Source organism: uncultured Massilia sp., assembly GCF_913773735.1.
Taxonomy (GTDB): domain Bacteria; phylum Pseudomonadota; class Gammaproteobacteria; order Burkholderiales; family Burkholderiaceae_D; genus Telluria.
This window is the reverse complement of sequence record NZ_CAJYEB010000014.1, coordinates 1-56,105: the sequence shown is the minus strand read 5'-3', so window position 1 is coordinate 56,105 and position 56,105 is coordinate 1. Positions and strand designations below refer to the sequence as shown.

The 56,105-nt window shown below is 67.5% G+C and carries 51 protein-coding genes (1 of these 51 running past the window's edge); 22 read left to right on the top strand and 29 right to left on the bottom strand.

The annotated features are described in order from the left end of the window. The 3 genes in view from QZ749_RS05495 to mpl are tightly spaced (each overlapping or abutting the next) and all read right to left on the bottom strand, a layout consistent with a single transcriptional unit that may run on beyond the window. Positions 1-587 carry the 5' portion of a chorismate lyase gene (locus QZ749_RS05495; protein WP_296944216.1) on the bottom strand. Its footprint begins 7 nt before the window's first position, so the window shows 587 of its 594 coding nt (coding positions 1-587); the start codon lies at positions 585-587; the stop codon falls past the left edge of the window. After that, on the bottom strand, positions 584-1,261 hold the full coding sequence (locus tag QZ749_RS05490) for a YqiA/YcfP family alpha/beta fold hydrolase (RefSeq protein WP_296944214.1): 678 nt from the start codon (positions 1,259-1,261) through the stop codon (positions 584-586). The genes QZ749_RS05495 and QZ749_RS05490 overlap by 4 nt, the downstream gene beginning before the upstream one ends. Then, positions 1,258-2,652 (bottom strand): UDP-N-acetylmuramate:L-alanyl-gamma-D-glutamyl-meso-diaminopimelate ligase, encoded by a 1,395-nt coding sequence (gene mpl, locus QZ749_RS05485; protein ID WP_296944211.1) that lies wholly within the window; start codon positions 2,650-2,652, stop codon positions 1,258-1,260. Before mpl ends, QZ749_RS05490 begins: the two co-directional genes overlap by 4 nt. An 85-nt stretch (positions 2,653-2,737) precedes the next feature. Here mpl and QZ749_RS05480 point away from each other — a divergent pair, with 85 nt between their 5' ends. The 8 genes from QZ749_RS05480 (at position 2,738) to QZ749_RS05445 (ending at position 10,344) form a co-directional block, all read left to right on the top strand. Continuing rightward, positions 2,738-3,361, top strand: coding sequence for a hypothetical protein (locus QZ749_RS05480; protein ID WP_296944208.1), 624 nt, complete (start codon positions 2,738-2,740; stop codon positions 3,359-3,361). 2 nt (positions 3,362-3,363) lie between these two features. Continuing rightward, positions 3,364-3,924: a TlpA disulfide reductase family protein gene (locus QZ749_RS05475; protein WP_296944206.1), complete on the top strand. Its 561-nt coding sequence runs from the start codon at positions 3,364-3,366 to the stop codon at positions 3,922-3,924. A 124-nt stretch (positions 3,925-4,048) separates the two neighbouring features. Continuing rightward, positions 4,049-4,486 (top strand): type II 3-dehydroquinate dehydratase, encoded by a 438-nt coding sequence (aroQ, locus tag QZ749_RS05470; protein WP_296944205.1) that lies wholly within the window; start codon positions 4,049-4,051, stop codon positions 4,484-4,486. A gap of 84 nt (positions 4,487-4,570) precedes the next feature. Continuing rightward, positions 4,571-5,038, top strand: a complete 468-nt coding sequence (accB, locus tag QZ749_RS05465; protein ID WP_296944203.1) for an acetyl-CoA carboxylase biotin carboxyl carrier protein — start codon at positions 4,571-4,573, stop codon at positions 5,036-5,038. Between the two features lie 135 nt (positions 5,039-5,173). After that, complete coding sequence (gene accC, locus QZ749_RS05460) at positions 5,174-6,589, top strand: acetyl-CoA carboxylase biotin carboxylase subunit (protein WP_296944201.1); 1,416 nt, start codon at positions 5,174-5,176, stop codon at positions 6,587-6,589. Beyond that, positions 6,586-7,533 carry a 50S ribosomal protein L11 methyltransferase gene (gene prmA, locus QZ749_RS05455; RefSeq protein WP_296944199.1) on the top strand — a complete coding sequence of 316 codons (948 nt, stop codon included), beginning with the start codon at positions 6,586-6,588 and terminating at the stop codon, positions 7,531-7,533. Before accC ends, prmA begins: the two co-directional genes overlap by 4 nt. A gap of 7 nt (positions 7,534-7,540) precedes the next feature. Next, entirely contained in the window at positions 7,541-9,397 is a 1,857-nt protein-coding gene (locus tag QZ749_RS05450) for a DUF3426 domain-containing protein (RefSeq protein ID WP_296944196.1), read from the top strand. An 8-nt stretch (positions 9,398-9,405) separates the two neighbouring features. Next, on the top strand, positions 9,406-10,344 hold the full coding sequence (locus QZ749_RS05445) for a carbohydrate kinase family protein (RefSeq protein WP_296944194.1): 939 nt from the start codon (positions 9,406-9,408) through the stop codon (positions 10,342-10,344). Between the two features lie 87 nt (positions 10,345-10,431). Here the strand turns inward: QZ749_RS05445 and QZ749_RS05440 are convergent, their stop codons facing one another. The 13 genes from QZ749_RS05440 to QZ749_RS05380 all read right to left on the bottom strand — a co-directional run bounded on the left by QZ749_RS05440 (position 10,432) and on the right by QZ749_RS05380 (position 26,897). Beyond that, a complete protein-coding gene (locus QZ749_RS05440) occupies positions 10,432-10,965 on the bottom strand; it encodes a YggT family protein (RefSeq protein ID WP_296944192.1) in 534 nt (177 codons plus the stop codon). A 108-nt stretch (positions 10,966-11,073) separates the two neighbouring features. After that, positions 11,074-12,282, bottom strand: a complete 1,209-nt coding sequence (locus QZ749_RS05435; RefSeq protein WP_296944190.1) for a transcriptional regulator — start codon at positions 12,280-12,282, stop codon at positions 11,074-11,076. A gap of 666 nt (positions 12,283-12,948) precedes the next feature. Next, positions 12,949-14,214, bottom strand: coding sequence for a glycosyltransferase family 4 protein (locus QZ749_RS05430; RefSeq protein ID WP_296944188.1), 1,266 nt, complete (start codon positions 14,212-14,214; stop codon positions 12,949-12,951). Positions 14,215-14,394: 180 nt separating this feature from the next. Next, on the bottom strand, positions 14,395-15,090 hold the full coding sequence (pgeF, locus tag QZ749_RS05425) for a peptidoglycan editing factor PgeF (protein WP_296944186.1): 696 nt from the start codon (positions 15,088-15,090) through the stop codon (positions 14,395-14,397). Between the two features lie 114 nt (positions 15,091-15,204). Beyond that, positions 15,205-16,308, bottom strand: a complete 1,104-nt coding sequence (locus QZ749_RS05420) for a ribonucleotide-diphosphate reductase subunit beta (protein ID WP_296944183.1) — start codon at positions 16,306-16,308, stop codon at positions 15,205-15,207. Between the two features lie 65 nt (positions 16,309-16,373). Next, positions 16,374-19,295 carry a ribonucleoside-diphosphate reductase subunit alpha gene (locus tag QZ749_RS05415; protein WP_296944180.1) on the bottom strand — a complete coding sequence of 974 codons (2,922 nt, stop codon included), beginning with the start codon at positions 19,293-19,295 and terminating at the stop codon, positions 16,374-16,376. 475 nt (positions 19,296-19,770) lie between these two features. Then, positions 19,771-21,216 carry a sigma-54 dependent transcriptional regulator gene (locus tag QZ749_RS05410; RefSeq protein ID WP_296944177.1) on the bottom strand — a complete coding sequence of 482 codons (1,446 nt, stop codon included), beginning with the start codon at positions 21,214-21,216 and terminating at the stop codon, positions 19,771-19,773. A gap of 40 nt (positions 21,217-21,256) precedes the next feature. Then, the gene (locus QZ749_RS05405) at positions 21,257-22,933 is read right to left on the bottom strand and encodes a PAS domain-containing sensor histidine kinase (RefSeq protein WP_296944175.1); all 1,677 of its coding nucleotides are present in this window, start codon (positions 22,931-22,933) and stop codon (positions 21,257-21,259) included. Positions 22,934-22,955: 22 nt separating this feature from the next. Next, complete coding sequence (locus QZ749_RS05400) at positions 22,956-23,240, bottom strand: PP0621 family protein (protein WP_296944173.1); 285 nt, start codon at positions 23,238-23,240, stop codon at positions 22,956-22,958. Then, positions 23,237-24,043 (bottom strand): inner membrane protein YpjD, encoded by an 807-nt coding sequence (locus tag QZ749_RS05395; protein WP_296944171.1) that lies wholly within the window; start codon positions 24,041-24,043, stop codon positions 23,237-23,239. The genes QZ749_RS05400 and QZ749_RS05395 overlap by 4 nt, the downstream gene beginning before the upstream one ends. A 230-nt stretch (positions 24,044-24,273) precedes the next feature. Beyond that, a complete protein-coding gene (locus QZ749_RS05390; protein WP_296944169.1) occupies positions 24,274-25,071 on the bottom strand; it encodes an ABC transporter ATP-binding protein in 798 nt (265 codons plus the stop codon). Between the two features lies 1 nt (position 25,072). Then, positions 25,073-25,906 (bottom strand): ABC transporter permease, encoded by an 834-nt coding sequence (locus tag QZ749_RS05385; RefSeq protein WP_296944167.1) that lies wholly within the window; start codon positions 25,904-25,906, stop codon positions 25,073-25,075. 13 nt (positions 25,907-25,919) lie between these two features. After that, positions 25,920-26,897 (bottom strand): ABC transporter substrate-binding protein, encoded by a 978-nt coding sequence (locus QZ749_RS05380; protein ID WP_296944163.1) that lies wholly within the window; start codon positions 26,895-26,897, stop codon positions 25,920-25,922. Positions 26,898-27,204: 307 nt separating this feature from the next. Between QZ749_RS05380 and ffh the strand changes: the two genes are divergently transcribed. Both ffh and QZ749_RS05370 read left to right on the top strand, forming a co-directional pair. Beyond that, complete coding sequence (gene ffh, locus QZ749_RS05375; protein WP_296944161.1) at positions 27,205-28,572, top strand: signal recognition particle protein; 1,368 nt, start codon at positions 27,205-27,207, stop codon at positions 28,570-28,572. Between the two features lie 243 nt (positions 28,573-28,815). Then, positions 28,816-29,217: an SWIB/MDM2 domain-containing protein gene (locus QZ749_RS05370; RefSeq protein WP_296944159.1), complete on the top strand. Its 402-nt coding sequence runs from the start codon at positions 28,816-28,818 to the stop codon at positions 29,215-29,217. A 162-nt stretch (positions 29,218-29,379) separates the two neighbouring features. Here the strand turns inward: QZ749_RS05370 and QZ749_RS05365 are convergent, their stop codons facing one another. Both QZ749_RS05365 and QZ749_RS05360 read right to left on the bottom strand, forming a co-directional pair. Beyond that, positions 29,380-30,042 carry a lytic transglycosylase domain-containing protein gene (locus QZ749_RS05365; protein WP_296944157.1) on the bottom strand — a complete coding sequence of 221 codons (663 nt, stop codon included), beginning with the start codon at positions 30,040-30,042 and terminating at the stop codon, positions 29,380-29,382. After that, positions 30,042-31,775, bottom strand: a complete 1,734-nt coding sequence (locus QZ749_RS05360) for a proline--tRNA ligase (RefSeq protein ID WP_296944154.1) — start codon at positions 31,773-31,775, stop codon at positions 30,042-30,044. The genes QZ749_RS05365 and QZ749_RS05360 overlap by 1 nt, the downstream gene beginning before the upstream one ends. Positions 31,776-32,099: 324 nt before the next feature. On the opposite strand from QZ749_RS05360, the gene QZ749_RS05355 reads away from it, so the two are divergent. The 3 genes from QZ749_RS05355 (at position 32,100) to QZ749_RS05345 (ending at position 34,985) form a co-directional block, all read left to right on the top strand. Further along, entirely contained in the window at positions 32,100-32,732 is a 633-nt protein-coding gene (locus QZ749_RS05355; RefSeq protein WP_296944151.1) for an RNA pyrophosphohydrolase, read from the top strand. Positions 32,733-32,914: 182 nt separating this feature from the next. Continuing rightward, positions 32,915-34,480, top strand: a complete 1,566-nt coding sequence (locus QZ749_RS05350) for a retroviral-like aspartic protease family protein (protein WP_296944149.1) — start codon at positions 32,915-32,917, stop codon at positions 34,478-34,480. A 79-nt stretch (positions 34,481-34,559) separates the two neighbouring features. Then, the gene (locus QZ749_RS05345; RefSeq protein WP_296944147.1) at positions 34,560-34,985 is read left to right on the top strand and encodes a DUF1841 family protein; all 426 of its coding nucleotides are present in this window, start codon (positions 34,560-34,562) and stop codon (positions 34,983-34,985) included. A gap of 86 nt (positions 34,986-35,071) precedes the next feature. Here QZ749_RS05345 and QZ749_RS05340 read toward each other — a convergent pair whose 3' ends face one another. Next, positions 35,072-35,419 (bottom strand): cytochrome c, encoded by a 348-nt coding sequence (locus tag QZ749_RS05340; protein ID WP_296944145.1) that lies wholly within the window; start codon positions 35,417-35,419, stop codon positions 35,072-35,074. Between the two features lie 20 nt (positions 35,420-35,439). After that, entirely contained in the window at positions 35,440-35,784 is a 345-nt protein-coding gene (locus QZ749_RS05335) for a cytochrome c (RefSeq protein WP_296944143.1), read from the bottom strand. Between the two features lie 185 nt (positions 35,785-35,969). Between QZ749_RS05335 and QZ749_RS05330 the strand changes: the two genes are divergently transcribed. From QZ749_RS05330 to QZ749_RS05320, 3 genes are read left to right on the top strand one after another with little or no spacing between them, the layout of a single operon-like run. After that, positions 35,970-36,833: a MoxR family ATPase gene (locus QZ749_RS05330; protein WP_296944140.1), complete on the top strand. Its 864-nt coding sequence runs from the start codon at positions 35,970-35,972 to the stop codon at positions 36,831-36,833. Then, positions 36,830-37,423 carry a GNAT family N-acetyltransferase gene (locus tag QZ749_RS05325; protein ID WP_296944136.1) on the top strand — a complete coding sequence of 198 codons (594 nt, stop codon included), beginning with the start codon at positions 36,830-36,832 and terminating at the stop codon, positions 37,421-37,423. The genes QZ749_RS05330 and QZ749_RS05325 overlap by 4 nt, the downstream gene beginning before the upstream one ends. A 12-nt stretch (positions 37,424-37,435) precedes the next feature. After that, positions 37,436-38,605 (top strand): VWA domain-containing protein, encoded by a 1,170-nt coding sequence (locus QZ749_RS05320; protein ID WP_296944134.1) that lies wholly within the window; start codon positions 37,436-37,438, stop codon positions 38,603-38,605. A 141-nt stretch (positions 38,606-38,746) separates the two neighbouring features. On the opposite strand, the gene QZ749_RS05315 is transcribed toward QZ749_RS05320, so the two are convergent. After that, positions 38,747-39,349, bottom strand: coding sequence for a CPBP family intramembrane glutamic endopeptidase (locus tag QZ749_RS05315; protein ID WP_296944131.1), 603 nt, complete (start codon positions 39,347-39,349; stop codon positions 38,747-38,749). 154 nt (positions 39,350-39,503) lie between these two features. Between QZ749_RS05315 and QZ749_RS05310 the strand changes: the two genes are divergently transcribed. Both QZ749_RS05310 and QZ749_RS05305 read left to right on the top strand, forming a co-directional pair. After that, positions 39,504-40,700 carry a cation:proton antiporter gene (locus tag QZ749_RS05310; protein ID WP_296944128.1) on the top strand — a complete coding sequence of 399 codons (1,197 nt, stop codon included), beginning with the start codon at positions 39,504-39,506 and terminating at the stop codon, positions 40,698-40,700. Then, on the top strand, positions 40,690-41,832 hold the full coding sequence (locus QZ749_RS05305) for a YbdK family carboxylate-amine ligase (protein ID WP_296944126.1): 1,143 nt from the start codon (positions 40,690-40,692) through the stop codon (positions 41,830-41,832). The genes QZ749_RS05310 and QZ749_RS05305 overlap by 11 nt, the downstream gene beginning before the upstream one ends. A 27-nt stretch (positions 41,833-41,859) precedes the next feature. Here QZ749_RS05305 and QZ749_RS05300 read toward each other — a convergent pair whose 3' ends face one another. After that, positions 41,860-43,056 carry a citrate synthase family protein gene (locus QZ749_RS05300; protein WP_296944123.1) on the bottom strand — a complete coding sequence of 399 codons (1,197 nt, stop codon included), beginning with the start codon at positions 43,054-43,056 and terminating at the stop codon, positions 41,860-41,862. 115 nt (positions 43,057-43,171) lie between these two features. On the opposite strand from QZ749_RS05300, the gene QZ749_RS05295 reads away from it, so the two are divergent. Next, positions 43,172-44,722: a hypothetical protein gene (locus QZ749_RS05295; protein ID WP_296944121.1), complete on the top strand. Its 1,551-nt coding sequence runs from the start codon at positions 43,172-43,174 to the stop codon at positions 44,720-44,722. 88 nt (positions 44,723-44,810) lie between these two features. On the opposite strand, the gene QZ749_RS05290 is transcribed toward QZ749_RS05295, so the two are convergent. From QZ749_RS05290 to QZ749_RS05280, 3 genes are all read right to left on the bottom strand, one after another. Further along, positions 44,811-45,179 (bottom strand): hypothetical protein, encoded by a 369-nt coding sequence (locus QZ749_RS05290; protein WP_296944118.1) that lies wholly within the window; start codon positions 45,177-45,179, stop codon positions 44,811-44,813. Positions 45,180-45,293: 114 nt separating this feature from the next. Continuing rightward, positions 45,294-45,752 (bottom strand): DUF305 domain-containing protein, encoded by a 459-nt coding sequence (locus QZ749_RS05285; protein WP_296944115.1) that lies wholly within the window; start codon positions 45,750-45,752, stop codon positions 45,294-45,296. A 100-nt stretch (positions 45,753-45,852) separates the two neighbouring features. After that, positions 45,853-46,830, bottom strand: coding sequence for a gamma-glutamyl-gamma-aminobutyrate hydrolase family protein (locus QZ749_RS05280; RefSeq protein ID WP_296944112.1), 978 nt, complete (start codon positions 46,828-46,830; stop codon positions 45,853-45,855). 283 nt (positions 46,831-47,113) lie between these two features. Here QZ749_RS05280 and QZ749_RS05275 point away from each other — a divergent pair, with 283 nt between their 5' ends. Both QZ749_RS05275 and parC read left to right on the top strand, forming a co-directional pair. Further along, on the top strand, positions 47,114-49,111 hold the full coding sequence (locus tag QZ749_RS05275) for a DNA topoisomerase IV subunit B (protein ID WP_296944110.1): 1,998 nt from the start codon (positions 47,114-47,116) through the stop codon (positions 49,109-49,111). Between the two features lie 168 nt (positions 49,112-49,279). Further along, positions 49,280-51,610, top strand: coding sequence for a DNA topoisomerase IV subunit A (gene parC, locus QZ749_RS05270; protein WP_296944108.1), 2,331 nt, complete (start codon positions 49,280-49,282; stop codon positions 51,608-51,610). A gap of 93 nt (positions 51,611-51,703) precedes the next feature. Here parC and QZ749_RS05265 read toward each other — a convergent pair whose 3' ends face one another. The 3 genes from QZ749_RS05265 to QZ749_RS05255 all read right to left on the bottom strand — a co-directional run bounded on the left by QZ749_RS05265 (position 51,704) and on the right by QZ749_RS05255 (position 54,468). Beyond that, positions 51,704-52,216, bottom strand: a complete 513-nt coding sequence (locus QZ749_RS05265) for a hypothetical protein (RefSeq protein ID WP_296944107.1) — start codon at positions 52,214-52,216, stop codon at positions 51,704-51,706. Positions 52,217-52,362: 146 nt separating this feature from the next. After that, a complete protein-coding gene (locus QZ749_RS05260) occupies positions 52,363-52,920 on the bottom strand; it encodes a hypothetical protein (protein ID WP_296944105.1) in 558 nt (185 codons plus the stop codon). Positions 52,921-53,037: 117 nt separating this feature from the next. Further along, positions 53,038-54,468 carry an IgA Peptidase M64 gene (locus QZ749_RS05255; RefSeq protein ID WP_296944102.1) on the bottom strand — a complete coding sequence of 477 codons (1,431 nt, stop codon included), beginning with the start codon at positions 54,466-54,468 and terminating at the stop codon, positions 53,038-53,040. Between the two features lie 133 nt (positions 54,469-54,601). On the opposite strand from QZ749_RS05255, the gene QZ749_RS05250 reads away from it, so the two are divergent. Next, positions 54,602-55,666 (top strand): alpha/beta fold hydrolase, encoded by a 1,065-nt coding sequence (locus QZ749_RS05250; RefSeq protein WP_296944100.1) that lies wholly within the window; start codon positions 54,602-54,604, stop codon positions 55,664-55,666. A gap of 330 nt (positions 55,667-55,996) precedes the next feature. Here the strand turns inward: QZ749_RS05250 and QZ749_RS05245 are convergent. Next, on the bottom strand, positions 55,997-56,105 hold a 109-nt coding region (locus tag QZ749_RS05245), incomplete at its 5' end, for an IS3 family transposase (RefSeq protein ID WP_296944544.1).

Here is a 56,105-nt window from a genome sequence, read left to right as displayed (position 1 = left end):
GTGTTCTTGATGGGTGTGGCCGGCAGCGTCAGCACCGCCGGCAAGAATACCTCGGTGACCAGCAGCAGGCCTTGACGGCGACGATAGACGCAGCGCCGCGCAAAACAGGTGGCATCCGCGGCGAACGGCACGCCGTTCGCCGCCAGCGCCGCGCGCACGCGCGCCAGCAGCGGATGCCCCGGACGGATCCGGGCGAATTCCAGTCGACCGCGCCGCACCAGCGGATCGTAAAACAGCGTCGTGCCGAGCGAGCGTTCGCCCAGCGCGGAAAACAGCGGCCAGTCGCTGGCCGTCGCCGCCAGCGGCACGACCGTGTGGCCATACACCACCGGCACGCCGTCGCAGCGCAGCAGCACCTCGCGCTCCAGCACGCGCCGCGCGCGCGGCAGGCCGACTGCCTGCGCCTCGTCGGCCAGGCAGGCATTGCCGGCCTGGCGCAGCTTCTGCACGCGGAACTGGCGGCTGTGCGCCACCAGGCGCGCGGTCAGCGAACCGGGCGTCGCCAGCCAGTCGCGCATGGCGGCCGGCGCGCGCACGCCGTCCGGATGCGCCAGCCAGCGGGCGCGGCGCAGCGATGCCGGCCTCAACGCGCCGGGTCCGATCCGGTCGCGCCCTTGTCCTTGCCTTTCTCCTCGCCCTTGTCCTTGCCGTCGCCCTGCCGGTCGACGATGCCGCAGAACGCCAGCACCTCGTCGACATGGTCCCCGAACTCCGGGATCGCATGGTCGCTGCCGTCGATCACGTGCTGGCGCCCGCCCGCGTAGTGCGCCACCATCTCGCGGTAGTCGAGCACCTCGTCGCCGGTGGCGGCCAGCAGGAAATAGCGTTCCGGCCGGGTGATCCGCTCCACCTTCAGCGCGGCCAGTTCGTCGATGTATTCGCGGCGAAACTCGAACGGCGCGTCCGAGTGCCAGGCCGTCGTCGTACCGACGTGCTGTTCCAGCCGGGACAAGGGGTCGACGGCCGGGTTGACGACGACGGCGCGGCAGCCCAGCCGTTCCGCCAGCCAGGTCGCGTAGAAGCCGCCCAGCGAGGAACCGATGATGGCCAGTTCGTCCGCGTAGCGCTCGACCAGGCCCAGCACCAGGTCCATCGCCGCCCGCGGCGAGGCCGGCAGCTGCGGGCAGAACAGGTCGCCGGCGCGCTGCAGGCGCGTCATGCGCTCCTGCACCACGCGCGCCTTGAACGAGCGCGGCGACGAGCGGAAGCCGTGCAGGTACAGGATGCGGCCGGCCGGCGCCGCGCACGACAGGTCGTTCATGCGCCGCGGGCCGCCAGCGCGTCCAGCAGCTTCTGGTGCACGCCGCCGAAACCGCCGTTGCTCATCACCAGCACGTGGTCGCCCGGCTGCGCGGCCTGCACGACGGCCTGCACCAGGTAGTCCAGCTGGTCGAAGCTGTGCGCGATCGCGCCCAGCGGCTTGAGCGCGTCGCCCAGCGACCAGCCCAGCGCCTGCTGGCTGCCGAAGCCGAACACCAGGTCGGCATCCTTCAGGCTGCCCGGCAGCGCATCCTTCATCGCGCCCAGCTTCATCGTGTTCGAACGCGGCTCCAGCACGGCCAGGATGCGGCCGGCTTTGCCGTTTTCGCCGGTGCCGATCTTCTGGCGCAGGCCGCCGACGGTGGTGGCGATCGCCGTCGGGTGGTGGGCGAAGTCGTCGTAGACGGTCACGCCGCCCACGGTGCCGCGCACTTCCATGCGCCGCTTGACGCTCTGGAAGCGCGCCAGCGATGCGATGGCCTGGGCCGGCGGCACGCCGACGTGGCGCGCGGCGGCGATGGCGGCCAGGGCGTTGCTGCGGTTGTGCTTGCCGCTCAGTTCCCAGTGCACGGTGCCCTGGGCCTCGCCCTTGAACAGCACGTCGAAGCTGGCGCCGCCCGGATGCTCGACCAGGCTCCAGTCGGTCCCCTCGGCCGCGCCGAAGCTTTCCTTGTCGCTCCAGCAACCGCGCTTGAGCACGCGCCCGAGCGAGGCCTCGTCGCCGTTCACCACCAGCCGGCCCACGCCCGGCACCGTGCGCACCAGGTGGTGGAACTGGGTCTCGATGGCGCCGATGTCCGGGAAGATGTCGGCGTGGTCGTACTCCAGGTTGTTCAACACGGCGGTCTTGGCGTGGTAGTGCACGAACTTCGAGCGCTTGTCGAAGAACGCCGTGTCGTACTCGTCGGCCTCGATGACGAAGAAGTCGGACGGCTTGTCGCCATGCAGGCGCGCGGAGACGCCGAAGTTCATCGGCACGCCGCCGATCAGGAAGCCCGGCGCATAGTCCGCGTCTTCCAGGATCCAGGCCAGCATCGAGGTCGTCGTGGTCTTGCCGTGCGTGCCGGCCACGGCCAGCACCCACTTGTCGCGCAAAATATGGTCGCCGATCCACTGCGGGCCGGACACGTAGCGCAGGCCGCGGTTCAGGATTTCCTCGACCAGCGGATTGCCGCGAGTCATCACGTTGCCGATCACGTACAGGTCCGGGTTCAGGCTGACCTGTTCCGGGCCGTAGCCCTGGATCAGTTCGATGCCCTGGGCCTCGAGCTGGGTGCTCATCGGGGGATAGACGTTGGCGTCGCAGCCGGTGACGCGGTGGCCGGCCTCCTTGGCCAGGACGGCGAGCCCGCCCATGAAGGTGCCGCAGATGCCGAGGATATGGATGTGCATGAAGTCTGGAGTCCAACGGGAAAAGACGAATACGCGATTCTACCCGACACGATGCCATTTTCCGTTCAAGAGTATGATCTCGGACATGATGCCTAATCCAAATGATGACCTCCAAACCTTGCGCGCACGCATCGCAGCAACGGCGGCGCGCATGATCGCCCAGGATGGGGCAGACTACGGCACCGCCAAGGCCAAGGCGGCGCGCCAGGTGCTGGGCGTGGACCGCCCTTCGCCCAATTATCTTCCCGATAATATCCAGGTCGAGGACGAGGTACGCCGCTACCAGGCGCTGTTCCACGGCCCGGCCCAGGCCGCGCGCCTGAAGCGCCTGCGCCAGGCGGCGCTGGAAGTGATGGAGCAGCTGGCCGACTTCCGTCCCTACCTCACGGGCGCCGTGCTCAACGGCACCGCCGGCGAGCATGACGACATCCACCTGCAACTGTTCGTCGACAGCGCCAAGGAAGTCGAGATCTGGCTGCTGGGCCGCGGCGTCGACATCGACATCTCGGAAACGCCGCATTTCCGGGGCGGCCGCCACGACGCGGTCGAGACGGTGAGCTTCGGCTGGCAAAAGGAAACCGTGCACGCCGAACTGTACGAAATGAACGACCTGCGCGGGGCGCTCAAGCCGCGCGCCGACGGCCGCCTGCAGCGCGTCGACGCCGCCGGCCTGCGCGCCCTGATGATCAACGAAGACAAGCCGCAATAACGATGAACAAGAAACATTTGGCGGGTTACGCCATCCTCGCCACCGCCTTCACGGTCCTGGGCGCCATCGCCGGCGTGCGCCAGGACGCCAAGGGCCCCGTCACCACCAGCTACGCGCCGACCGACAGCCGCGCCCACACGGCGGCGGCGAACCTGTACGCCCAGTCGCTCAACGACCTGGCCGGCAAGCCGCAGTCGCTGGCGCAGTGGAAGGGCAAGCCGCTCCTGGTGAATTTCTGGGCATCCTGGTGCGCGCCCTGCGTGCAGGAGATGCCGGAACTGTCCGAACTGGCGGCCAGGGATGGCGGCAAGACGTTCCATGTGATCGGCATCGGCATCGATTCGCCGACCAACCTCGCCGAATTCGCGAAGAAGATCAAGATTTCCTATCCGCTCTACGTGGGCGGCCTGGGCGCGACCGACCTGGCGCGCGGCCTGGGCAATGCGAACGGCGGCCTGCCTTATACCGTCCTGATCGGCGCAGATGGGCAGGTACGCAAGACCTACCTGGGCCGCCTGAAGTTCGACCAGCTGCGCGCGGACCTGGCGGCCCTGAAAGGTTGATGGCAGGTTGCCGGGGCGTCCGGCGAACGGTCGTTCACTTCGTTCCGGACTTCCTCATATCGCTTGCCAACCCGTAACGTTGGCGGCAAAATGCCTGTCTTTCGGGCAAACAGACGGTTCCAACATGGCGAAAAAGCTACTGCTGCTCAACGGCCCCAACCTGAATCTGCTGGGGACGCGCGAGCCTGCGGTGTATGGCGCAACGACGTTGGCCGACATCGAACAGGCTGCCCGTGACCAGGCGGCGGCGGCAGGCGGCAGTCTCGATTGCTTCCAGAGCAACCATGAAGGAGCGCTGATCGATCGTATCCACGCAGCAAGGACGGAGGGCGTGGACGCGATCGTCATCAACCCGGGCGGACTGACCCATACCAGCGTGGCGCTGCGCGATGCGCTGGCGGGGGTCGACATTCCATTTGTGGAAGTCCATATCTCCAATATTCACAAGCGTGAGGAGTTTCGGCAGCACTCGTTTTTGTCCGCGATCGCGCTTGGCACGATCTGCGGGCTGGGCGCTGATGGATATCGCTTTGCCATCGACTTTGCACTGAAACAGCGTTAATCTACGTCAACTTCACGCATTCTGTGAGGATGTGCGCTCTGACGCCACACATGCTCAACAACAAATAATTCCAAGGGGTTTCACATGGATCTAAGAAAACTCAAGACATTGATCGACCTCGTCGCCGAATCGGACATCGCTGAGCTCGAAGTTACCGAAGGCGAAAGCAAGGTTCGCATCGTCAAATCCTCGGCAATCCCGCAGAATCAAATGATGATGGTGCCGCAGCAGGGCGTCCAGCAATTCTCGGCGCCGGCAGTCCAGGCCGCCGCGCCGGCACCGGCCGCGGCCGCGCCGGCCGCCCCCGCCGAGCCGACCGGCCACGTGGTCAAGTCGCCGATGGTCGGCACCTTCTACCGTTCCTCGGCACCGGGCGCCCCGGCCTTCGTCGAAGTCGGCGCCACCGTCAAGGAAGGCGACACCCTGTGCATCATCGAAGCGATGAAGCTCCTCAACGAAATCGATGCCGACCTCTCCGGCACCGTCACCAAGATCCTGGTGGAAAATGGCCAGCCCGTCGAATTCGGCCAACCGCTGTTCGTGATCGGTTAAGACACCCAATCGTCTACGGACAGAGAAGTCCGGAGCCTTCCGGACGGAAGTCTCCGGACTTCTGTCCTTCGGCCCACCGATTCCATGTCGTTTCCCGGCAATCCGCCGGGCACTCACAGAAACACCGAACTTACCATGTTTGAAAAAATCCTCATCGCCAACCGTGGTGAAATCGCGTTGCGTATCCAGCGCGCCTGCCGCGAAATGGGCATCAAGACGGTCGTCGTGCACTCCGAGGCCGACAAGGACGCCAAGTACGTGAAGCTGGCCGACGAGTCCGTCTGTATCGGCCCGGCGCAATCGGCGCAAAGCTACCTGAGCATGCCGGCGATCATCAGCGCGGCTGAAGTGACCGACGCGGAAGCGATCCACCCGGGCTACGGCTTCCTGTCGGAAAACGCCGACTTCGCCGAACGCGTCGAAAAATCGGGATTCGTGTTCATCGGCCCGCGTCCGGAATCGATCCGCCTGATGGGCGACAAGGTCTCGGCCAAGCAGGCCATGATCCGCGCCGGCGTGCCCTGCGTGCCCGGCTCGGACGGCGCCCTGCCGGACGACCCGAAGGAAATCGTCACCATCGCGCGCAAGATCGGCTATCCGGTCATCATCAAGGCGGCCGGCGGCGGCGGCGGACGCGGCATGCGCGTCGTGCACACCGAAGCCGCGCTGCTGAACGCCGTGGCCATGACCAAGACGGAAGCCGGCACCGCCTTCGGCAATCCGGAAGTCTATATGGAGAAATACCTGGAGAATCCGCGCCACGTGGAAATCCAGGTGCTGGCCGACGAGCACAAGCAGGCCGTCTGGCTGGGCGAGCGCGACTGCTCGATGCAGCGCCGCCACCAGAAGGTGATCGAGGAAGCGCCGGCGCCGGGCATCCCGCGCAAGCTGATCGAGCGCATCGGCGACCGCTGCGCCGAAGCCTGCCGCAAGATCGGCTACCGCGGCGCCGGCACCTTCGAATTCCTGTACGAGAACGGCGAGTTCTACTTCATCGAGATGAACACCCGCGTGCAGGTCGAACACCCGGTCACCGAGATGATCACCGGCATCGACATCGTGCAGGAACAGATCCGCATCGCCTGCGGCGAGAAGCTGCGCTTCCGCCAGCGCGACATCATGCTGTCGGGCCACGCGATCGAGTGCCGCATCAATGCGGAAGACCCGTTCAAGTTCACCCCGTCGCCGGGCCGCATCACCGGCTGGCATCCGCCGGGCGGCCCCGGCATCCGCGTCGATTCGCATGCCTACGCCGGCTACTACGTGCCGCCGCACTACGATTCGATGGTCGGCAAGGTCATCGCCTACGGCGCCACCCGCGACCAGGCGATCCGCCGCATGCAGATCGCGTTGTCGGAAATGGTCGTCGAGGGTATCCTCACCAACATCCCGCTGCACCGCGAACTGATGGTCGACGCCCGCTTCATCGAAGGCGGCACCAACATCCATTACCTGGAGCAGAAGCTGGCCCACAAGCCGGACCTGCCGAAGGATGGCGCGCTGGGCGCCAAGACCGAAGCGAAGGCTGCAGACGCAAAGGCCGAACAATGAGCTGGACCGAAGTCGTCATCGAAATCGCGCGCGAACACGCCGAGGGGCTGTCCGATGCCCTGATGGAGGCGGGCGCGCTGTCGGTGTCCGTCGAGGACGCCGACGAAGGCACCGATGCCGAGAAGCCGCTGTTCGGCGAGCCGGGCATGGTGCCCGAGCAGGCCGCCTGGGACCATAGCCGCGTGGTGGCGCTGACCGATGAAGACGCCGACCAGGCTGCCATCGTCGCCGACGCCGCGGCCGCCATCGGCCTGGCGCAGGCGCCCCGCTTCGCCACGCGCGCCGTGGCGGACGCCGACTGGGTGCGCCTGACGCAATCGCAGTTCGAACCGATCCACATCGGCAAGAACATCTGGGTCGTGCCGAGCTGGCACGAGGCGCCGGATCCGGACGCCCTGATCCTCGAAGTGGACCCGGGCCTCGCCTTCGGCACCGGCAGCCACCCGACCACGCGCCTGTGCATGGAATGGCTGGAAGCCCACCCGGCGCCGGGCAAGTCGGTGCTGGACTACGGCTGCGGCTCGGGCATCCTGGCGATGGTCGCCAAGAAGCTCGGCGCGGCCGACGTGGCCGGCGTCGACATCGACGAGCAGGCCATCGAATCGGCGAAGCTGAACGCGGAGCGCAACCGCTGCGCGATCGACTTCTACGTGCCGGACGCGTTCGGCGCCTCGGCGCACGGCGGCCAGCGCTTCGACATCGTCGTGGCCAACATCCTGTCCAGCCCCCTGAAGCTGATGGCGCCGATGCTCTCGGGCCGCGTGGCCGAGGGCGGGTCGCTGATCCTGTCGGGCGTGCTGGCGCGCCAGGCCGAGGAAGTGGCCGCCGCCTACGCGCCCTTCATCAAGCTGGGCGTCTGGGCCGAGCTCGATGGCTGGGTCGCCCTGCACGGGCGGCTCGGCGCGGACACCGCACCGGAGCCGCGCTCCACCGGCGAGCAGTAAGCAAGGCATGGCGCTCGCCACCCAGTGCCCGCATTGCCACACCACCTTCCGGGTCGCCGCGGACCAGCTCAAGCTCCGCGGCGGCATCGTCCGCTGCGGCGCCTGCCAGCAGGTCTTTGACGGCAACGCGCACTTGGTCGACCTGGCGGCCGCGACGGCCGCCCGGCCCGCCCCTCCGGCGCCCGCCGCCCCGGCGGTTCCCGACGTGACCCCGCCGCCCTCCCCGTCCGGGGAGGCGCAGCCGGTCTACGCCATCGACGTCGACCATGCGCTCGATCCGCTCGGCATCCTGCCGGACGTCGTGCCGCAAGCCGAAGCCGCACCCGAAGCCGAAACCGAAACCGATCCTGCACCGCAACCGGCGCCCGCCCCCGCGCCGGCGCCGCTGGCATCGCACCCGATGACGGCGCCCGCCACGCCGTTCACGCACAGCGGCCCGCAGGTATGGCGCACGGCGGCGCGCCGCCGGCCGGAGCAGGCGCACGCGGACCTGGACGGGGACGTGGGCGGGGCTGTGGATGGGGACGCGGACGTTGATGCGAGCCGTGGCGCGGATGCCGGCACCGGCGCGCCCGACCCCGCCGCCGCCGCCATCGCCGCCGTCCAGCCGGACACCCTGGTGGCGGCGGCCGCCGACGTCCCCCAGCAGGCAACCGAGGCCAACGAGGCCGCGCAGGCCGCCACCGACACCCCGCCGACCTACGCGCCCGCCGGCCGCATCGAACCGCGCCTGGAGCCGCTGCACGGGGCCGCGCCGGACGCCGCTGCCGATACCGATGCCGCTGCCGCCCCAGGCGCCGCGCCGCCTGGCGACACCGCGCCGACGCCGGCCCCGCCCGCCTCGGCGTTCGCGCCGCGCGCGCGCGTCGTGCCCCAGCCGGCCGTGCACGAGTCCGGATCCGCCCCGGCAACCGTGCCCGACGGTCCGGCGCAACGCATCGAACCCACCTTCGACCTGCCGGTGGACGAGGAAATCGTCGCCCAGGCGCTGCCGTACGACGACGACCACCACGACGACCACGACGACCACCACCACGGCGCCGACCATGGCGACGCGCGCGCGCCGGCTCCGGACCAGGGCATGGCGCCGTCCGCGGCGCCGCCGGACGCGCCGGAAACCGCCCCCGCTGCGGTACCGGCCGTGATGGCCGCGGCCGACGACGGCATTGCGACCGCCGCCCTGCCGCTGCGCGCATCGGCGGCCGACGCGTCCCATGCGCCGCTGGCGTCCGCCGCCGCCAAGTCGGCGCGCTCGCGCGCCCTCGACGCGCGCACGCGCCGCTCGAGCCTGAAGCCGACCCGGATCGAGGCGCCGCGCCTGCGCCTGCCGCACGACGACGTCGACGAGCCGGAATTCGTCAAGCGCAGCCGCCGGCAGGAGCGCAGCGGCCGCACCCGGCGCATGCTGATGGGCGCGGGCAGCGTCGTGCTGGCGCTGGCGCTGGCCGTGCAGGCCGCGTACCAGTTCCGCACGACGCTGGCGGCGCGCCATCCGGGCCTGAAGCCCGCGCTGCAGGGGCTGTGCGCCGCGCTCGGCTGCCGCATCGACCTGCCGGCCCAGGCCGACAGCCTCGCCATCGAGACCGGCGAACTGGCGACGCTGGGGCCGGGCACCTACTCGCTCAACACGCTGCTGCGCAACCAGGGCAACCTGGTGCAGGCCTGGCCCAGCATCGAACTGGAGCTGACCGACGCCGCCAACAAGCCAGTACTGCGCCGCGTGTTCGCGCCCGCCGAGTACCTGCCGCCAGGCGTGCCGGCGGCCGCCGGCTTCGCGCCGCGCTCGGAACAACCGGTCCGGCTGCATTTCGCGCTGGCCGACATCCAGCCCTCCGACTATCACCTCTTCGTCTTCTATCCATAAGGGACACCATGACCAAGACCTCGCTGATCTGCGGCTCGATCGCCTTCGACAAGATCATGCAATACCACGGCCGTTTCGGCGAAACCCTGCTGGCCGACCAGCTGCACCGCGTGAACGTGTCCTTCCTGGTGCCGACGCTGCGCACCGAATACGGCGGCTGCGCCGTGAACATCGCCTACAACCTCAAGATGCTGGGCGGCGATCCGCTGATCATGGGCACCATCGGCCAGGATGGCAGCGACTACCTCGACCGCATGGAACAACAGGGCCTGGCGACCAATGCGATCCGCACGATCGCCGATGCCTACACGGCGCAGTGCTTCGTCACGGCCGACCTGGACAACAACCAGATCAACGCCTTCCACCCGGGCGCGATGCAGTTCTCGCACGAGAACAGCATGGCCGACTACCTGCCGCTGCGCGTGGCGATCGTCGCGCCGGACGGCCGCGACGGCATGATCCAGCACGCGCGCGACTGCGCGCAGCGCGGCGTGCCGTTCATCTTCGACCCGGGCCAGCAGCTGCCGATGTTCAGCGGCGAGGAACTGCTGACCTTCATCGACCAGGCCACCTACCTGGCCTGCAACGACTATGAATTCGAGATGGTGCTGGACCGCACCGGCCTGTCGCTGGCCGACATCGCGGCGCGCCTGGACGCGCTGGTGATCACGCGCGGCGAACAGGGTTCGGACATCCACGCCGGCGGCGAGCACCACAAGATCCCGGCGGTGCCGGCCGACGCCGTGGTCGACCCGACCGGTTGCGGCGACGCCTATCGCGCCGGCCTGCTGTTCGGCATCGCCAACGGCCTGGACTGGCCGACCACCGGCCGCCTGGCCAGCATCCTGGGCGCGATCAAGATCGCCCACCAGGGCGCGCAGAACCACGCGTTCACGGCGCAGGAGATCGCCGACCGCTTCGAGGCGGCCTTCGGCTACCGCTTCTGACGGCGGCGCCGCGCCGGACCGGCGCGGCCGACGACAGCGCACAGGCGCGCGCCCTTTGCGGGGCGCGCGCTTTTTTTGCGCGGACGGTCAGTGGAACAGGAACAGCTGGCGCAGCACGTACTGCGCGATCTGGATCAGGATGAAGGCGACCAGCACCGACAGGTCGAGCCCGCCGACCGGCGGCACCACGCGGCGCAGGGGGCGCAGCAGCGGCTCGTTGAGGGCGCGGACGAAGGGCGCCAGCGGCGCGTGCGGATTGATCCAGCTGAAGACCACCTCGATGATGAGCAGGCCCATGAAGCCGTACAGGATCCAGCTGAGGAAGCGGTAGACCGCGAACAGCGCGACGGTCTGGCCGTCGACGGCGGGGTTGAGCAGCATGACCGAGCTGGCCAGCAGCACCACCAGGAAGGCGCCGATGAGGCTGGCCCAGTCGTATCCGCCCATGCCCGGGACGACGCGGCGCAGCGGGCGCACCAGCCAGTCCGACAGGGTAAAGGTGAATTGCGCGATCGAGGACGGCGGGCGAACGCGGATCACCTGCATCCAGAAGCGCAGCAGCAAGACGCCGCCGAGGACGCTGGCCGCGGTATCGACGATCAACTGAAGAATGGGCAGCACGAGGACTCCTTTTCAAAAAAAAACCGCCGTGCGAGGCCCGACAGGCTCACACAGCGGTATTTTGCCTCATCCGCGAAAAGCGAGGCAAATGGCGCGGCTGCAGGCGTCTTACGGACGGCTGCTGGTCGGGAACGGCCAGGCTGCCGGCGCGATCACCGACTTCGGTGCCGACGCGGCGGCCGGCTGGGCAACGGCGTTGTCCGTCTTGCCGTCGGTTTTCGCTTCGGCCTTGGCTTCCGCCTTGGTGTCGGCCTTGGCTTCCGGCTTGGCGTCGGCCTTCGCTTCGGTCTTCGCGGCCTTCGGCGCGGCGGCCTTCTTCGCGGCCGGCTTCTTGGCGGCCGGGGCGGCGGCCTCGGTCTTGGCTTCTACCTTGGCGGCAGGGGCAGCAGCGGGAGCGGCAGGAGCGGCGGCCTTGGCGCTGGCGGTCTTGGTCGCGGCCGGCTTGGCGGCGGTCTTGGTGGACGCAGCCTTGGTCGCGGTCTTGGTCGCAGCGGCAGGCTTGGCGGCGGCGGTCTTGGTCGCAGCGGCAGGCTTGGCGGCAGCGGCCTTGGTGGTGGCGGCCTTGGTGGTGGCGGCCTTGGTGGTGGCAGGCTTGGCGGCGGTCTTGGTGGCCGTGGCCTTCGCAGCCGGCTTGGCGGCGGTCTTGGTCGCTGCTGCCTTGGTGGTCGACTTGGCGGCGGGCGACTTGGTGGCGGTGGCCTTGGTGGCGGCGGCCTTGGTCGCGGCCGGCTTGGCGGCGGTCTTGGTCGCTGCTGCCTTGGTGGTCGACTTGGCGGCGGTCTTGGTCGCTGCTGCCTTGGTGGCGGTCGACTTGGCGGCGGTCTTGGTCGCTGCTGCCTTGGTGGTCGACTTGGCGGCGGTCTTGCCTGCTGCTGCCTTGGTCGTGGTCGACTTGGCGGCGGTGGTCTTCTTCGCTGCCGGCTTGGCGGTGGCCTTGGTGGCGGTCGACTTGGCGGTCGACTTGGCGGCGGTCTTGGTCGCTGCTGCCTTGGTCGCGGTCGACTTGGCGGCGGTCTTGCTTGCTGCGGCCTTGGTGGCGACCGGCTTGGCGGCGGCGGTCTTCCTGGCTGCCGGCTTGGCGGCCGTGGTGGTCTTGCTTGCGGCTGCCTTGGTCGCGGTGGTCTTGGTCGCGGCGGCCTTCGCCGGCGCCTTGGTGGCGGCGGCCTTCTTCGCGACCGGCTTGGCGGCCGGTTTGGCGGCCGACTTCACGGCGGCGGCTTTCTTCGCGACGGGTTTTTCTGCGGCGGCCTTGGCGGCCGGCTTTGCGGCCGATTTGGCGGCAGCTTTTGCTGCGGGTTTCTTGGCGGCTGTTGCCATTTTAAGTTCTCCTTCTCTGCGATGAGAAAATACGCTACAAGGTTTGAACCCGTCCAACCCGGTCTGCTTGGTCGGGCGAATTATTCATCGGCGCAAACGCGGTGTTTGCGTCAATGAATCCGGCACCAGCTGAACTGCTGCAACTCCTCAAGTCTGCAGCGCTTCAGCTATCGTCGTCGCCGACGACCGAAACGACTAGAGTTCGATGGTTCGTCTGCGCCGTCCATCGCTGCCCCATGAGGCGAAAAGAAAAAGCCGCCATGCCCGAAACTTATTCAGGCAATGCGGCTTGTTCTTTTCGCTAAGCTCATGCGCATCTGAATGAATCAGCGTCCCATTTTTGATCGGATTTGCGCTGCGTTCGGTGCGCGGATTCGGGCAGAAAATGCTTGCTCTAATCGCACTCTTCACGTTTTGACAAATTCAATCACGTAAAGTACACGAAAACCTTGTCAGTGCGCAACCCGCGCACGGTATTTTTCATGCCTTTTCACGAGGGAGAACCAGGGCCTCCGGACTTTCCTTCGATCGTCGCGACGACAGTTGATTCTTACGCGTTCTGCTCGGTCTCCAAAAACAAGCGCACATCGTGCTGCGCATTCCATCCTGCTTCGCATACGGCCTTTATCTACGGGGCTTCTGCGTTTCCAGCGTCGTTGCGGCGACTCACGCGGCCGCGCGCGGCTGCGGCCGCGCGAGCGGCGTGAGCAGCTCGAGATAGGCCGGCAAGCCGACCGTCCCGAAGTCGAAGCGGCGCTGCACCGTGGCGCGTCCGGCCATGCCCACCGCTGCGATCTCGTCGCGCCGCGCGACCAGGTCGAGCACGCGCGCCGCCCATGCCTCGACGTCGAAGAACGGCACCAGGAAACCGTTCTCGCCATCGCGGATCACCTCGCGCACGGGCGCCGTATCCGACGCCAGCACCGGCGTGCCGCTCGCCATCGCTTCCAGCATCGACCACGACAGCACGAACGGATACGTGAGGTACACGTGCAGGCTCGCGACCTGCAGCGCGCTGCGGTAGACGCCATAGGGCACCTTGCCGAGGAAGTGCACGCGCGACCAGTCCACCTGCGTGCCGGCCTTGTCGAGTTCGTCCACCAGCGCGGCGCGGTAGCCGTCGAAGCCCTGCGGCGGCTTGCGTCCGTAGCTGACGCCGTCGCCGCCGATGACGACGACCTGCAGCGCCGGGTTCCCGGCCAGCAGGCGCGGCAGGCTGCGCATGAAGACGTGGAAGCCGCGGTAGGGTTCGAGGTTGCGCGCCACGTAGGTCAGCACCGGCTGCGCGCGCGTGAGCACGCGGCCGTCCGGCAGCGCCAGGCGCGCCTGCGGGTCGGGGCCGAGGAGCGTCGTGTCGATGCCTTCGTGGATCTCGCGGATCTTGCCGCGCAGCTCGGGCGGATGCACGTCGCGCTGCCAGCGCGTCGGCGCGACGCCGTCGTCGGCCGCCAGCAGCGACTGCATCAGCACGGAGTTCTTGATGCGCAGGCGCAGCCGGTCGTCGAAGCTGGCCGGGTACTCGGGATCGAAGCCGACGTCGCTGCCTTCGGCCGACCACCAGAACTCGCAGAACACCACCAGGCGCGCCTGCGGGAACACGTCCTTGACGAACAGCGCCTCGCCCCAGCCCGGATGGCAGACGACGACGTCCGGCGTCCAGCCCTGCTTCTGCAGTTCGACGCAGACGCGCGCGACCGACTGGCCGCGCCGCACGCAGGCCTCGAAGTGCTTCAGGTAGTGATGGGTCTTCTCGCCGGCGCCGTCCGGCACCGGATAGCCGATGACGCGCACGCGCGGTCCCGGATGCTCGCGCCGCACGGCCGTCTCTTCACCGATCGCGACGAGGTCGAAGTCGGACCGGGTCTGCAGGTACCGGATCAGCCGGCGGAACTGGCCGGGCAGGTTCTGGTGGATGAAGAGGACTCGGGTCATGGTGGCGGCGCGCTCGATGGTCTCGCAGTTCGTTCAGGGCTCGAATTGAGCGCATGATAGCCCCAGACTTGCACGCGTGGCGCGTGGCACGCACAAAAATCGCATCGGCACCCGCATGCGGCGTGCCGCCGGCGCCACGAAAGCGCCGCGCGCACGACCCCGGCGCAGCGCACGGCGCCTTTATCTACAAGGCGGATGCGGCGCCGCCAGCGCGATGACCGACCAGTTCACGTCGACCACCGGCGTGCGCGTCGCGCGGTCGCGGCGGTAGCTGTGGAAGGCGCAGCGTCCGTCGGCGCGCACGTGGCACATCGTGCATTCGTCCCTGGCGGCCACGGCGCGCACGCCGATGTCTTCGAGCTGGCGCCGCACGATGGCGGGCAGGTCGAGCCTGCGCGGCCGCGGCGCGACCAGCGCGCGGGCATGGCCGCGGCCCGCGACGAAGCCATCGATCACCTCGTCCCCGACTTCGTAGCAGCATGGATGCGCGGCCGGCCCGATCGCCGCCAGCCAGTCGCCGGGATCGCCGCCGCGCGCACGCACCAGGTCGGCGAACGCATCGACGATGCCGGCCTGCGCGCCGCGCCAGCCGGCATGCAGCGCCGCCACCTCGCGCCCGTCCGCGCGCGCCAGCAGCACCGGCACGCAGTCGGCGGTGGCGATCGCGAGCAGCAGGCCGGGCCGGTCGGTGAGCATGCCGTCGGCCTCGCCGCAATCCTCGTTCGGTGCGGTGACCACGGCGATGCGGGTGCCGTGGCGTTCGTGCTGCACGGGACGGCGCGCCCAGTAGCCGGGCAGCAGCGCGGCCATGTCGTCGTGGCGGGTGCCGAAGGCGTGGACGATGGCGGGGGAATCGAGCAGGGGGACGGTGAGCATGGCGCCGATTATCCGTCTTTTGCGTGACACGGGTGCGACCGGGCGGCACGCCAAAACGACATCGCCCCTGCGCAAGGCAGGGGCGATGGTGGTGCTACGCGGGGTGAAGCGGGATCAATCCCAGCTCAACGCCCCACCCGTCTGGTACTCGGTGACGCGCGTCTCGAAGAAGTTGCGCTCCTTCTTCAGGTCGATCATCTCGCTCATCCACGGGAACGGGTTTTCCTCGTTCGGGAACAGCGCGTCCAGGCCGATCTGCACGGCGCGGCGGTTGGCGATGAAGCGTAGGTAGCCCTTGAACATGGCGGCGTTCAGGCCCAGCACGCCACGCGGCATGGTGTCTTCGGCGTAGGCGTATTCCAGTTCCACGGCCTTGGTGAACAGCACTTTCAGTTCCTCGCGGAACTCGGCGGTCCACAGCTGCGGGTTTTCCATCTTGATCGAGTTGATCAGGTCGATGCCGAAGTTGCAGTGCATCGATTCGTCGCGCAGGATGTACTGGTACTGCTCGGCGGCGCCCACCATCTTGTTCTGGCGGCCCAGCGCCAGGATCTGGGTGAAGCCGACGTAGAAGAACAGGCCTTCCATCAGGCAGGCGAACACGATGATCGACTTCAGCAGCTTCTGGTCGGCTTCCAGCGTGCCCGTCTTGAATTCCGGATCGGTCAGCGTCTCGATGAACGGGATCAGGAACTGGTCCTTGTTGCGGATCGAGTCGATCTCGTTGTAGGCGTTGAAGATTTCCTTCTCGTCCAGGCCCAGCGATTCCACGATGTACTGGTAGGCGTGGGTGTGGATCGCTTCCTCGAACGCCTGGCGCAGCAGGTACTGGCGGCATTCCGGCGCCGTGATGTGGCGGTAGGTGCCCAGCACGATGTTGTTGGCGGCCAGCGAGTCGGCGGTCACGAAGAAGCCCAGGTTGCGCTTGACGATGCGGCGCTCGTCTTCAGTGAGACCGTTGGGGTTCTTCCACAGCTCGATGTCGCGCTGCATGTTCACTTCCTGCGGCATCCAGTGGTTGGCGCAGCCGGCCAGGTACTTGTCCCAGGCCCATTTGTACTTGAACGGCACCAGCTGGTTGACGTCGGTCTTGCCGTTGATGATGCGCTTGTCGTCCGCGTTCACGCGCTTGGCGACGTCGACCGCGGAAGCCTCGGGATTGGTGGCGGTTGCCGGGGCCGGCACGGCGGCCGGTTCATCGTCCCAGGAGAGAGCCATGATGTTTCCTTCTAATATTATTTGCTGACCGCCGTCCCCGCCTGCGCGGGGACGATGTGCTTGAGTTATTGGCAGGCTTCGCACTCGTCGAAGCCGGCGTCGCCCGGACGCAGGTAGCAGGCGGCGCCTTCCACCACGTCCGCTGCGGCCGCGGGAGCGGCAGCCGGGGCCGGGGCCGCCGCCGCCGCCGGGGCGGCCGACAGGCCGCCGTCGACCGGCACGGCGTTCAGGGCGCCGGTACGGGTGGTCGACTTCTCCATGTGCGTCGCCGCGATGGTGCGCAGGTAGTAGGTCGTCTTCAGGCCGCGCAGCCAGGCCAGCTTGTAGGTCTCGTCCAGCTTCTTGCCCGAGGCGCCGGCCATGTACAGGTTCAGCGACTGGGCCTGGTCGATCCACTTCTGGCGGCGCGAGGCGGCTTCCACCAGCCACTTCGGCTCGACCTCGAACGCGGTGGCGTAGATGTCGCGCAGGTCCTGCGGCACGCGGTCGATGCGCGACAGCGAACCGTCGAAGTATTTCAGGTCGTTGATCATCACCTCGTCCCACAGGCCGCGCGCCTTCAGGTCGCGCACCAGGTAGGCGTTGATGTCGGTAAATTCGCCGGACAGGTTGGACTTCACGTACAGGTTCTGGAACGTCGGCTCGATGCAGGCCGACACGCCGATGATGTTCGAGATGGTCGCGGTCGGGGCGATCGCCACGCAGTTCGAGTTGCGCATGCCGTGCTGCTTGATGCGGTTGCGGACGATCGACCAGTCCATGCTTTCCGACATGTCCTGCTCGAGGTAGCCGCCGCGTTCCTCGGCCAGCAGCTTGATCGAGTCCTGCGGCAGGATGCCGCGGTCCCACAGCGAGCCTTCGTACGACTCGTAGCGGCCGCGCTCCTCGGCCAGCTCGGTCGATGCCAGGTAGGCGTAGTAGCAGACGGCTTCCATCGAGCGGTCGGCGAACTCCACGGCTTTATCCGAGGCGAACGGTACGCGCATCATGTGCAGGCAGTCCTGGTAACCCATGATGCCCATGCCGACCGGACGGTGGCGCAGGTTCGAATTGCGCGCCTTGTCGACGGCGTAGTAGTTGATGTCGATGACGTTGTCGAGCATGCGCATCGCGGTGCGGATGGTCTTCTGCAGCTTGACCACGTCCAGGCCGTCGCCCTTCATGTGCGCCGGCAGGTTCACCGAACCCAGGTTGCAGACGGCGATCTCGTCGGCATTGGTGTTCAGGGTGATCTCGGTGCACAGGTTCGACGAGTGGACGACGCCCACGTGCTGCTGCGGCGAACGGATGTTGCACGGATCCTTGAACGTGATCCACGGGTGGCCGGTCTCGAACAGCATCGACAGCATCTTGCGCCACAGGTCCAGCGCCGGGATCTTCTTGTACACGGTCATTTCGCCGCGCGCTGCCTTGGCTTCGTAGCCCAGGTAGGCTTGCTCGAAGGCCTTGCCGACCTTGTCGTGCAGGTCCGGCACTTCGGACGGCGAGAACAGGCTCCAGTCGCCCTTTTCCATCACGCGCTTCATGAACAGGTCCGGGATCCAGTTCGCGGTGTTCATGTCGTGCGTGCGACGGCGGTCGTCGCCGGTGTTCTTGCGCAGGTCGAGGAATTCCTCGATGTCCAGGTGCCAGGTTTCCAGGTAGGCGCAGACGGCGCCCTTGCGCTTGCCGCCCTGGTTCACCGCCACGGCGGTGTCGTTGGCGACCTTCAGGAACGGCACGACGCCCTGCGACTTGCCGTTGGTGCCCTTGATGCGCGAGCCGAGCGCGCGCACCGGAGTCCAGTCGTTGCCCAGGCCACCGGCGAACTTCGACAGCAGCGCGTTTTCCTTGATGGCGTCGTAGATGCCTTCCAGGTCGTCGGCGACCGTGGTCAGGTAGCAGGACGACAGCTGCGAGCGGCGGGTGCCCGAGTTGAACAGCGTCGGGGTCGAGCTCATGAAGTCGAAGGTCGACAGCAGGTTGTAGAACTCGATCGCGCGCGCCTCGCGGTTCTCTTCGCGCAGGGCCAGGCCCATCGCGACGCGCATGTAGAACGCCTGCGGCATCTCGATGCGGGTGTCGCGGATGTGCAGGAAGTAGCGGTCGTACAGGGTCTGCAGGCCGATGTAGTTGAACTGCAGGTCGCGGTCGGCGACGATCGCCCTGGCCAGCTTCTGCAGGTCGAACTTGCCCAGTTCCTCGTCCAGCAGCTCGGCCTCGATGCCTTTGGCCACGTATTGCGGGAAGTAGGTGATGTACTCTAGAGCGGCGCCGGCCTGCGGCACTTCGTGGCCGAAGACTTCCTTGCGGATCGTGTGCAGCAGGATGCGCGCGGTGACCTGGCCGTAGGCCGGATCCTTTTCCATCAGGGCGCGGGCGGCCAGGATGGCGGACTTGTGCAGTTCCTCGACCGGCACGCCGTCGTACAGGTTCTTGACGGTCTCGGCCAGGATGGCGTCGGCGTCGACGTGCTTTTCCAGGCCGGTGCAGGCGGCGTTGATCAGGGAGATCACTTCGTTCATGTCCAGCGGACGGCGCGCGCCGGCGTCGACCACGTGGATCTGCGGGGCCTGGACCTGCGTGCCGCCGGCCGCTTCCTTGGCGGCGCGGCGCTCGTCCATGCGCTTGGCGCGGTACAGCACGTATTCGCGCGCGACGTCATGCTCGCCCGAGCGCATCAGGGACAGTTCCACCTGGTCCTGCACATCCTCGATGTGGAAGGTGCCGCCGTTCGGCTGACGGCGCACCAGCGCCGCGACCACGTTGTTGGTCAGCTCGTCCACCAGCGCGCGGATGCGCGCCGACTCGCGGCCCTGCTCGCCGTTCACGGCCAGGAAGGCCTTGGTCATCGCCACGGCGATCTTGTTCGGCGCGAACGGCACCACCGCGCCGTTGCGGCGGATGATGCGGTAGTCGCCGTTGGCGACCAACTCGGCCGCGCCGGCACCGGCTGCCGCCCCTGGCGCGACGTACGGGTTGATGGAAATGTCCGAAGATGTTTGCATTGAGGAGCCTCCCAGGATGGCGTTCGTCACGCCCGCCGACATGTTCGGGACCGCGATACGGCCCCAGCAAGGGTTACAAAAGAATGCTGCCAACTCGTTAAAATTGGCAACCTATTAACTTCCAGCAAATAATAAAGAGGGGAGCCATGTGTGGAAACCGCTTGCATGGGGCCCCTCTGCTGCTGTTTGGCCTGTTGAGTCAGACCACTACATCTAGTGCGTTACTGCGTTATAGACCTAATTGTAGTCGATATTCGGCAAGATCAAAGGACCAAAGCCGAGGATTTTTTTGTGGCGCTCGCCTTGACATTTGTTAAAGCAAGCCAGCTCAAGCCCTCCTCGATAGTGAGCACTAACATGCCGTTTGGAGGGCCCGTCCATGGTGCGGCGCAGACCGCCACAGTTGCCAGGAAGAAGGGCAATGCGCAGGGTGGGCACCCCGTGTCCACCCTGCGTCGCTACGTCGCAGCATCGGTCAGGGTTCGGGCGCGTGGATCCCGAGCTTCTGCATCTGGTAGCGCAACTGGCGCACGCTGATGCCGAGCAGGGCGGCGGCCTGGGTGCGGTTGAACTGGGTCCGGGCCAGCGCGCGCTGGATGATGTCGCGCTCGACCTGGCTCAGGTAGTCGGGCAGGTTGCTGGGCAGCGCGTCCGGCGCCGCCGCCGCCGGCGCAGGGGCGGGCGCCGGTTCCGCCGCCACGGCCGGCGCGGCGGCCGGCGCGCCGGGCGCCGCCTCCCCCGCGCGCGCGCCCTTGAGCAGCAGGTCGCCGACCTCGATCGTGCCGTCGTCGGCGAAGGCCAGCGCCCGTTCCAGCACGTTCTCCAGCTCGCGCACATTGCCCGGGAACGGATAGGCGCGCAGCGCCTGCGCCACGCCCGGGCCCAGGCGCGCCGGCGGCTGGCCGGGGCCGGCCAGGCGCGCCAGGATGGCGTCGACCAGCAGCGGCAGGTCGTCGAGGCGCTCGCGCAGCGGCGGCAGCGTGAGCTCGATCACGTTCAGGCGGTAGAACAGGTCCTGGCGGAACAGGCCGTCGGCGACGCAGCGCGCCAGGTCCTTGTGGGTGGCGCTGACGATGCGCACGTCGACCGGCTCCTCGGCGGTGGCGCCGATCCTGCGCACGCGCCGTTCCTGGATCGCGCGCAGCAGCTTGACCTGCATCGCCAGCGGCAGGTCGGCCACCTCGTCCAGCATCAGGGTGCCGCCGTTGGCGGCCTGGAAGAAGCCGTCGCGCTCGTCGACGGCGCCGGTGAAGGCGCCCTTGCGGTAGCCGAAGAACTCGGCCTCCATCAGCGCCTCGGGAATGGCGCCGCAGTTCACCGCCACGAAGGGCTTGCCGGCGCGCGCGCTGCGGGCATGGATCTCGCGCGCGGCCAGTTCCTTGCCGCTGCCCGACTCGCCGTTGATGGCGATCGGCGCCTGCGAGCGCGCCAGCCGCGCGATCTGGGCGCGCAGCGCCTGCATCGCCGGCGACGTGCCGACCAGGCGCGAGTCCGGCGCCGCCGGCGCGTCCTCCCCCGCCGCCGCCGTGGCCGCGGCCGCGGCGGCGGCCGGATCCGACAGCTTCAGCGCCGCGCGCACCATCGTGCGCAGGTCGTCCAGCACCACCGGCTTGGACACGTAGTCGAACGCGCCCGCCTTCAGGGCGACCACCGCGTTCTCGGCGCTGCCGTAGGCGGTGATCACGGCGACCGGGGTGTCGCGGTGGTTGGCCGCGATCTCGCGCACCAGTTCCAGCCCGAGGCCGTCGGGCAGGCGCATGTCGGTCAGCACCAGCGCGTAGTCCTGGCGGCCGAGCAGGCCGCGCGCCTCGCGCACGGTGGCGGCGCTGTCCACGTCCAGGCCCATCTTGAGCAGGGTGATCTCGAGCAGCTCGCGCAGGTCGGCTTCGTCGTCGACCACCAGGATGCGGGGGGAGCTCATGCTTGTTTCGTGTTCCTCTATATATAGTGTGCGGGGCGCGTCAGGCCGACGCCGCGAACGTGATCACGAAGCGGCCGCCGGCGCGGCCGCCGCCGCCCGCGTCGGGCCGGTGTTCGTAGTCGAGCATGGCGCCGTTGTTCAGGCACAGCTCGCGCGCCAGGTACAGGCCCAGGCCGGTGCCCTTGCTCGACGTGGTGTAGAACGGCTCGAACAGGTGGGCGCGCACTTCCGGCGTGATGCCCGGCCCGTCGTCCTGCACGTGCAGCTCGACCCGGCCGGTCGCGTCGAGCACGGGGAACACGCGGATGCTCGCGGGTTCGGCGCTGGCGTAGCGCACCGCATTGCCCAGCAGGTTGACCAGCACCTCGCGCAGGTGCAGGCCGTCGAAGCGCACCTGCAGGCCGTGCGCCGCGCCGAGCCACACTATATCACCGCGCACGCCCTGGGTTTCCGTGAATTCGGCGTGCACCTCGGCCAGGAAGGCGGCCAGCGCCACCGGCTCGCCGTTCGGCTGCACCTTGCGCGACAGCTTCAGGATGTCCTCGACCATGCGGTTCACGCGTACCACGTTGTCGTTCACGATGCGCAGCAGGCGCTGCTCGGCGGGGCCGTGCAGGTCCTCGGCCAGCAGCGCGGTCGCGTGGCCGATCGCCGACAGCGGATTCCTCACCTCGTGCGCGATGCTGGCCGTCAGGCGTCCCATCGACGCCAGCTTCAGTTGCTGCGCCTGGTTCTCGATGGCGCTCACGTCCTGCAGGAAGATCACGCTGCGCTCGGCCCCGTCGTGCGGCGCGTCGACCAGGGCGAAGCGCAGGCGCAGGTGCACCGGCTGGTCGAGGCGGCCGCGCACCAGGCCCTCGGCCCCCTCCTCCTGCCAGCGCTTGACCGTCACGTAGTCGGCCGGCGGCGCCGGCAGCGCGTTGATGCAGCAGCCGATCCAGGCCGCGTGGCTGTGCGCCAGCGGCTCGAAGGCGGGCACGTCGCCCAGGCGAAAGCCGCCGATCTCGCCCGCCGGCCCCGCCTCCAGGCCGAGCATGCGGCGCGCCGCCGGATTGCCGCCGAAGACCAGGCCGTCGCGACCCAGCACCAGGATGCCGTCGCCGACGTCCTCGACCACGATCCGGTACACGGCCTGCTGGATGCGCAGGTCGGCGCCGCGCCGCGCCGCCAGTTCTTCCTGGCCGATCAGGCGCGCGGCCAGCCGGTTCACCACCAGCACCAGCGCGAAGAAGGCGGCGCCGGCCAGGCCGGTCTGCATCAGCGGCGGCTCCTCGAAGCGCACGAAGATCTGCCACACGCCCTCGGCCAGCACGAACAGCGTCGCCAGCGCCGCCGAGAACAGCGCCAGCAGCAGCGGCGCCAGCATGGCGGCGCCGGCCAGCGGGAACAGGTACAGCAGCGCCAGCCCGCTGCGCAGGCCGCCCGCGGACGCGTACAGCAGCGAGATCGCCACCAGGTCGGCCAGCACCTGGATGCACAGCTGCAGCAGGAAGCGCCGGCGCCAGCGATAGGCGACCACGGCGAATCCCAGCGCCAGCGCCAGGTAGGCCACGCAGGTCTCGGCGTCGGCCGCGCCGGGCAGGTGGCTGCGGCGGCTGTCCACGCTCAGGTACAGCAGCAGCACCAGCGCGATGACGATGCGGCTGACGGTGAACGTCTGCAGCGAGCGCCAGAAGGTCGCCCGCGACGCGGCGGAAAGGGACTGCCAGGGCGCCATGCGTAGCGGGCCGGACGCCGGCTTACTTGGGCGGCAGCTGGGCGTGCGCCGGGCTGCAGTAGTCGCGCCCGTTCGCCCGCACCGCCTCCGAGGACGGGAAGTAGATGCCGCAGTGGGCGCAGTTGGACATGGTCTCGGTGTCGTCCTCGACGCGGCGCCACGGCCCCGCGCCCGGCCCGCCGGCGCCGCCGGCATGCGCAGGCCCCTGGGCCTGGGCCTGTGCGCGCGCCATCGCGGCGCGCACCTTGCTGCGCACGGCCATCACCACGAGGATGACGAGCGCAATCCAGAAAAGCAGTCGCGTCATACGAACCCCCGGTGCAGAACGACTTCAAAAACGAAACGGCTGCCGACATAGGCCAGCGCCAGCGTGGCGAATCCCGCCAGCGTGAAGCGCAGCGCGGTCTTGCCGCGCCAGCCGCGCCAGCGGCGTCCGGCCAGCAGCGCGGCGAACAGCAGCCACGACAGCAGGGCGAACACATTCTTGTGGTCCCAGCGCAGCGCCTTGCCGAACAGCTGTTCGGAGAACACCAGGCCGGACAGCACGGTCAGGGTCAGCAGGACGAAGCCGATCCAGATCATGCGGAACAACAGTTTTTCCATGGTCAGCAGCGCCGGCAGCTGGTCGATCGCGGCGCCCAGGAAGCCCTTCTTGTTGGCGCTGCGGGTGTGCAGGCGCGCCTCCTGCAACGCCATCAGCACGGCGTGGAAGGCGGCGATGGTGAGCGTGCTGTAGGCCAGCACGGCCACGGCGACGTGCCAGCCGAAGGCGGGCGTCTGCGCCTGTACCGGCATCAGGCTGCCGGGGAACAGCGACGGCAGCACCGCGGCGACGGCCGCGCACGGCATCACCATGCGGCGCATGCCGTCCAGCGCGAAATTGCGGTTCTCGACCCAGTAGGCGGCCACCGAGATCCACAGCGCCGCCGACAGCATGAAGGCGAAGCCGATGCGCAGCGTGCCGCCGCCCAGCAGGTCCGGCCACAGGCCCAGGCCGTGCAGTACCCAGGCGGCCGCCGTGACGCCGGATACGAGCGCGCCCCGCCGCGACGGCAGCAGGGCGCATACCGCGTACAGGATGGCCGCGGCAATGAACAAGGTGGTTTGCATACCGGCGAGTCTACACCATCCGGATTGGTCGAGCACAGCTTGCCGGAAGGGAAATGCCGAACCAGGGTCCATTTGACTAAAACAGGATCACTGGCCGCAAAACCGTCGTCCCGGCGGAGGCCGGGACCCAATGCGCATGCAGTGCGACAACGCATGCATGATTGGGCCCCGCCCTCCGCCGGGGCGACGATGGACCTTTTGCGACAGCCTCCTGCGCCGGGGCGACGGTGTCAGTCCACCGCCGCGGCCCGCATCTCGGCAGCGTGGTGGCGCTGCTGCTCCTCCATCACCAGCATGCCCAGTTCGCGCTTGAGGGCGTTGAATTCCGGCGCCGCCGGGTCGCGCAGGCGCGGCAAATCGACCCGCATGTCGCGCTTGACCGTCCCCGGCCGGTAGGTCATCACGACGATGCGGTCGGCCAGGTAGATCGCCTCCTCGATGCTGTGGGTGACGAAGACGACGGTCTTCTTCCATGCGGCCCAGATGCGCAGCAGTTCGTCCTGCAGGTTGCGCCGCGTGAGCGCGTCGAGCGCCCCGAACGGCTCGTCCATCAGCAGCACGGGGGAGTCCAGCGCCAGCACCCGGGCGATCGCCACGCGCTGGCGCATCCCGCCGGACAGGTCCTTCGGATAGCGCCGCGCGAAATCCTCCAGCGCCAGGAGTTCCAGCAGCCCGGCCACGCGCGCCGCGACCTGGCCGCGCGCCATGCCCTTGATCTCCAGTCCGAAGCCGATGTTCTGCGCGACCGTCATCCACGGGAACAGCGCGTATTCCTGGAACACCATGCCGCGCTCCGGCCCCGGTCCCGCCACCGGCACGCCGCCGGCCAGCACGCGTCCGCGGGTGGGCGGCGCGAAGCCGGCGATGGCGTTGAGCAGCGTCGACTTGCCGCAGCCGGACGGCCCGAGCAGGCAGACGAACTGCCCCGGCGGGATGGCCAGGTCGATGTCCAGCAGCGCGGCCACGTCGCGGCCGCCGGCGGAAAACACCTTGCTCACGTTCTCGACCAGGATGTGGGCGTCTGCCATGTCATTGCTCCAGGCCGCGGTGCCAGCGCAGCAGGTAGTTGTTGAGGCGGTTCATGCCGACGTCGATGGCCAGGCCCAGGAGGCCGATGGTGATCATGCCGGCGATGATCTTGTCGGACCAGAAGTACTCGCGCGCTTCCAGGATGCGAAAGCCCAGGCCGTTGTTCACGGCGATCATCTCGGACACGATGACGACGATGAAGGCGGTGCCGATGCCGATGCGCACGCCGGCCAGGATGTACGGGACCGCGGCCGGCAGGATCACGCGCAGGAACATGGTGGCGCCGCCGGCGCCCAGGTTGCGCGCCGCGCGCAGGTAGATGCCGTCGACCTGGCGCACGCCGGCGATGGTGTTCATCAGCACCGGGAAGAAGGCGCCCAGCGCGATCAGGAACACGGCCGGTGGATTGCCCAGCCCGAACCACAGGATCGACAGCGGGATGTAGGCGATCGGCGGGATCGGCCGCAGCAGCTGCACCAGCGGGTTCAGCCAGGCATACACGACCCGGCTCGCGCCCATGGCCAGGCCGAGCGGCAGCGCCAGGCCGGCGCCGACGGCGAAGCCGACGACGACCCGGTACAGGCTGCCGAGCGTGTCGTGGATCAGCTCTCCCGACAACATCCAGGCCAGCCGCCCGCCCCCGCCGTTTTCCTGGAACATCGCATAGTCCTGCAGCGGCAGCAGGTACTCGACCCACTTCCGCCACACCGCCAGCGGCGACGGCAGCACGTTCGGGTTGACCCACCCCAGCATCGCCACGCCCTGCCACACCAGCAGCGCGGCGACCGGCACCACCAGGCCGACCGCGGCGTCCCGCCATGTACGCTTCGCCATCGCGGCCCCCTGCCTACTTGACGTTCAGGCTTTTCTTGGCGGCGTCGAGCAGGTCGGTCCTGACCCACTCCTTCGCCACCGGCGGCTTGGCCATGCGCCCCACGCCGGTCCTGGCCATGATGTCGGTCGTGACCTGGATGTGCTCGGGCGTGATGTCGTAGCTGTAGGGCGAATTGCTGATCGCGTCGTCGAAGTCGTCCTTCGTGATCTGGCCCTTGAACACGACCTCGCGCACGTACTTCTCGGCCAGCGCGCGGTCGCTGATGAAGGCGCTGGTGGCCTGCACGAAGCAGCGCATGAATTTCTCGGCGAGCGGGCGCTTGCCGTTGTAGAAGCTCTCGGTCATCACCATGGTGCGCACCGGCTCGCCGATCGGGGTGTCGTAGGGCTTGATGACCTCGACGCCGAAGCCCTTGTTGATCGCCTGCGAGGACTGCGGCTCCGACTGCATCATCGCGTCGATGTTCTTGCCCAGCAGCGCCTGGTTCAGGTCGGCGTAGGCGAGGAATACCAGTTGCACGTCCTTGCCCGGGTTCGGCGCCGACGACAGGCCGGCCTTCTGCAGTTCGGCCAGCAGGAGCACTTCCTGGATGCCGCCGCGCGTCACGCCGACCTTCTTGCCCTTCAGGTCCTTGACCGACTTGATGTTGGTGTCGGCCCCCGCGACCAGGCGCGCGCCACCCTTGGCGAAACCGGCCACCACGTAGATCGGGGCGCCGCCGGCGCGGCCCGAGATCGCCGCCTCGGACGCCGTGGTGCCGACGTCCAGTTCGCCGGCGATGATGGCCTGCATCACGTCCAGGCCCTTGGCGAACACCCGCTCCTCGACCTTGATCCCGCACTTGGGCGCGATCTCCTTGATGTACGACACCGCGCCGTAGTGCGCGAACTTGAGGTTGCCGAGCCTGACCACGTCCTGGGCCTGGGCGCCGCCTGCGGCCAGCAGGGCGGCAATGGCGAGGGTCTTGACGAACACGTTTGCTGCTTTCATTTGCCTGTCTCTCCGTGATGGTTCTACTTGAATGAACTGCTGCGGTGTCGAGGTGCGGCGAAACGGGGTGTGGCCCTGGGCGTGTCGTGGTGCGGGTTCGCCGCGGCGTGATGCCAGGGAAAGGTATAACGTGAAGCAACACATTGTCAAACTGTCCGTACGTTGGCTTGGCCCTTCTCAAATACGGTGCTTGCGCAGGACGGTTGCAAACCGCCGAATCCAGGCCTTGCCCCGCAAAATGGCGGCCCAACATGGGGTAGAATGCCCGTTTCGTATGCACTCCCATTTACAGTGTCAAAGGTAAAACATGCTGGATAACCTGACCCAACGCCTTGCCAAGGTCGTCAAGACGATGCGCGGCGAGGCGCGCCTGACCGAAGCGAACACCGCCGAGATGCTGCGCGAAGTGCGCCTGGCCCTGCTCGAGGCCGACGTGGCGCTGCCGGCCGTGCGCGAATTCATCGCCAACGTCAAGGCAAAAGCGCTGGGCGAAGAAGTCATCGGCTCGCTCTCCCCCGGCCAGGCCCTGGTGGGCGTGGTGCAGAAGGAGCTGGCCGCCCTGATGGGCGCCGACCTCGGCCCCGACGCCACCCAGCTCTCGTTCGCCCAGCAGCCGCCGGCGATCATCCTGATGGCGGGCCTGCAGGGTGTCGGCAAGACCACCACCACCGGCAAGCTGGCCAAGTACCTGAAGGAGCAGAAGAAGAAAAAGGTGCTGACCGTCTCCGCCGACGTCTACCGCCCCGCCGCGATCGCGCAGCTGGAATCGGTGACGAAGCAGGTCGGCGCCGACTTCTTCCCGTCCACCGCCAGCGACAAGCCGGTCGACATCGCCCGCAATGCGCTGGACTGGGCGAAGAAGCACTACCACGACGTCCTGATCATCGACACCGCCGGCCGCCTGGCCATCGACGACGCGATGATGCAGGAAATCGCCGCCGTGCACGCGGCCGTCAATCCGGTCGAGACCCTGTTCGTCGTCGACGCCATGGTCGGCCAGGACGCCATCAACACGGCCAAGGCCTTCAACGACGCGCTGCCGCTGACCGGCGTCGTGCTGACCAAGCTCGATGGCGACTCGCGCGGCGGCGCGGCGCTGTCGGTGCGCCACGTGACCGGCAAGCCGATCAAGTTCGCCGGCGTGTCCGAGAAGCTCGACGGCCTCGAGGCCTTCGATCCGGCCCGGATGGCCAACCGCGTGCTGGGCATGGGCGACATCCTGGCGCTGGTCGAAGAGGCGCGCAAGGGTGTGGACATGCAGGCCGCGACCGACATGGCCAACAAGATCAAGTCGGGCGGGAAGTTCGACATGAACGACTTCAAGGCCCAGCTCACGCAGATGAAGAAGATGGGCGGCATGGCCGGCCTGCTCGACAAGCTGCCGGCGCAGTTCCAGCAAGCCGCCAGCGGCGCCAACATGGACCAGGCCGAGAAGCAGGTGCGCCGCATGTGCGGCATCATCGACTCGATGACGCCGCAGGAGCGCGCCAAGCCGGAACTGATCAAGGCCAACCGCAAGCGCCGCATCGCGGCCGGCGCCGGCGTGCAGGTGCAGGAAGTGAACCGCATGCTGAACCAGTACGACCAGATGAACACCATGATGAAGAAGCTCAAGGGCGGCGGCCTGATGAAGATGATGCGCGGGATGAAGGGCATGATGCCCGGCCTGCGCTGATTGTCGCAGCGCTCCGCGAAAGCCGCGCGAGGCCATGCCCGCGCGGCTTTTTTCATGGGCGCGCGGCCGCGAAAATGGCGGTTTTTCCCTCTTGCGCGGCGTGGTTAACACATTCCACGGATTTCCTCCGTATCAGAGTGAAAAAGTTTCGAAAAAGACTTGCACGAACACTAAATCCCTACCAATATAGGCCGTGCGATTCATAGCGCAATTTTCAATGTGTTCCGTTTAGGAGGCTCGAATATGGCAACAGCCAAAAAAACCACCGCAGCGCCGGCAAAGAAGGCCGCTGCCAAGCCGGCAGCGGCGGCGAAGCCTGCCGCAAAAAAGGCAGCAGCTCCTGCCAAAGCAGCAGCACCGAAAGCAGCAGCAGCGGCAAAACCGGCAGCGGCCCGCAAGCCGAACGCCGCCTTCATGAAGGAAATGACCCCGTCGGCGACGCTGGCCGAAGTGGTCGGCGCGAAGCCGCTGCCGCGCACCGAAGTGACCAAGAAAGTCTGGGAGTACATCAAGAAGCAGAACCTGCAGGACGCGGCCAACAAGCGCATGATCAATGCCGACGACAAGCTGAAGGCGGTCTTCGGCGGCAAGGCCCAGGTGTCGATGTTCGAGATGACCAAGCTGATCTCCGATCACCTCAAATAACAAGCAAGAACGACCGGCTGCCCCGCTGGCCAAGTGACGAAAAACCCCGGATTGCCGGGGTTTTTTGTTTTGGCGGTGGGGGCGCGCACGATGTGCATGCGCCAACAATGGAAACCGGGGTCAGAGCCCCTGGAAATCAACACCGGGCTCTGACCCCTGGCGCTACCGCGACGCGACCGCGCTGGTCGCGCCTTGCTGCGCCTTGAATTCCCAGTTGCGCCACGCCGCCAGCACCGCGTTCGGATAATCGGGCTTGCCGCGGCTGCCGTTGTAGCGGCCCAGGGCCAGGTACAGGTTGCCGCCTTCCATGTCGATGTACATGCGCAGGATCGAGCAGCCGTAGCGCAGGTTGGTCTGCATGTCGAACAGCGCGCGCCGGTTGGCGTCGCCGATCACCCGGGTCCAGAACGGCATCACCTGCATGTAGCCGCGCGCGCCGGCGACCGACACCGCGTACTTGCGGTAGGCCGATTCGACCTGGATCAGGCCCAGCACCAGGCCCGGATCGAGTCCCGCGCGCGTGGCCTCGTACCAGGCCGACTCGAGGAACTCGGTGCGCGTCTGCTCGTCCGGCAGGCGGCGCTTGAGGCGCGCCGACATCGCGTCGAACCATTGGCGGTAGCGCGCGCGCGCGGTCTCGTCGCGGAACACCGGTTGCGGCGGACGACCGTCGTTGATGGCGCGCTCCAGCGCCAGCCGCACCGAGTCGGCCATCGCCTCCTCTTTCTGGTTGCCGGCGTGGGCCGCGCCGCCGCTCATCAATGCGGCGGCCAGCAACGCCGGGCCGAGCCGGGCGCAGGCCCGGCGGATCGACTGCGCGGCCATTACTTGCCCAGCTTGCCTTTGACGAATGCCACCATGTCGGCGGCCGGGACGGCCGTGGCCTCGGCATCGCGGCGGCCCTGGTATTCCAGGTTGCCTTCCTTGAGGCCGCGCTCGCCGATGACGACGCGGTGCGGCACGCCCACCAGTTCCCAGTCGGCGAACATGGCGCCCGGACGCAGGCCGCGGTCGTCGACGATGACGTCGACGCCCGCCGCCAGCAGCGCGGCGTACAGGCGGTCGGTTTCCGCCTTCACCAGCTCGCTGCGGTCGTAGCCCATCGGGCACAGCACCAGTTCGAACGGCGCGATGGCGTCCGGCCAGACGATGCCCTTGTCGTCGAAGTTCTGCTCGATGGCGGCGCCCAGGATGCGGGTCACGCCGATGCCGTAGCAGCCCATCTGCATCGGGGCCGGCTGGCCCTTCTCGTCCAGGTAAACGGCGTTCATCGCGGCCGAATACGCGGTGCCGAGCTGGAACACGTGGCCCACCTCGATGCCGCGCTCGATCGCCAGCACGCCCTTGCCGTCCGGCGCAGCGTCGCCCTCGACCACGTTGCGCAGGTCGGCGACGACGGGCTCCGGCAGGTCGCGGCCCCAGTTGGCGCCGGTGTAGTGGTAGTCGGCCGCGTTGGCGCCGCACACGAAATCGGCCATGTTGGCGACGGTGCGGTCGGCCACCACGGTGACCGGTTGCTGCGCGCCGATCGGGCCCAGGTAGCCCGGCACGCTGCCGTAGGCTTCCAGGATCTCGGCTTCGGTGGCGAAGCGGAACGCGCCCAGGCCGGGGATCTTCGAGACCTTGACTTCGTTCAGCTCGTGGTCGCCGCGCAGCAGCAGCAGCCAGTTTTCCTTGACCACCTTGCCGTCGACTTCCTTCTCGGCCGTCAGCGCGATCGACTTGACGGTCTTGTCCAGGCCGATGCCCAGCAGCTTGGCGACGGCCTCGCACTTGGTGGTGCCCGGGGTCGACACCTTGGCCAGTGCCTGCGTGGCGGCGCCGCGCGCGGCCGACAGCGCCGGCGCTTCCGCCGCTTCCATGTTGGCGGCGTAGTCGGAGGTCGGGCAGTACACCAGCGCGTCCTCGCCGGTGCCGGCGATCACGTGGAACTCGTGCGAGCCGGTGCCGCCGATGGCGCCGTTGTCGGCGGCGACGGCGCGGAACTTCAGGCCGAAGCGGGTGAAGATCTTCACGTAGGCGTCGAACATGGTCTGGTACGACACCTGCATGCCCGCCACGTCGCGGTCGAAGGAATAGGCGTCCTTCATGGTGAACTCGCGGCCGCGCATCAGGCCGAAGCGCGGGCGGCGCTCGTCGCGGAACTTGGTCTGGATGTGGTAGAAGTTGACCGGCAGCTGGCGATACGACTTGATCTCGCTGCGCACCACGTCGGTGACGACTTCCTCGGAGGTCGGCTGCAGCGCGAAGTCACGGCCATGGCGATCCTTGAGGCGCAGCAGTTCGGCCCCCATCTTGTCCCAGCGGCCCGTTTCCTGCCACAGTTCGGCCGGCTGTACCAGCGGCATCAGCAGCTCGATGGCGCCCGCCTCGTTCATTTCTTCGCGGATGATGGCTTCCACCTTGCGGATGACGCGCAGGCCCATCGGCATGTAGGTATAGATACCCGAGCCGATGCGCTTGATCATCCCGGCGCGCATCATCAGCTTGTGGCTGACGATCTCGGCGTCGGACGGGGCTTCCTTGAGCGTTGAAATAAAAAATCGTGAGGCGCGCATATCGATGAATTCTTTTTAAAAAGAGAGGGTTATAATCGACCTAATTTTAAAGGATTAGCCGGCCGATGCATCCAATCTTTATACAAATGGGTCCGAAACAGGGGTGCATGCCGTTGTTCCTGTGCGGGTAAACGGCAGAGGTACCCAGGCGGGCCTTGAAAAACCGTAGCGAGCGGCAGCAGTTCCGGCCGAGAAGCGCAGCCGTACGACCGTACGGCGAGCATCGCAGGCCGGAAATGCAACGCGTAGCAGGTTTGGCAAGGCCCGATGGATTTATAAGTAGAAATACAAGAGCAAGGCCGGCAGAAAGTTTCGAGGTGAATCATGCTCGATCGTGAAGGGTTTCGCCCCAACGTCGGCATCATCCTGCTGAATGCCAACAACGAAGTTTGGTGGGGCAAGCGGGTGCGCGAGCACTCATGGCAATTTCCGCAAGGAGGTATCAAATACGGCGAGACGCCGGAGCAGGCGATGTACCGCGAGCTCGAGGAAGAAATCGGCTTGCGCCAGGAGCACGTCAGGATCGTGGGACGGACCCGCGACTGGTTGCGCTACGAAGTGCCCGACCACTTCATCAAGCGCGAAGTGCGCGGTCACTACCGCGGCCAGAAGCAGATCTGGTTCCTGCTGCGCATGGTCGCGCGCGACAACGACGTCAACCTGCGCCTGACCGACCATCCCGAATTCGATGCCTGGCGCTGGCACGACTACTGGGTGCCGCTGGACGTGGTCATCGAGTTCAAGCGCGACGTCTACCAGCGCGCGCTGCAGGAACTGTCGCGCTTCCTGACCTGGCCGCCCAACGGCCAGGAACGGCGCCAGGGATCGCGCTACCTGCGCCAGCCGCACGAGCGGCGCGGCCAGGGTGGCGGCAGCAAGGTGGTGGTGGCGGCCAGCAAGGTCATCGCCGACGCCGCCGTCAGCGCGAAGCTGGAGCTGGCACGCGGCAAGGATTGACGCCGCGCGACGGCGACGCGATGGACAGGCAAGCCCGTCACGGGAGTGACGGCGCTTGCCTTTTTTATTTCCAATTGGCAATTCCTCTTCGCTGCGCGGCATTGTGACATTTGAAGAGACTTTTCGCGCTCGCGCTCGATAGAATCGTCCTCGAGCGAGTCACCCATCGAAGGACACCTGCCGTGAAACGACGCCTGCCCCTGCTGCTGGCCACCCTGCTGTTCCCCGCCCTGCCGTTTTCCGCCCTGGCGGCCGAGCCGACCGGCTGCATCTATGTCGAGCTGGCCAGGCTGCCGGTGCGCTACGTCGGCCTGGGCCTGGCGCCGGCCGTCGACGGCAGCATCGACGGCACGCCGGCCACCATGCTGGTCGATACCGGCGCCTTCGACACCGTCCTGACGATGACCGGCGTGGCGCGGCGCGACCTGGTGCTGCTGATGACCGGCCGCCATGCCGAGGGCTTCGGCGGCCTGACGCGGCTGTATTCGACGCGGCTGGAGCAGTTCGCCATCGGTCCGGTGCAGAGCCGCCGCAGCGTCAACGTGGGCGTCGTCTACGAGATGACCTCGCCGCCCAGCTACGACGGGATCGTCGGCGCGCCCTTCCTGCTGCAGGCCGACTTCGAGGTCGACCTGCGCGCGCGCCAGCTGCGCTTCTTCCGTCCCAGGGACTGTTCCGGCGTGCCGCTCAAGGTATGGCCGGAGCACACGTTCGCGGTGCCGTTCGTGCGCAGCCTGTCGAACAGCCCGAACCCGCACTTCACGGTCAAGGTCAACGGCAAGGAACTGGAAGCGCTGATCGACACGGGCGCCCACCGCAGCCTGATGACCCGGCGCGCCGCCAGGCGCATCGGCATCGACGTCGACGCCGGCGGCCCCGGCGTGACGCGCCTGGGCGACAGCGGCGGCGTGGGCGCCGGGCGCGCGGCCAGCTGGGCGGCCAGGGTCGACGCGGTGGAAATCGGCGACGAGACCGTCCGCGACGCCGAGCTGCACGTCGTCGATGCGCAGGGCGTGGACGATGCCGACCTGTACCTGGGCCAGGATTTCCTGCGCAGCCACCGCGTCCTGTTCGCGATGAGCCAGCGCAAGCTCTACATCGCCTACCTGGGCGGCGACGTGTTCACGCGCGGGACCTCGCTCGAGCCGTGGATGCAGGAAGAGGCGGACAACGGCAACCCCGACGCCCAGTACACGCTGGCCATGATGTACGGCGCCGGACGCGGCGCGCCGCGCGATCCGCAGCTGGCCAGGTCCTGGCTGGAAAAAGCCGCGGCCGCCGGCCAGCCGCACGCCAACCTGGCGCTGGGACGCCAGCGCCTGCTGGCCGGCCATCCGGCCGACGCCATCCCGCTGCTGCGCAAGGCCCTCGACCAGTTGCCCGCCGAGGGCTTCGGTCCGCTGTGGCTGTACAACGCGCGCGTGCGCAACGGCGAACCCGAGCTGGCGCGCAAGGAACTCGCGACCGCGCTCGACAAGCAGCACCAGGACGACTGGCCGCAGCCGCTGGCGCGCTTCTACCTCGGCAAGATCGACGCCGCGCGCCTGCTCGACGAAGCCGGCCGGGACCGGCAGTTCGCCGCGCAGCGCAGCTGCCAGGCCAACGGCTACATGGCCGAGTGGTATGCGGCGGGCGGCGACCAGGCGCAAAGCGCGGCGCTGCTGGCCACGGTGCGCGCGCAGTGCGGCGCGCGCGCGGCGCCGGCCGCGCCGGCCCCCAGGGCGGAGGATGCGGACAAGGCGCCATGAGTCGCCACTGGCACGACCGGCGGGGACGGCGCCATCGCGCTACAATGACGCCCTTCCCCCGTATTCCAGTGCCCCCGCCATGTTCACCCCTTCATCCCACGACGTGCGCCGCTTCTTCTGCGACGCCCTGCGCAAGCGCCGCGCCGGCGAGATCCTGACCCCGATGGACGCGATCGCGGCCGACTGGATCGACCAGCACCCCGAATACCACGAGGAGCTGGCCGATGCCGAGGAAGCGGTGGCGCGCGACTATTCGGTCGAGGGCGGCCGCGCCAACCCCTTCCTGCACCTGTCGATGCACCTGTCGATCGCCGAGCAGCTGTCGATCGACCAGCCGCACGGCATCCGCGCCGCCTTCGAGGCGCTGGCCGCGCGCATCGGCGAACACGATGCGCACCACGAGATCATGGAATGCCTGGGCGAGATGATCTGGGCCTCGCAGCGCAGCGGCCTGCCGCCGGATGCCCAGGGCTATGTGGAGTGCGTGCGCAAGCGGGTGCGCTGACGGCGTCGTCCCGGCGCAGGCCGGGACCCAATCTGCAGGCACGCCACGAACTTGGACCCCGGCCTGCGCCGGGGCGACGTGGCTGCTTAGCGCCGCACCACCAGCGGCCCCGGCAGGCCGTGCAGGTAGGCCGCGATGTCCGCCATGTCCTTGTCGGACAGCGGCTGGGCCATGCCGGCCATGATGGCGTTGTTGCGGCCGTTGATCACCTTGCCGCCGCGCTTGTAAGCGGCCAGCGCGTGCTTGAGGTAGTCGGCGTGCTGGCCGGCCAGCTTCGGGTAGGTGGGGTCGATCGGGGTCTTGTAGTCGGCGCCGTGGCAGGACGCGCAATTGTATTTCTTGGCCAGCGCTTCGCCGTTGGCGACATCGCCGGACGCCGCGACGGCGTTCATGGACAGCGCTCCGAAAGCCAGCGCGAGCATCGTGTTCTTCATGGCGTCTCCTCCTCGCATTCTTATTTCGGGCTGGCCGGGGTCTGCTGCGAATAATAGGCGGCGATGTCGGCGATGTCCTGGTCGGACAGGCTGGCGGCGATGCCCTGCATCGACGGATGGCGGCGGTCGCCCTTCTTGTAGGCGTTCAGCGCTGCTTCGATGTACTTGGCGGACTGGCCGCCGATCATGGGAACCTGGTAGACCTCGGGGAACGTCGCCTTGTAACCGGGAATGCCGTGGCAGCCGATGCATTGCTCGATCTTGTTCGGCGCCGCCTTCGGATTGGCGACGATGTCCGCCGCGTCCGCTGCGCCGGCGCCGGTGAGGGCGGCGCCGAACGCGAGTACTGCTAAAGAATTTTTCATGGTTGGCAATCGTTAGGGTGGTTCGAATACCGCAACTGCACAAAAACTTAGCATTTGTACTACGACTGGCCGATTCTATATGAGAACCATGGCACAGTCTACAAAGCAACAATCTCCCGCCCGCGGGCGCGGCGCCGGGCGTTTGGCATATACTCGATGGCATTTTCCCACTACCGCGCCGACCCATGACCGCCCCGAACGCCGCACCACGCTTCGCAGGCAGCGACCACTACGTCGCCACCGACGACCTGAAACTGGCGGTCAACGCCGCCCTCGCGCTGGCGCGGCCACTGCTGATCAAGGGCGAGCCCGGCACCGGCAAGACGATGCTGGCCGAGGAAGTCGCGGCCGCGCTGGGCATGCCGCTGCTGCAGTGGCACGTCAAGTCGACCACCAAGGCCCAGCAGGGCCTGTACGAATACGACGCCGTCTCGCGCCTGCGCGATTCCCAGCTCGGCGACGAGCGCGTGCGCGACATCCACAACTACATCGTCAAGGGCGTGCTGTGGCAGGCCTTCACGGCCCCCGCGCCGGTGGTGCTGCTGATCGACGAGATCGACAAGGCCGACATCGAATTCCCCAACGACCTGCTGCGCGAACTGGACCGCATGGAGTTCTACGTCTACGAGACGCGCGAGATGGTCGTGGCCAGGCACCGGCCGCTGGTCATCATCACCTCGAACAACGAGAAGGACCTGCCGGACGCCTTCCTGCGCCGCTGCTTCTTCCACTACATCAGGTTCCCGGACCGCGACACGATGGGCGACATCGTCAAGGTGCACTTCCCGCACCTGAAGCAGGACCTGCTGGCCGCGGCGCTGCAGAGCTTTTACGAACTGCGCGAGGTGCCGGGCCTGAAGAAGAAGCCGTCGACCTCGGAATTCCTCGACTGGCTCAAGCTCCTGCTGGCCGAGGACATCCCGGCCGAGGCCCTGCGCAGCCAGGACGCCCGCGCCGTGGTCCCGCCGCTGCACGGCGCCCTGCTCAAGAACGAACAGGACGTCGGCCTGTTCGAACGCCTGGTGGCGATGGCGAGGCACAACCGATGATCCGCGTCGACCCGGTCACCCTGGAGTTCAACGGCATCCGCCTGGAGCCGCTCGGCCCGCACCACGCCGACGGCCTGCGCGCGGCCGCCTGCGACGGCGAACTGTGGAACCTGCGCGTGACCTCGGTGCCGGAGCCGGACAACGTCGATGCCTACATCCGCAAGGCGCTCGAGATGCCGGACCGGCTGGCCTTCGCCGTCGTCGACGCCGCCAGCGACGCCGTGGTCGGCAGCACCAGCTACCACGACATCGTGCCCGCGGTCGACCGCGTCGAGATCGGCTGGACCTGGTACGCCAGGAGCCGCCAGCGCAGCCACGTCAACACCAGCTGCAAACTGCTGCTGCTGTCGCACGCCTTCGACACGCTGGGCTGCGCCGTCGTCGGCCTGCGCACCGACAATTTCAATCGCGCCTCGCAGGCCGCGATCGAGCGCCTGGGCGCGAAGAAGGACGGCACGATCCGCCATTCGGCCCTGCGCCGCGACGGCACCGTGCGCGACACCGTCATGTACAGCATCGTGCGCGGCGAGTGGCCCGAGATCAAGTCGCACCTGCACGACCGCCTGGAACGCCACGCCCGCGCGGCGTGACGGGATGCCGCGATGCTGATCGACTTCTTCTTCACGCTGCGCGACGCGAAGGTCCCGGTCTCGATCAAGGAGTTCCTGACCCTGCTCGAGGCGCTCGAACGGCAGGTGATCGCCCCCTCGCTGGACGAGTTCTACCACCTGGCGCGCCTGGTGCTGGTGAAGGACGAAGCCCATTTCGACAAGTTCGACCGCGCGTTCGGCGCCTATTTCAAGGGCATCGACGCGGTGTTCGATACCAGGGCCGAGATCCCGCTCGACTGGTTGCTGAAACGCCTGGAACGCGAGCTGACGCCGGAGCAGAAGGCGCAGCTGCACAAGCTCGGCTACGACAAGCTGATGGCGCGCCTGCGGGAACTGCTGGAAGAACAGAAGGAGCGCCACGAAGGCGGCAGCAAGTGGATCGGCACCGGCGGCACGTCGGCGTTCGGCAATGGCGGGGCCAATCCGGAAGGCATCCGCATCGGCGGCCAGGGCGGCCGGCGCAGCGCGGTCAAGGTGTGGGAGCAGCGCAGCTACCGCGACTACGACGGCGAGCGCGAGCTGGGCATCCGCAACGTCAAGGTGGCGCTGCGCCGCCTGCGCCGCTTCGCGCGCCACGGCGCCCTTGATGAGCTGGCGCTGGACGAGACGATCCGCTCGACCGCGAACAACGCCGGCTGGCTCGACATCCGCATGCAGCCGGAGCGGCGCAACCGCATCAAGGTGCTGATGCTGCTGGACGTGGGCGGCAGCATGGACGACCACGTCGAGCGCACCGAGGAACTGTTCTCGGCGGCGAAGAGCGAGTTCAGGCACATGGACTTCTTCTACTTCCACAACTGCGTCTACGACTACCTGTGGAAGAACAACCGCCGCCGCCACGCCGAGCGCTTCCCGACCTGGGACGTGCTGCGCACCTACCCGCCCGACACGCGCCTGATCTTCGTCGGCGACGCCACCATGAGCCCCTACGAGATCCTGGCCCCGCACGGGTCGGTCGAGTACGACAACGACGAGGCCGGCGCCGAATGGCTGGCGCGCTGCTGCGCGGCGTTCCCGAAGTTCGCCTGGCTCAATCCCGAGCCGGAACACCTGTGGCAGTACCGGCAATCGGTGTCGATCGTCCGGCAGATCGTGGGCGGGCGCATGTTTCCGGTGACCCTGGACGGGTTGGAGCGGGCGATGCGTTTATTGAGCAAATAGGCCGCTGGCCTGCATGCATCTGGTGCGCACGGGGTGCGCACCCTACGGGCTCCGGCAAACACCGGGGGCAGAGCCCGTTGAAAAACAAAACCGGACGCTGCCCCCTCCGTAGGGTGCCCACCCCGTGCGCACCATGCCGGATCAAATGGCGCGCCGCTGGAGCATGCTGCGCACGGCGAGCAGCCCCACCACGTCGATCCACAGGTGCACCAGCATCGCCGCCACCAGCCCCACGCGCGCGAACACGAAGCCGAGCACCACGCTGCACAAGAAGATCCCGCCCGCCTGCACCAGCGTGGCCCGGTCCAGCTTGCGGAAGCGGTACACCGGCACGTGCGTCGCGACGAACAGCAGCGACGCGATCCACACGCCCACGAACGGCTGCAGCGCGGCGCGGAACAGCATCTCCTCGCCGACCGCCGCAGCGATGCTGATCCACAGCGGATTCAGGCCGCGCAGGTCCAGGCGCGCATAGGTCTCGACCGTGCGCGCCGTCGAGGCCGACTCCTTCGTCAGGCGGAACAGCGCGTAGGACGCGAGCGCCGCGACCAGCGCCAGCACGTGCCCCACCAGCAGTTGCGACAGGATCGGCACCGGTCCCGTGAACACGGCCTTCGGGTCCTTCTGCAGCCAGATGAAGGGCGCGGCGACGACGCACATGCCCAGGCCGGTCAGCAGTTGCGCGGTCAGCCCGATCTGCGGGCGCGTGGAAGGGGCGGCGGGGGGCGGTGCGGGCTTGTTCATGAAGGCGATCCGGCGTCGTAAAACCCGTCATTTTAGCCGAGCGCAAGCCGCCCTCTTCCGCCATTCCTACACGCAATCGTGCGCACGGCCCCCTCTTGTAGAATCGGCTCGGACACCGAACATGCATTTTTGACAAATACGAGAGGGGAAAGGCATGCCTGAATTGCTGGCCATCCTGACCAGTCTTGCCTGGCCGTTCGCCATCACCGTCGCCTGGCTGGTGGGCGAATTCGGCCAGCGCTGGACCGGACTGCCGCGCATCAGTTTCTACGGCCTCGTGGGCTTCGTGCTGGCGGCGCCCCAGGTGGGCGTGCTGCCGCCGCCGGGCGTCGGTCCGATGCTGCTGCTGGCCGACGTGGCGTTCGGCCTCGTGCTGTTCGAACTGGGCTACCGCATCAACCTGCGCTGGCTGCGCAACAATCCCTGGATCGGCGTGGCCGGCCTGGCCGAGGCGCTATTGACCTTCGTCGTGGTCTACCTGGTCGCGGACGGGTTCGGCGCCTCCGACATCAATGCGCTGATGCTGGCCTCGCTGTCGATGGCGACGTCGCCGGCGACGCTGGTGCGCGTGATCAACGAGCAGCGCAGCTCGGGCCAGGTGACCGAGCGCGCCATGCACCTGTGCGCGCTGAACTGCGTGCTGGCCGTGTTCGCCTTCAACGCCACCGTCGGCCTGTGGATCTTCCGCACCTTCGAGGACGTCGGCGAAGCCCTGTGGAACAGCTTGGTCGTGCTGGGCGTGTCGGCGTTCACGGGCGTCGTGTTCGGCCTGGTCGTGCCGGCCGTGCTGCGCCTGCTCGGCAAGCTGGCCCAGGATGCGACCGTGGCGTTCGCGCTGGCCGTGATCCTGCTGGTGTCGATCACCTTCACGCTGGGCCTGTCGCCGGTGGTGGCGGCGCTGGCGTTCGGCCTGATGGCGCGCCACCGCCGCGTCGCCTTCAGCCAGGCGCAGCGCAATTTCGGCGCGCTCGGCGAACTGCTGACCGTGGTGCTGTTCGTGTTCGCCGCCTCGACCCTCGACTGGCAAAAGGTCTGGGCCGGCGGCGCGCTGGCGCTGGCCCTGGTCGTGGCGCGCCTGGCGGCCAAGACGCTGGGCGTGATGGCCTTCGCCCACCTGTCCGGCATCTCGTGGCGCAAGGGCGCGCTCACCGGCGTGGCGCTGGTGCCGCTGTCGGTGTTCGTCGTCATGCTGCTCGAGCACGCGCGCCTGGCCGGCATCCAGGTGGTCGAGGAATTGCGCGCCGTCGCCGCCGTCACCATGCTGCTCGAGGTGTTCGGCCCCATCCTGCTGCAGCGCGCGCTGGTATGGGCGCGCGAGGCGCCGGAAACGGAGGACCGCCATGCCGCTTGAAGCCTTCGCCAGCTCGCAGGCACTGACCTTCGGGGTCGAGCTGGAACTGCAGCTCGTCAGCCTGTCCGACTTCGACCTGACGCCCGCCAGCACGGACTTGCTGCACCTGCTGCGGCGCAAGCCGTTCCCGGGCAACGTCACGCCCGAGATCACGGAGAGCATGATCGAGATCAATTCGAGCGTGCACACGTCCTACGGCCCGCTGCTGGCCGAGCTGCTCGAGATCCGCGACACGCTGGTCGCCGCCAGCGACGTGCTCAACATCGGCATCGCCGGCGGCGGCACGCACCCGTTCCAGCACTGGTCGGAGCAGCGCATCTCGTCCAAGCAGCGCTTCCAGGAACTGTCGTCGCTGTACGGCTACCTGGCCAAGCAGTTCACCGTGTTCGGCCAGCACGTGCACATCGGCTGCGCCAGCGGCGACGACGCGCTGTACCTGCTGCATGCGCTGTCGCGCTACATCCCGCACTTCATCGCGCTGTCGGCCTCGTCGCCGTTCGTGCAGGGCCACGACAGCGGCTTCGACTCGGCGCGCCTGAACTCCGTGTTCGCCTTCCCGATGAGCGGGCGGGCGCCGTTCACCCTGCGCTGGGACGACTTCGCCAACGTCTACTTCGCCAAGATGGAGCGCACCAACATCATCCGCAGCATGAAGGATTTCTACTGGGACCTGCGGCCCAAGCCCGAGTACGGCACCATCGAGCTGCGCGTGTGCGACACGCCCTTGAGCGTGGAGCGGGCGGCGGCGCTGGCCGCCTACCTGCAGGCGATCTGCCGCCACCTGCTGGCGCGCCGCGACACGGGCGCCGGCGAGGCGCCGTGCGAGGACGACTACCTGGTCTACAACTACAACCGCTTCCAGGCCAGCCGCTTCGGCCTGGACGGCGTGATCACGCACCCCAGGACCTACGAGGCGATCGCGATCCGCGACGACATCCTCGCCACCGCCAACCTCGTCGCGCCCGACGCCGAGGCGCTGGGCGGCATGGACGCGCTCGCGCACATCGCCGCGGCGGCCACGGACGGCAACGACGCCAGCTTCCTGCGCGGCCAGGTCGAGCGCCAGGGCAGCGCCGAGGGCATGGTGAATGCGGCGATCCGGCGCTTCCGGGGGGAGCGGCGCACGGTGTGAGTCTTCATGGTGGACAGCGCCTGCGCGTCAGAAGCGGCCCACATAACGGGCGCGCGGCCTGATCAACGCATCTTCGGCGATCTGCTCGGCCGCGTGGGCAATCCAGCCGGCCGAACGCGCCAATGCGAACAGGATCAGGGGTGCCGCGTCCGGCCAACCGAATACCAGTTGCATCGCCGACAGCGCCAGGTCCAGGTTGGGCGACATGCCGCGTCGCGCACCTTCATCGATGCCGAGCGCAATGATTGCACTCGCCTCCGGCACGGTGGACGAGAGCGGCGACAAGCGTTCAAGCAGGAAGCTGGCGCGCGGATCGCCGTCGGGGTACAGCGGATGCGTGTAGCCGTTCGGAGCGGAACCGTCCGCCGGAAAATGACCGGCAACGACCTGCGCGGGCGATGGTGCGGCCAGCGCGGTGTCGAGCATTGCCTTGACCGACTGGATGCTGCCGCCGTGCTTGGGTCCGGATAACGCGGCCAGACCGGCGCCCAGCGTTGCCGCCAGACTCGCGCCCGTCGAGGCGGCGCAGCGCACGGTGAAGGTGGATGCATTGAGTTCGTGCTCTGCCAGAATGACCAGCGCGGCGCGGATCAGATCGCATTCGGCCGGCGTTGCATCCCATGCCCGCCCGATCTGCTGGTGCAGTGGCAACGACGACAATGTCGTGCCCAGCAAGGCACCTGCCAGCAGGCGCATCAGCACCGGCCCCTGGCGCAAGATGGCGTCGACGTCGTGCGTGGGCGTCGCCAGGCCATGTCCCAGCACAGGCAACCATGCCATGGCGCGCTCCAGGGGACCGATGGCGCCCGTCACGGCGCGCAGGCTGTCGAACGGTCCGGTCGGCAATGCCGGGGAGGTATCGCCGAAATAGTCGTGCCGGGCATGATTCCAGAGCAGGCACGCGACGTCTTCCAGGCTCGCTTCGGCGGCCAGCACGACGACCTCGTGGCCACGATAGTAGAGCCGCCCCTCGTCGATACGGGAAATGCAGGTTTCCAGCACCGGCACGCCCCAATGCATCGAGGCTTCGGCGAGGTGGCCGCCGCGTTTGCCATCGGCCTTGCGCGCGGCGAGGCGGAGCACCGGCTCCCGCGGGTAACGCTTGCCGCGCGCGCCCGCCGGGCCGACGGCCGTCAGCAGGCCGCGGCTCACATAGGAGTACAGGGTTGCCACGCTGATGCCCAGGATGGCGGCGGCTTCCGGCGCCGACAGATCGTCATTCATCGTGCAAATGGATTTATCTTCATATCGATTTCCGGAATCAAGATTGACCCGATAAAACCCTTGTCCCTAGACTCGTCGTTGTCGAATGATGCCTGTCGAGGATGGAAAAGCATAGATGCGCAAATTATTACTTTTGATCATATCGGGTCTGGTTTCCGGTGTCGCGATCGCGGCCACTCCGGTCTTTCCGGGCGGTCCAGGAGAATATGACGTCGGCCTGCGCCTCGTGCAGTTCCAGGACCGGTCGCGCGCCTACCCTGGAAAGATCGACCTCCTGACCGGCGCGCCCACGCAGGGCGAACGGTGGCGCCCGATCCAGGCGCTGACGTGGTATCCGGCGCGGCGCGGCACGGGTACGGCCCTGCGCTACGCGGACTACGTGCGCACGGCCGCCACCGAAGAACATTTCGGGCTGGAGGCCGCCGCGGTCGATCGTTTCGTGCTCACCTACATGCAAGACAATTATCCCATCCTCGATGCCGGGCAAAACAAGGCCGCGCTGGCGCAACCCATGCTGGCCCGGCGCGACGCCCGGCCCGCTGCCGGGAAATTTCCGATCGTGATCTATGCGCCAGGGTCAAGCATGTCCGCGCACGAAAATGCCGACCTGTGCGAATACCTTGCCAGCCACGGCTACATCGTCATCGCCAGTCCCAGCCTCGGAACGCACACGCGCAGCATCGACCTCGACCTCGATTCCGCCGAGTCGCAGGCACGCGACATCGCATTCCTGCTGGGTTATGCCGAAACCCTGCCGCAGGCCGATATTCGCCATGTCGCGGCGATGGGCTACAGCTTCGGCGGCCTGGCCAATGTGCTGGCCGCGGCGCGCGACGACCGCATTTCCGCGCTGGTTTCGCTCGATGGTTCAGTTCGTTACTTCCCTTCCATCGTGAAACAGGCCACGTATGCAACGCCAGAACGACTGGCGCTGCCGATGCTCTACCTGGGCGGCAAGCCGTCCAATGCGGAAGCCATGAACCGGGCGAAGGAAGTGGCGGCAAGCTATAGCCTGATGAACCAGATGAGGTATTCGGACCTGTACAACGTCACCATGTACACGATGGAGCACGCGGCTTTCCAGGGCGAGTCGCTGCGGCTGGGCCCCGAGGAGCGCTTCGGCGAATATTCACGCGAAGACGCCTTGCTCGCCCACGGCTGGATGGGACGCTATGTGCGCGCTTTCCTGGACGCCTACCTGCGTGGCGATGCCTCCGGCCTGGCCTTCCTGGCCAACAAGCCCGCGGCCAATGCGGTGCCCGCGCACCTGCTGGCAGTGGACGTGCACCGTGCCGAAGGCGAACCGGCGACGCTGGCGACGATGGCCACGCACTACGCCCGCCAGGGATACCGGGACCTGGCGACGCTGTACCGCGGCATGCACGAACGCGCTCCCGGCTTCAAGCCCGACGAGCGGGCCCTGATCGCGTGGGGCGAAAAGTTCCTGGAGGCGGGACGGTATGCCGAAGCGACCGACATCTACCAGCTCGCGACCAGCCTTTATCCGGACAGCGGGCGCGCGGTGTTCTACCTTGCGCTGACCTACGACAAGAAACACGATGACGTGCTGGCGCTCGAGGCATACCGGCGCGTGCTGGGGTTCTGGCCCGACCAGGCGGAAGCCAGGCAGGCGATCGCCAGGCTCGAGGCCCGTTCCGGGCGATGAACGATCTTGCCCCGGCCGCAAGGCGCAACGCCGCCGCCGGCCATTCGGCCGGCATGGCGTCGATATGGCGTCGATCCTGCGCCGATGTTCAGCCGACAAAAGCGGGGGCCGCGCCCGCCTCGGTCTTGCGCGCCACCGGCCGCAGGATGCGCGCCAGCAGCGGGCGCTTGGGAACGGGCGCCGGCAGGCCGCTGTCGACCAGCGCGGCCCATTGCGCGCTCAGTTGCTCGCAGGTGGCGCGCAGCACCGGGTCGGCGTCCGGCAGGCGCGCCAGCGCGTGCAGGTGGCGCTCGATGACGGAGGCCAGCCTGACGCAGGGGCCGCCGTCGCGCGCCTGGCCGGCGGCGCTGTTGACGGTGTAGTGGGACATCAGGTGCAGCAGCGACGCCACCATCAGCGCATGCCGGGAGCCGGGCGTGGCGGGCAGGCGTAATTCATCCAGAAAATCGTCGTCCATATCACCTCCTTGGCTGGGTTGATCTCGACGGCCAATAATTGATAATGATTCTCATTACGATTATGACCGGAGATCAAGGCCGATGCAAGCGCATTTCAGCCGTGCGAGGCTGTCTCAGTGGCGGCGCTCGATGTCCTGGATGAGGAACTTCATTTCGGCGATTTCCTTCTTCTGCGTCGCATCGATGCCGTCGGCCAGCCGGCGCACGCGCGGGTCGCGGATGCCGGCGCGTTCGCTGGTCAGGATGGCGATCGAATGATGCGGAATCATCGCCTTCATGTAGGCGACGTCGTCGACGGTCGCCTGGCTGCGCACGAGCCACAGAGATGCGCCGAACACGGCCGCGCTGGCGAGCAGGATGCCGACGTTCGCGGCCTTGTTCGGATACATGTTCCACATGAATGCCAACATCACCACGGCCATCGTGGCGCCCATGATCAGGGCCATCCATGCGCGCGTCTGGCTGAAGAAGATGTGGTCCGCCGCATAGACGTTCAGGTACATCAGACCATACATGATGACGGTGCCGGCCAGTATCATCCAGCCGAACGTGCTGTACTTCATCGCGGGCATACGGGTTTCCTGCCGATCCGGGGCGTGGTTCATCGTGGTCTCCTTTCCATTCGAATGTAAAGGAACAAGCCCACCGGTGAAGCACGCTTGCCGACTGGAATCAGAGCCGCGTCTCGCGCGCCGCGCGCAGGAATTCGTCGAGCACCGGCGTGCAGTCGAGCAGGTCGCCGCCGGTGGCGCGGTGGAATTCCGGGTGCCACTGCAGGCCCATCACGAAGGGCGCGCGCTGGTAGCGGATCGCCTCGACGACGCCGTCGGGTTCCGACATCGCTTCGATGTGGATGTCGCGGCCGAGTTCCTTGACCGCCTGGTGGTGGATCGAATTGACGACCGCGCGCGACACGTTGGGGAACATCTTGCCCAGCGACGAGCCGGGCGGGAACACGATGTCGTGGCGGTGCGCATCGTAGATGTCGTGCACGTGCGGCTGCGAGCCCGGCAGGTTGGTCGCCACGTCCTGGTACAGGCTGCCGCCGAAGGCCACGTTGATCAACTGGCAGCCGCGACAGATGCCCAGCACCGGCTTGCCGGCATCGACGAACTCGTGCAGCAGTTCCAGCTCGTAGACGTCGCGCGCGCGGTCGCCGTTCCACTCGGGGCGGGTGGGCGACTCCGAATAGGTCATCGGCGAGACGTCGGCGCCGCCCTGCAGCACAAGGCCGTCCAGGTGGCGCGCGTAGTGGCGCATCGTGATGTTGCTGGGATGGAGCAGGCCGTTGGTATTCACGGTCGGGACCATGAACACCAGCACGTCGCGCGACATGACCCACTGGGCGATCGACTCTTCGAGGTATTGCAGGTTCTTGCTGCGCAGGCCCGTCGAGCCCGACTCCGGGTGGAAGATGCGCGCCGACACGCCGATGCGCAGCGTGCGCCGCATGAAGTCGCGGCTGAAGCGCTCGGACAGCGCGCGCCAGCGCGACCGCAGTACCCGTCCCGCCAGGTTCAGGGGCGTGTCGCCGGAGCGGAGGTAGCGCGATGCACCTCCATTGGCACGCCGGTCCGGCACCCGCGGAGGGCCTGAATGGCCGTCCAGCGGCGGGCCGGCAGTATCGCGCTTGTCATTGTCCTCTGCCATGATTCCAATATATCCTCGCCCACGGCCGCGCACGATTCGGATGTGTAAAAAATGTCGTTTTGGCACGGCCACCTGTCGCTGCTCGGCAGCAAACCGGATTTGCGGGCGGGCGCCACGATCCTCATATCGCTTGCAAACTTGCGTCAGGCAGGCAAAAATACTGTATTTCCATACAGTTTATTGTTCAAGATCGTGCCGTCTCCCGCATGCATGCGGTCCCTTATTTTCCGCGCGACAAGATAGAATGCGCAGGCATTCGCCTCCGAATTACCTAGATAACAGCATGGCCACCAAGAAAACCGCACCCGACTACAGCGAATCCTCCATCCGCGTCCTGAAGGGACTGGAGCCCGTCAAGCAGCGCCCGGGCATGTACACCCGCACCGAGAACCCGTTGCACATCATCCAGGAAGTGATCGACAACGCCTCGGACGAGGCGCTGGGCGGCCACTGCAAGAACATCGCGGTGACGATGAATGCCGACGGCTCGATCACCGTCGAGGACGACGGCCGCGGCATCCCGGTCGGCATCCACCCGGAAGAAGGCGTGTCCACGGTCGAGATCGTATTCACCCGCCTGCACGCCGGCGGCAAGTTCGACAAGGGATCGGGCGGCGCCTACGCGTTCTCGGGCGGCCTGCACGGCGTCGGCGTGTCGGTGACCAACGCGCTCTCGAAGCGCCTGGAAATCACCGTCTGGCGCAAGGACGACCAGGGCAACGGCCAGCACCACCTCGTGTTCGCCGACGGCGACGTGATCGAGCCGCTGACCTCGAGCCCGGCGGAACGCGGCGGCAAGAAGAACGGCACGCGCGTCACGGCCTGGCCGGACGGCAAGTACTTCGATTCGCCGAACATCCCGATGGCCGAGCTGCAGCGCCTGCTGCGCTCGAAGGCCGTGCTGCTGCCGGGCGTGACCGTCACGCTCACCAACGGCAAGACCGGCGACGTGCAGACCTGGCGCTACGACGAAGGCCTGCGCGGCTACCTGACCGAGGCGCTGGCGCAGAGCGCGAACGGCCAGACCCTGATCCCGCTGTTCGAGGGCGCGCAGTACGCGGCCGCCGGCGACGAGGGCTTCGCCGAGGGCGAAGGCGCGGCCTGGGTCGTGGCCTGGACCGAGGAAGGCGCCGTCGTGCGCGAATCCTACGTCAACCTGATCCCCACGCCGAGCGGCGGCACCCACGAATCCGGCCTGCGCGACGGCCTGTTCGGCGCCGTCAAGAACTTCGTCGAGATGCACTCGCTGCTGCCCAAGGGCGTGAAGCTGCTGCCCGAGGACGTGTTCGCGCGCGTGTCGTTCGTGCTGTCGGCCAAGGTGCTGGATCCGCAGTTCCAGGGCCAGACCAAGGAACGCCTGAACTCGCGCGACGCCGTCAAGCTCGTCTCGACCTTCACCAAGCCGCCGCTCGAGCTGTGGCTGAACCAGCACGTCGAGTACGGCCGCAAGCTGGCCGAGCTCGTCATCAAGCAGGCGCAGTCGCGCCTGCGCTCGCTGCAGAAGGTCGAAAAGAAGAAATCCTCGGGCGTGGCCGTGCTGCCGGGCAAGCTGACCGACTGCGAATCCTCGGACATCACCCGCAACGAACTGTTCCTGGTCGAGGGCGACTCGGCCGGCGGTTCCGCCAAGATGGGCCGCGACAAGGAATTCCAGGCCATCCTGCCGCTGCGCGGCAAGGTGCTGAACACCTGGGAAACCGACCGCGACCGACTGTTCGCCAACAACGAGATCCACGACATCGCGGTGGCGATCGGCGTCGACCCGCACGGCCAGGACGACAATCCCGACCTGACCAACCTGCGCTACGGCAAGATCTGCATCCTGTCCGATGCGGACGTCGACGGCTCGCACATCCAGGTCCTGCTGCTGACGCTGTTCTTCAAGCACTTCCCTGCCCTGTTCCGCAACGGCCACATCTGCGTGGCGCGTCCGCCCCTGTACCGCGTCGACGTGCCGGCGCGCGGCAAGAAGCCGATCCAGAAGCTGTACGCGCTGGACGACGGCGAACTGATCGCGATCGAGGACAAGCTCAAGAAGGAAGGCCTGAAGGAAGGCACGTGGAGCATCTCGCGCTTCAAGGGCCTGGGCGAGATGAACGCCGAACAGCTGTGGGAAACCACGATGAACCCGGACACCCGGCGCCTGCTGCCCGTCGCCTTCGGCGACTACGGCCTGGCCGAATCGTCGGCGCGCTTCAACATGCTGATGGGCAAAGGCGAGGCTGCGGCCCGCAGGGCGTGGCTGGAAGAGCACGGGAACGAGACCGAGGCCGACATCTGATCCGGCTGGTGATGGTGGGCACGGGGTGCCCACCAACTGCACCAAGACGTGACATTGGGCCCCGGCCTCCGCCGGGGCGACGGTTTTGAGGCCGCGACGACAAGCCCGTAGGGTGGGCACCCCGTGCCCACCAACTGCACGCCCGACCGAATACGAACACATACCACCATGAGTCAAGCAAACCTCTTCGAACAACAAAACGCCCCCTCGGACGACGACGCCGAGAAGCTGACCCTTTCCACCTTCGCCGAGCGCGCCTACCTGGATTACGCGGTCTCGGTCGTGAAAGGCCGCGCGCTGCCGGACGTGGCCGACGGCCAGAAGCCGGTGCAGCGCCGCATCCTGTACTCGATGAACGAACTGGGCCTGGGCCCGACCGCCAAGCCGCGCAAGTCCGCGACCGTGGTCGGCGACGTGCTCGGTAAACTCCACCCGCACGGCGACCAGTCGGTCTACGATGCGCTGGTGCGCATGGCCCAGGACTTCTCGCTGCGCTACCCGCTGATCGACGGCCAGGGCAACTTCGGCTCGCGCGACGGCGACGGCGCGGCGGCGATGCGCTACACCGAGGCGCGCCTGACGCCGGTGTCGCGCCTGCTGCTCGACGAGATCGACATGGGCACCGTCGACTTCCAGCCGAACTACGACGGCTCCAGCGAGGAACCGCGCACGCTGCCGGCGCGCCTGCCGATGCTGCTGCTCAACGGCGCGTCCGGCATCGCGGTCGGCATGGCCACCGAGATCCCGTCGCACAACCTGCGCGAGGTCGCCAGCGCGGCGGTCGCGATGATCCGCAACCCGAAGATCACCCACGCCGAGCTGATGACCCTGGTCACCGGCCCGGACTACCCGGGCGGCGCCCAGATCATCACGCCGGCCTCGAACATCGCCGACATCTACGAGACCGGCCGCGGCTCGCTCAAGGTGCGCGCGCGCTGGACCATCGAGGAACTGGCGCGCGGCCAGTGGCAGCTGGTCGTCACCGAACTGCCGCCGGGCACCTCGTCGCAGCGCGTGCAGGAAGAGATCGAGGAGATCACCAACCCGAAGATCAAGGTCGGCAAGAAAACCCTGCTGCCCGAGCAGCTGTCGCTCAAGCAGACCTTCCTGCTGGCGCTGGACACGATGCGCGACGAATCCGGCCGCGACGCGCCGGTGCGCCTGGTGTTCGAGCCGAAGTCGAAGAACCAGGACAAGACCGAGTTCGCGCTGATGCTGCTGGCGCACACCTCGCTGGAGACCTCCAGCCCGATCAACCTAGTGATGATCGGCGGCGACGGCCGTCCGCGCCAGAAGGGCCTGTCGGAGATCCTGCAGGAGTGGATCGACTACCGCTTCGTCACCGTGCGCCGCCGGACCGAGTTCAGGCTGGGCAAGGTCAACGACCGCATCCACATCCTGGAAGGCCGCGAGACGGTCCTGCTGAACATCGACGAGGTCATCGCCATCATCCGCAACGCGGACGATCCGAAGGCCGCGCTGATCGAGCGCTTCCGCCTGTCCGAGCGCCAGGCCGAGGACATCCTCGAAATCCGCCTGCGCCAGCTGGCGCGCCTGGAAGCGATCAAGATCCAGCAGGAGCTGGCGGAACTTCGCGGCGAAAAGGAAAAGCTGGAAGACATCCTGAACAACCCCAGCTCGATGAAGCGCCTGATCGTGCGCGAGATCGAGGCGGACGCCAAGCAGTACGGCGACGCGCGCCGCACGCTGATCGAGGAAGCGGCCAAGGCGGTGGCCGAGCAGAAGATCGTCGACGAGCCGGTGACGGTGATCGTGTCCGAGAAGGGCTGGGTGCGCGCGCGCACCGGCATCGGCCACGACCCGGCCCAGTTCACCTTCAAGGCCGGCGACTCGCTGGGCGCGACCTTCGAGTGCCGCACGGTCGACACGCTGCTGTGCATCGGCGACAACGGCAAGGCCTATTCGGTGCCCGTGAACGCCCTGCCCGGCGCGCGCGGCGACGGCGTGCCCATCACGACGCTGGTCGACCTGTCGGGCGGCGGCCGCATCCTGTACTACTTCGTGGGCCAAGCCGAGACGCGCCTGCTGCTGGCGACGTCGACCGGCTTCGGCTTCATCGCCAAGGCCGGCGACATGGTCACGCGCCTGAAGGGCGGCAAGTCCTTCATGACGCTCGACGCCGGCGCGGTGCCGCTGGCGCCGCGCGTGGTGGCCGACAGCGCCGGCGCCATCGCCTGCCTGTCGGAAAAGGGCCGCGTGCTGGTGTTCGGCATCGACGAGATGAAGGTGCTGACCAACGGCGGCCGCGGCGTCACGCTGATGGAGCTGGAACCGAAGGAAACCCTGCTGGCGGCGCAGCCGATCACCCAGAAGGGCGTGAACGTGATCGGCACCTGGGCCGGCGACAAGCCGCGCACCGTGGAGCTGTTCGCATCGGGCCTGGAGCCGCACTTCGGCAAGCGCGCGCGCAAGGGCAAGCCGCTGTCGGCCAAGCTGAAGGCGAAGGACCTCGCGATGCGGCAGACCGACGCCGGTTGACGTTACGGGCGGATCGCTGGTGCGCACGGGGTGCGCACCCTGCGCGCAAAAAAAAACGGACCCGCGGGTCCGTTTTTTTGCGCTGCGTGCTGCTTACTTGGCGGCGTCCTTGTGGGCTTCGGCCACGGCTTCGGCGCGCTTCTCGTTGCCCTTGGCGTGGGCCTTGGCCTTGTCGGCGTTGGCGTCGGCGATCTTCTTCTGGGCCTTTTCGTCGGCCTTGATCATGGTCTTCTGGGCGTCGTAGGTAGCGTCGGCGGTTTTCTTCTCGGCCTTCGCCGCAGCCTTGGCGCGGTCTTCCGGATCGGCGTCGGCGACCTTCTCGTTCGCCTTGGCGATCTTCTTGTCGGCCTTCGCCTGTGCGTCGGCCTTCTTCTCCGAAGCCTTGGCGCTGGCCTTGTTGATCTTCTCGTCCTGCTTCGCCATTTCCTTGGCTTCCTTCTGGTCGGCCTTGGCGATGTCCTTGTCGGCATCGGCGTTGCCGGTGGTCGACGATGCGGTGGTGCCGGTGGCGCTCATGCCGGCGGCGGTGGACACTTGCGGCTGGGTCTGGGCATAGACCGAGGTAGCGAACAGGCCGGCGATCAGGGTAGCGAGCAGTTTGTTCATGGTGGTTCTCCTTGACGTTTATGGTGGGTGGCGCCGGGCGCCGTTTTGTTGTTTCTGTACTGACAGATTAGGCGTGGGGCCGTTTTATCTCTGTTCGGCAACTCACTTAGCGATACCGGCTTTTGTTAAAGTTGTGACAAAATTTTTCAGCGGTTGCCGCCGTCGCTGCCGTTGGCGCGCGCGTCCATCTTGCGCTCGGTTTTCTCCTTCACCTGCGCGCGCTTTTCCCTGGCGGCCTGCGCCGATTCGGCGGTCTTCACGCGGCTGCCTGCCGGCTCTTTCACGGCGGTGGAATTGGCGTCGATGATTTCCTGCTCGGCCTTGGTGCCGGCCTTGCCGCGGCCGCCCGTGGCCGGCGCGTCGGCCTCGCGCGAGTTCGGCGCGGTGGTATTGGTCGCCTGGGCGTTGACGTTGTCCGCCTTGCCCGGCGCCACGCCGATCACGGCCGTGCTCTTGCTGGTGACCTTGCCCTTGGCGTCGATGCCGGCGGCCGTCTGGCCGGTTTCGGCATGCGCCGAACCCGTGTTCGCGCTGCCATCGGTGTTCAGGCCGGTGCCCGAGACGCCGGCGGCGGTGGTGTGGTGGCCGGAGACGGCCTGGCCGATCGGCGCCGAGGTGGCCGAGCGTTTGTCGTTGTCCTTGGTCTGGGCGTAGGCGCCGGAGGCCAGCAGGCCGCAGAGGAGGGTTGCGAGGAGCTTGTTCATGGTGATTCCCTTTCCAGTCCAATCTGTTCTCATAGATGTTGGAAAGAGGATAAGACTGCCGCCCCCTGGCAATCTGTACGACAACGCACCCTGGGGTGCGCCGCCGCCACGCGTTTGTTACCGGGTGTTTCCGGGCTTCCCGGCGTACAGGTCGATGATGTCGCCGATGCCGTCCCGGCAGACCGGGCAGAACCGCTCGCTGCGGTCGAACATGATGCACTGCATCGCCGGACGGTAATAGCCGCTGGCCTCGTAGTTCGCCCCTTCGAAGGCGCCGACGGCCTCGCGGTAGGACGCCCTGGCGAACAGGGCATTGGTCGTCGCCAGGTCCTGCCGGAACAGTGCGCTCATCTCGGCTTCCGGCCGGTTGGCCGCGCGCAGCGCCGCGCGCTGCGTCTGGTAGGCGCGCGAATGCGTCTCGTATTCCTGCTTGGGCCACGGCGTGGGCAGCGGCGTGCCGGCCCGGACGTGCTGCTTCCACTTCAGCCTGGCCGGATCGCGCAGCGCCGTCACGTTCGGCTCCCACGGCTCCATGCGCGCCGCGCTCGACTGGTAGGCGACGGGCGAGGTGTAGTACTCGTCGGCGAGGCCGGCGAAGTGGTGGCCGAACTCGTGCACGAACAGGTAATCGGCCCAGTCGTTGCTCGCCGCCGCGGTGCTGAACTGCCCGAAGATGCCGCCGCCGCCATAGGTGTCGTTGTTGACCAGGATTTCGATGAATTCATAGGGCGCATGCTGGGCGATGTCGCGCAGCGCGCGGTTGTCCAGCGCCAGCACGTAGCGCTCGCTGCCGAAGATGTCGTAGCGCGTCCCCAGCGCCGACGCGTGATGCACGCCGGTGGAGGGCCGCGACACGCCCGATTCCTGGGTCGGCACCGCCATCGCCCAGACGTTGAAATCGTCGGCGCGTTCCTTGAACGGCGACACGGCGAACAGGTGGCCGGCCAGGCGGCGCGCATCCTGCTCGAACTTCTTCATGTCGGCCTGCGTGTAGCCGTCGCCCAGGATCAGGAGATCGACCTTGTCCGGCGAGGCGCCGCTCACCTTGACCGGGATCGGCCTGGCGAGGCCGGGCGGCTGCTTGCGCACGACGTCCGGCGCATCGGTATCGACGTCGACGCTCCACGCCACCGAGAACTGGTTGCGCTCGTCGCGCCTGAGGATGCGCACGCGCACCGGGCGCTCGGGTTTCGGAAAGCGCACGGACTCGTGGAAGGCACGGCTGACCTTGCCGGCCTCTTCCGTCGTCTTCCATTCGCCGAAGATGGTGGAAAAGTCGCGCGAATACAGCAGTGCGCCCGTCTTCGCATCCACGACCTCGACGCGGTTGTTGCCGCGGTTGGTGTCGTCGAGCGTCCGCGCCATGCTGCCGGGCCAGGGGAGCGGCTCGACCAGCACGCGGTCGATCGCGTACTGCTCGTCCAGGGCGTTGCCGCTGTGGACGTAGTCGAGGCGGATGGTGGCGGGCTGCGGCGATGCGGCCCAGGCGTGGACGGCAAGGGCCAGCAGCGGCGCGGCGGCCGGCAGGCGGCGGAACAGCGGGGTCATGGCGCTCCTCGGGAGATGAGTAAGCCGGCATTGTAGCCCCGGCGCTGGCGCCTGGACCGGATGATGCAATATGCATTGACTTATCTTCCTGGCAATCGGTACGATGGTGGATTACGCATGCAAAGGAGTCACCGTGCCACGCCAGTCCCGCCTGCTGTCCCCGTTGCTCTCCCTGAGCTGCCTCCTGCTGGCCCATGGCGCCGTCCGGGCCGCCGACGACCTCGCCGACACCGTCTGCACCACGCCCGGCAAGCCCGTCGACGAACAGGGCTACGTGACCATCGGCGGCATCGAGCAATGGGTGCGCATCAAGGGCGCGAGCTGCGCCAACCCCGTCCTGCTGCTGGTGCATGGCGGTCCCGGCAATCCATTGACGCCCTACGCCGACAACATCTACAAGGCCTGGGAACAGGACTTCACGATCGTGCAATGGGACCAGCGCGGCGCCGGCAAGACCTGGGAACGCAAGCCGATCGACGAGGACACCCCGCTGACGATCGACCTCTTGCGCGACGACGGCATCGCCGTCACGCGCTACGCCGCCGGGCGCTTCGGCAAGCGCCAGGTGATCCTGATGGGCGGCTCGTGGTCGTCGGCGCTGGGCGTCCACATGGCCAAGGGCAGCCCGGCGTCGTACTGCGCCTTCGTCACGACCGGCCAGCTGGTGCAGGGTTTCGCCCAGCGCGACAGCTACGACGCCACGCTCTCGCAGGCGCGCGCGGCCGGCGACAAGGACGCGGTCGAGAAACTCGAGAAGCTGGGCCCGCCGCCCTGGACCGACCCGCGCAACCCGGGCATCCTGCGCCGCGTGACGCGCAAGTACGAGGCGATGAGCACGGAGCCGGCGCCGAAGTCGTGGTGGACGCCGTCACCGGTGTACGCGACCCCGTCCTACGAGAAAGCGTACGAGGCCGGCGAGGATTATTCGTGGCTGCAGTTCGTGGGCATGCACGGCGACGGCATGGCGTCGAAACTCGACCTGTACAAACTGGGACCGGACTTTGCGATGCCCGTGTACATGGTGCAGGGGGCGCAGGATCTGGTGACCATGCCGGCGCAGGCGAAGCGCTACTTCGATACGATCAAGGCGCCCCGGAAGGAATTCGTGCTGGTCGAGCGGACCGGGCACGATCCGAATGTGCCGATGCTGGCGGCGCAGTATCGCTTGCTCAAGGAGCGGGTTGGCGAGTGCAAATAAAGCGGCTGATTGTACGGTAGTGTGTTAGGGGCGCGCGATCAGTCAATGCACGAGTCGCATCAGCGCTTGCACGTTTGAGCGCTGCGCCAGTACCGGCGAAAGTCGGGTCTATTTCAGTAATGTAGCGGAGGCTGCTTTTCTGAGCTGCCTACACGGCAGTGAACGCTCGTTGCATGGGGGATCTCCCGTTATCTCTTTTCTGAGCTGCCTACACGGCAGTGAACAAACGAGTCGCGACGAACATCGACGTATTCCTTTTCTGATCTGCCTACACGGCAGTGAACCCTGCGCCTCGCCATCGAGACCTTTTCCTGAATCGCCACGAGTTTTCTAGACACTCGACAGCCGCTGAAAATACTGCTTCTCATACTCGACCGGCGACAGGTCATTGCTGAAGCTGTGCCGCCGCTTTGGATTGTAGAACATCTCGATATAGTCA

What these genes read in the sequence shown, in the direction of transcription:
- QZ749_RS05490 (WP_296944214.1), bottom strand. Translation starts at nt 1,261, where the DNA reads ATGAACGACCTGTCGTGCGCGGCGCCGGCCGGCCGCATCCTGTACCTG.
- mpl (WP_296944211.1), bottom strand. Translation starts at nt 2,652, where the DNA reads ATGCACATCCATATCCTCGGCATCTGCGGCACCTTCATGGGCGGGCTC.
- QZ749_RS05480 (WP_296944208.1), top strand. Translation starts at nt 2,738, where the DNA reads ATGATGCCTAATCCAAATGATGACCTCCAAACCTTGCGCGCACGCATC.
- QZ749_RS05475 (WP_296944206.1), top strand. Translation starts at nt 3,364, where the DNA reads ATGAACAAGAAACATTTGGCGGGTTACGCCATCCTCGCCACCGCCTTC.
- aroQ (WP_296944205.1), top strand. Translation starts at nt 4,049, where the DNA reads ATGGCGAAAAAGCTACTGCTGCTCAACGGCCCCAACCTGAATCTGCTG.
- accB (WP_296944203.1), top strand. Translation starts at nt 4,571, where the DNA reads ATGGATCTAAGAAAACTCAAGACATTGATCGACCTCGTCGCCGAATCG.
- accC (WP_296944201.1), top strand. Translation starts at nt 5,174, where the DNA reads ATGTTTGAAAAAATCCTCATCGCCAACCGTGGTGAAATCGCGTTGCGT.
- prmA (WP_296944199.1), top strand. Translation starts at nt 6,586, where the DNA reads ATGAGCTGGACCGAAGTCGTCATCGAAATCGCGCGCGAACACGCCGAG.
- QZ749_RS05450 (WP_296944196.1), top strand. Translation starts at nt 7,541, where the DNA reads ATGGCGCTCGCCACCCAGTGCCCGCATTGCCACACCACCTTCCGGGTC.
- QZ749_RS05445 (WP_296944194.1), top strand. Translation starts at nt 9,406, where the DNA reads ATGACCAAGACCTCGCTGATCTGCGGCTCGATCGCCTTCGACAAGATC.
- QZ749_RS05435 (WP_296944190.1), bottom strand. Translation starts at nt 12,282, where the DNA reads ATGGCAACAGCCGCCAAGAAACCCGCAGCAAAAGCTGCCGCCAAATCG.
- QZ749_RS05430 (WP_296944188.1), bottom strand. Translation starts at nt 14,214, where the DNA reads ATGACCCGAGTCCTCTTCATCCACCAGAACCTGCCCGGCCAGTTCCGC.
- pgeF (WP_296944186.1), bottom strand. Translation starts at nt 15,090, where the DNA reads ATGCTCACCGTCCCCCTGCTCGATTCCCCCGCCATCGTCCACGCCTTC.
- QZ749_RS05420 (WP_296944183.1), bottom strand. Translation starts at nt 16,308, where the DNA reads ATGGCTCTCTCCTGGGACGATGAACCGGCCGCCGTGCCGGCCCCGGCA.
- QZ749_RS05415 (WP_296944180.1), bottom strand. Translation starts at nt 19,295, where the DNA reads ATGCAAACATCTTCGGACATTTCCATCAACCCGTACGTCGCGCCAGGG.
- QZ749_RS05410 (WP_296944177.1), bottom strand. Translation starts at nt 21,216, where the DNA reads ATGAGCTCCCCCCGCATCCTGGTGGTCGACGACGAAGCCGACCTGCGC.
- QZ749_RS05405 (WP_296944175.1), bottom strand. Translation starts at nt 22,933, where the DNA reads ATGGCGCCCTGGCAGTCCCTTTCCGCCGCGTCGCGGGCGACCTTCTGG.
- QZ749_RS05400 (WP_296944173.1), bottom strand. Translation starts at nt 23,240, where the DNA reads ATGACGCGACTGCTTTTCTGGATTGCGCTCGTCATCCTCGTGGTGATG.
- QZ749_RS05395 (WP_296944171.1), bottom strand. Translation starts at nt 24,043, where the DNA reads ATGCAAACCACCTTGTTCATTGCCGCGGCCATCCTGTACGCGGTATGC.
- QZ749_RS05390 (WP_296944169.1), bottom strand. Translation starts at nt 25,071, where the DNA reads ATGGCAGACGCCCACATCCTGGTCGAGAACGTGAGCAAGGTGTTTTCC.
- QZ749_RS05385 (WP_296944167.1), bottom strand. Translation starts at nt 25,906, where the DNA reads ATGGCGAAGCGTACATGGCGGGACGCCGCGGTCGGCCTGGTGGTGCCG.
- QZ749_RS05380 (WP_296944163.1), bottom strand. Translation starts at nt 26,897, where the DNA reads ATGAAAGCAGCAAACGTGTTCGTCAAGACCCTCGCCATTGCCGCCCTG.
- ffh (WP_296944161.1), top strand. Translation starts at nt 27,205, where the DNA reads ATGCTGGATAACCTGACCCAACGCCTTGCCAAGGTCGTCAAGACGATG.
- QZ749_RS05370 (WP_296944159.1), top strand. Translation starts at nt 28,816, where the DNA reads ATGGCAACAGCCAAAAAAACCACCGCAGCGCCGGCAAAGAAGGCCGCT.
- QZ749_RS05365 (WP_296944157.1), bottom strand. Translation starts at nt 30,042, where the DNA reads ATGGCCGCGCAGTCGATCCGCCGGGCCTGCGCCCGGCTCGGCCCGGCG.
- QZ749_RS05360 (WP_296944154.1), bottom strand. Translation starts at nt 31,775, where the DNA reads ATGCGCGCCTCACGATTTTTTATTTCAACGCTCAAGGAAGCCCCGTCC.
- QZ749_RS05355 (WP_296944151.1), top strand. Translation starts at nt 32,100, where the DNA reads ATGCTCGATCGTGAAGGGTTTCGCCCCAACGTCGGCATCATCCTGCTG.
- QZ749_RS05345 (WP_296944147.1), top strand. Translation starts at nt 34,560, where the DNA reads ATGTTCACCCCTTCATCCCACGACGTGCGCCGCTTCTTCTGCGACGCC.
- QZ749_RS05340 (WP_296944145.1), bottom strand. Translation starts at nt 35,419, where the DNA reads ATGAAGAACACGATGCTCGCGCTGGCTTTCGGAGCGCTGTCCATGAAC.
- QZ749_RS05335 (WP_296944143.1), bottom strand. Translation starts at nt 35,784, where the DNA reads ATGAAAAATTCTTTAGCAGTACTCGCGTTCGGCGCCGCCCTCACCGGC.
- QZ749_RS05330 (WP_296944140.1), top strand. Translation starts at nt 35,970, where the DNA reads ATGACCGCCCCGAACGCCGCACCACGCTTCGCAGGCAGCGACCACTAC.
- QZ749_RS05325 (WP_296944136.1), top strand. Translation starts at nt 36,830, where the DNA reads ATGATCCGCGTCGACCCGGTCACCCTGGAGTTCAACGGCATCCGCCTG.
- QZ749_RS05320 (WP_296944134.1), top strand. Translation starts at nt 37,436, where the DNA reads ATGCTGATCGACTTCTTCTTCACGCTGCGCGACGCGAAGGTCCCGGTC.
- QZ749_RS05315 (WP_296944131.1), bottom strand. Translation starts at nt 39,349, where the DNA reads ATGAACAAGCCCGCACCGCCCCCCGCCGCCCCTTCCACGCGCCCGCAG.
- QZ749_RS05310 (WP_296944128.1), top strand. Translation starts at nt 39,504, where the DNA reads ATGCCTGAATTGCTGGCCATCCTGACCAGTCTTGCCTGGCCGTTCGCC.
- QZ749_RS05305 (WP_296944126.1), top strand. Translation starts at nt 40,690, where the DNA reads ATGCCGCTTGAAGCCTTCGCCAGCTCGCAGGCACTGACCTTCGGGGTC.
- QZ749_RS05300 (WP_296944123.1), bottom strand. Translation starts at nt 43,056, where the DNA reads ATGAATGACGATCTGTCGGCGCCGGAAGCCGCCGCCATCCTGGGCATC.
- QZ749_RS05295 (WP_296944121.1), top strand. Translation starts at nt 43,172, where the DNA reads ATGCGCAAATTATTACTTTTGATCATATCGGGTCTGGTTTCCGGTGTC.
- QZ749_RS05290 (WP_296944118.1), bottom strand. Translation starts at nt 45,179, where the DNA reads ATGGACGACGATTTTCTGGATGAATTACGCCTGCCCGCCACGCCCGGC.
- QZ749_RS05285 (WP_296944115.1), bottom strand. Translation starts at nt 45,752, where the DNA reads ATGCCCGCGATGAAGTACAGCACGTTCGGCTGGATGATACTGGCCGGC.
- QZ749_RS05280 (WP_296944112.1), bottom strand. Translation starts at nt 46,830, where the DNA reads ATGGCAGAGGACAATGACAAGCGCGATACTGCCGGCCCGCCGCTGGAC.
- QZ749_RS05275 (WP_296944110.1), top strand. Translation starts at nt 47,114, where the DNA reads ATGGCCACCAAGAAAACCGCACCCGACTACAGCGAATCCTCCATCCGC.
- parC (WP_296944108.1), top strand. Translation starts at nt 49,280, where the DNA reads ATGAGTCAAGCAAACCTCTTCGAACAACAAAACGCCCCCTCGGACGAC.
- QZ749_RS05265 (WP_296944107.1), bottom strand. Translation starts at nt 52,216, where the DNA reads ATGAACAAACTGCTCGCTACCCTGATCGCCGGCCTGTTCGCTACCTCG.
- QZ749_RS05260 (WP_296944105.1), bottom strand. Translation starts at nt 52,920, where the DNA reads ATGAACAAGCTCCTCGCAACCCTCCTCTGCGGCCTGCTGGCCTCCGGC.
- QZ749_RS05255 (WP_296944102.1), bottom strand. Translation starts at nt 54,468, where the DNA reads ATGACCCCGCTGTTCCGCCGCCTGCCGGCCGCCGCGCCGCTGCTGGCC.